Origin of the sequence: Alkalimonas cellulosilytica, assembly GCF_036325985.1 — a bacterium.
Lineage (GTDB): Bacteria > Pseudomonadota > Gammaproteobacteria > Enterobacterales > Alteromonadaceae > Alkalimonas > Alkalimonas cellulosilytica.
The window spans coordinates 1-57671 of the sequence record NZ_JAUHLI010000010.1; the positions used below are offsets into that span (position 1 = coordinate 1).

The window sequence follows — 57671 nt, forward strand, 5'->3', positions numbered from 1 at the left end:
CCGGCATGGCAGGGTTTGGGTAATGGGTTCCCGACCACAATCAACGTCAGGTCGGGAAACAGGCAAGCAGCTGTTTAAGAGTCTGCGCGCGACATGCTAAGAATACGATCACGCAGTTCTTCATCCTGCTGAGCTTGCTGAGCGATGGCGTTGTATTCGGCTGCGGTCAGGCCGGCAGATTCGACTGCTTCGACCATTTCATTTTGGGCTTGCTGCTGTATTTGCTGGGCTTGCTCCGCACTTTCAGCGCTCTGAAATTCCGCTTCGTACTTGGCACCAATCTCACCGATGGCATCCATCGCCATGGTGAACTGCAGCAGCTTGGCTTCGGTGATTTCAACCTGTTGCTGCTGTTGTGGCTGCATTGCAGCCGGATCGGCCTGTGCAACACTCAGGGTGACAGAGGCAGAAAAAGCGGCCAGACAAAGGGCAAGGGCAGTTTTCTTCATAATGGTACTCCTTTGGTTTGAGTTCGCAAAGACTACTGCCAGAGGCGTGCCAACTCGACAGAAAAACAATAAGCAACTGATATTAAACAACAATAAACAACATCTCCGTTTGATGTCATAGCAACCCCAATTAAATTGTGTATACTAGTGACACACAATAGGGGGCAATGTGACATTTTTATCCAATCTACGACGCTGGCCACAAGCCAGTTTGCAGCGACGCTTATTGCTGTTTGTGGTACTGCCGATGCTGTTGCTGGTCGGGCTGGCGATTCGTTTTGGCCTGGCTTTAACCAGTGAGTTAGTCAGCAATAGCATGCGCACTGACTTGGAGCTGATTGGCCGTGCGATCCGGGTACCGATTAGCGATGCACTGCTGCAGCAAGATCTGGTAGCCATCAATGCTCATCTGGAGTCGGTGTTTACCATAGGCCGGGTCTACGGTGCTTCGGTGTACAACACCGATGGTCGTCTGGTTGCTGCGACCGGAGTGACAGAGCGCGACCTGTCCGACAGCGAGCTGGCTTCGGAGGTGGTGCGAACCGGTCTGCAGCAGGATGGTTACCACTCGGTATCCGGCCAGTCACTATTCTCACATTTTTTACCGGTGATTGATCGCAGCGGTCAGATCCATGGCTTGCTGCAGATCAGCCGTAAAGGCAGTGATTTCGAGCAAAGCCTCAGTCGGATGTCAACCCTGGCCTGGATGAGCTGGGTCGCAATGGCACTAGTTAGCCTGTTGATTATGTGGCGCGGTCATCAGCGTGCCATCGGCCAGCCGGTGCATCAGTTGGTGGACAGCATGCGTAAGGTCGCCGCCGGCAATAGCAAGCACCGCGCTTCACTGGAAGGCCCGGCCGAGCTGGCCGAAGTCGCTGCTGGTCTCAATCAAATGCTGGATGATATGGCAGAAGCGCAACAACAACTGCTGAACCAACAAGAACAGCAACAACGAATGCAACAACAGCTGAAGAAGCAGGAAACCATGGCGGCTATTGGCCAGGTGGTCAGTGGCGTTGCACATGAGCTTGGCGCACCGCTCAGTGTGATTGATGGCCGGGCACAGCGGTTGCTGCGCCTGCAGCAAGACGAAGACAGCCAGCGCCAGCTGGATGCCATTCGTGGCCAGGTGCAGCGACTGAGCCGGATGGTGAAGCAGCTGCAAGCTTTTGCCCATACCCCGGTTGCCAGCTGGCAAACGATCTCTTTGCCGGAGTTGCTCCAGCAAGCGCTGACCAGTATCAGCTTTGAACTGCAACCCGGTGATGCCGAGCCCCGGCTGCTGGCTCCCTGCCCGGCACTGGTGCTAACGCTGGATCCGGATCGCTTCGAGCTGGCACTGGTCAATGGCCTGCGCAATGCGGTGCAGGCCGCCCGCTCCGAAGTGCTTATTCAGGTGATTAGCGATCCGCATTCCTTAACTATTTTGATTGAAGACGACGGGCCCGGCCTGCCGACAGGCCAGGCAGCAGCCGATGTGATGCAGCCTTTTGTCTCCACGAAACCGCAAGGCCAGGGCACCGGCCTTGGCCTGGCTATCGTGCAGCAAATTCTGCAGGAACATCAGGGCAGTGTGCAACTGTCTAACAAAACGCAACCAAACCAAGAGGTAACAGGTTGCCGCCTAAGCCTGACCCTGCCATTCGATACCATGAAGGAGCCAAAGTCATGACATTCTCACCCCACCAGCTGGCGATTGTGGAAGATGATCCGGCCCTGCTTGAGTTATTGCAGGAGGAACTGACCGGCCAGGGGTATCAGGTAACTGCCTTTGCCCAGGCGGAAGATTTGCTCGCAGTACTGGCAGAGCACTCTTTTGCACTGGTGATCAGCGATATTCGACTACCCGGTATCAGCGGCCTGGAGCTGCTAAGCCGCATCAAGCAACTCACCAATCCACCGGCACTGTTGCTGATCACTGCCTTTGGGACCGTGCGACAGGCCGTTGCTGCTTTAAAACAGGGTGCCGACGACTTTCTGACCAAACCGCTGGACCTGGATCACCTGACATTGTCCGTACAACGCTTGCTGGCCCACCAGGCACTGCAACGCGAGGTCAAGCAGCTGCGGCAACAGCAACAGGAGAGCCCTGATGGCATCACCGGGATGGTTGGTAAAAGCCGTGCCATGCGCCGGCTGTACCAGCACATTGCCCAGGTGGCACCGGCCCAGGGCGCCGTGCTGATTCTGGGAGAAAGTGGCAGTGGTAAGGAGCTGGTTGCTCAGGCCATTCACCGGCAAAGTGCCCGCAGCGAGCAGCCGTTTATCGCCGTCAACTGCGCCGGCATCCCGGCCGAACTGATGGAGAGCGAGTTTTTCGGCCATGCTGCCGGTGCTTTTACCGGTGCCCGTAACGCCCGCCAGGGCCTGTTTAAAGAAGCCGATGGCGGCACCCTGTTGCTGGATGAAATCGCTGAAATGCCATTGCTGCTGCAAGCCAAATTACTGCGGGTCTTGCAGGAAGGAAAAATACGCCCGGTGGGCAGTGATCAGGAATACAGCATTGATGTACGTATTCTGGCTGCTACCCACCAGGATCTGGAGCAAAAAGTCGAGGCGGGTAGCTTTCGTGCCGACTTATTTTACCGGCTGGAAACCTTTAGCTTGCAGGTACCACCGCTGCGTGAGCGGGCCGATGATCTGGAGCTGCTGGCCGATGTCTTTTTACAAAAGCTAAAGCAACAGCAACCCAAAAATGTGCAGGGCATCAGTCCGGAAACACTCGATTGTCTGTACCGCTATCCTTTCCCCGGCAATGTGCGGGAATTGCAAAACGCCATTGAGCGCGCTTTTACCTTCGCCGATAGCACAGAGATTCAGCCGGCAGATTTGCCCGGCCGTATCTGCAATTATCAACCAGAGACCAATCAGCCTCACCAAAGCCACACCAGTTGGCCCAGCCTGCAGCAATTGCAGCGCAACTATGTACAGCAGGTACTGCAACACACTGCAGGTAACAAACAAAAAGCGGCTCAGTTGCTTGGCATTACCCGCCGAACCCTGTACCGCTGGCTGGAGCCGGCAAGCAGCGATAGCGAAGACCCTGACCATGCAGCGAAGTGATACCAGCCCGGCTTATCAGCAACTGCTGGATCAGCTCTGCAGCCATTTGCTGGCCTTGCCCAAACCAGTCGTAGTGGGCCTTAGTGGTGCTCAGGGCAGTGGCAAGAGCACGCTGGCCCGCCTGCTCACCGAGCAGCTCACGGCTTTAGGCCTAACTACGGCTACCGTATCGCTGGATGATTATTACCTGAGCAAAGCATTGCGCCAGCAACTGGCAGAGCAGGTGCATCCACTATTGGCCCAGCGGGGTGTACCAGGCACCCACGCCATTGACAGAGCCATTGCCGATGCCAACAAGGTACTCGCAGCAAAGCCGGTGCAGCTGCCTTGTTTTGATAAAGCTCTGGATGAGCCAGTCGCTGACCGGCCGCAGCAACAGCTGCAACTGCTGATCGTCGAAGGCTGGTGTCTGGGACTTAGCCCACAGAGTGCGCAAGAGCTTGACCAGCCACAGAACAGCCTGGAGGCCAGCGCTGATCCGACCGGTCAATGGCGACACTTTATCAACCAGCAATTGGCCGGCGCTTATCAGCAGTATTGGCAGTTACTCAAGCCACTGATCTGGCTGCAGGCACCGGATTGGGAGTCGGTCTGTCGCTGGCGGGCCAAACAAGAGCAGCAACTGTGGCAACAACATGGTCAGGGCATGACGAAGCAGCAGCTTGAGTACTTTATGCTGAGTTTTGAACGCTTAACCCGCGCCAGTTGGCAGCAGTTGCCTTGGCTGGCCGACCTTTGCATACCCCTGGATCACCAGCAACAGCCACAACTGTCATCCATTGGTCATTAGGCAAAGTCGTTTCGATTTTGTACAATTCCATTTCGCCATTGCGGAGTGACTATGCGGCTGATCCGACACCTGTTATCCCGACTCACCGAGGACCTGCTGTTATTGGCTTTGCTGCTGGTACTGCCATGGCTGCTATGGCTGGTTCCCAGCAGCCCGGCAGCGCTGCTGCATCTGGTAGACTGGACCACCATCACCGCCTTGGCTGCCTTGATGTTGCTAAGCCGGGGTTTGGAAGACAGTGGCTATTTGACCCGCTTTGCCGCCTGGCTGTTACGGCAAGAACATTCGCAGCGCCAACTGGCGGTGGTGCTGGTGGTGTTTGCAGCGCTGCTATCGGCAGTGATTACCAACGATGTAGCGCTTTTTGTACTGGTGCCTATCTGTCTCAGTCTTGCCAGGCTGAGTGGTTTACCCGTTGGCCGTTTGATTATTTTTCTGGCGCTGGCAGTCAATGCCGGCTCCAGCATCAGCCCCATCGGCAATCCGCAGAACCTGCTGCTGTGGCAGGCATCCGGCCTTGGTTTTTTGCAATTCTTGCTGATGATGCTGCCACTGGCTCTGGCACTCACCCTGCTGTTGATGCTGCTCAGTTATCTGGCCTTCCCATCCAGCCGTTTGTCCTTACCAGCCAGCTCTGTGCAACCACAGCAGCATAAAGAACTGTTTCGCTGGTCACTGCTCGGCTATCTGCCAGTGATTGCAGCCATTGAGCTTGGCTATGCCCCGGCAGCTGCCGGGCTGGTGCTTGTTAGCTATTGGCTGAAAGCCAAAAACGTGGTGCTTGGTATCGACTGGTGGTTGCTGCTGATTTTTGCACTGATGTTCATTGATTTAGGCTTGCTGGCACAGTTGCCACTAATGCAGCAACTGGCGACCTCCTCGCTGGAACTACCGGGTGGGGCTTTTACCGCCGGCGCCTTATTATCGCAGCTTCTGTCGAATGTGCCGGCAGCAATCTTCCTGCAAAACTTTACCGACGACTGGCGGGCACTTAGCTGGGGGGTGAGTGTGGGTGGCTTTGGTCTGGCTATTGGTTCGCTGGCCAACCTGATCGCACTACGGCTGGCAAGACAACCCGGGCTCTGGCGGGAGTTTCATGCCTGGTCCATCCCGCTCTTTTTTATCAGCGCCCTTACAGGTGCTTTGTTATTGGCAATCGCTAACGGCTGTTGCGTTTGGTAGTCTTTGGTTATTAAGTGTTACGGCAACTGGCTGCCAACACAAGCTCTGCAGTATGCTGATACCCTTCATGTATCGCAAATGGGTTTATTGATGAAATTAGTACGTTTTTTGCTGCTAGCCAGCAGTGTTATTTTCACCGGCTCCATCCAGGCAACCATTGTCGAATTCCGAACCTCGTTGGGTAACTTTGAAGTCAATTTGTTTGACGAGATCACCCCCCAAACGGTAGAGAATTTCCTGCACTATGTCGAAGATGAAAGCTATCACAACAGCGTGATCCATCGCCTGATACCGGATTTTGTGGTGCAGGGAGGCGGTTTTGCCTACACTGGTGAGCTGCCACTGAGCGTGATACCTGCCAAAGCGGCGGTGCAAAATGAGCCCAAACTGTCGAACCGAAAAGGCACCATCGCCATGGCTAAGTTGGAAAACCGTCCCAACAGCGCCACGAACCAATGGTTTTTCAACTTAAAAGACAACCATGCAGGCCAGCCTCAACTGGATACCCAGAATGGTGGCTTTACCGTGTTTGGTCAGATTTCTGAACAAGGGATGGAAATATTGGAAGCCATTGCTGCGCTGCCGCGTTTTAATCTGGGCGGCGCAGCCAGCAGTATGCCGCTGCGCAATTACAGCACGGCCGATGCCGCTGCCAATAAACCCATCACAGCAGAAAATCTGGTGTTGATTGAAAGTGTGGTCATTGTCGATGCCAGAATTAACACGGCCAGCGGACTGAACCCGGTAGCCAATACCCTGATTGGCCAGCAACCACCGCCAGATAATTCTCAGGACAGTGGCGGCTCACTTTTCTGGCTGGTGTTAGGCCTGGCGGGGATCCTGCTGCTACGGCGCCAAGTGCCGTAACATTTAGGTGTGATTCACTGTTTATGCCCAGCGGGAAACCAACTCCGGCTGGGCACAATAAAGCAGCTTTCAGGTTGGGGCGCGTCTAAACGATCCCAGCCTTACTCAGTTGCTGTTCCAACGTAGCGATACGCTGTTGTGCCTGTTGGTTGGATAAAGTCAGCCGCTCGATGGTCGAGGTCGAGTTGTTCTTCACAAAGCTCAGTTGCTCCTCCATCTTCGCCAGTCGCTGTTGCAGCTGCTCTTTTTCCTGCAGGTACTGCTGCTGCGCTTCACGCAACTGCTTGTTCTCTTCCCGTTGCAACTTAATGGTTTCACGCTGACGGTTTTGATGGCCAGCCGTAACTTCACTCTGCTCTTTGAGCATCTGATTGGTATTCTGCAAGTGAGCAATTTTACTTTCCATCACCTGCAAGCGAGAGCGTAAACGTTGCAACTCTTGCTCTTGCTCGACGAACTCGTGCTGTGAACGCATTTCCGGCAACTTGGAAGACAGTTGCTCAATTTGCAGCGCTTGCTCTTTCAGTTGCTCAGCCATCTCGTTTTTGGCGGTAATCACATCTTCCAGTTGCTGCCTGGCATCATCCCGCTCCTGCTGCAATTGAGCCAGATTCCCTCCCTGAGTGGCCGCACTTTGCTCGCTTTCCTTGAGCTTTGCCTCCAACTGTTGGTATTGCTGGCTGGCTTCATCCAGCTTTTTCTGCAAAGCAGCGCTGGCTTGCTCTGATTTTTGCAGTTGCTGCTCAAGCACCGGCAGCTCTTGCTTTTGCAATGAGAGCTCTTTCTGGGTTTGCTCCAGCTTTTCTTCCAGCTGGTTGACATGCTCGGCATGCTTAGACCCTGCCTGCGACTGCAGTTCAGCATTGGCCATCTGCAGAGCATCCAACTTCTGCGCCAGCAACTCATACTGCTCGTCACCCTGCCGTTTTGCCTGCATCGCCTCATCGCGCTGTTGTTCTGCTTCAGCCAGTTGGTCTTTCACTTTGTTCAGCTCAGCCTGATGTTGCACCAGACTTTGCTGCAGTTCATTCAGGGCTTTCTGACGTTCAATCGCCAATTGCTGTGCATCGGTAAACTGCTGATGCAGATCTTCACTGTCTTCGGTAAGCTCGCGCGCTCTGTCGCGTAACTGGGCAATTTCTTGCTGCAGATCTTGCTGTTGTTGCTCCAGTTCTTCGATATGCAACTCCAGTTGCGACACCATAGCGTCATCGGCAACAGGCACATTGGTAGGTTCGGATGATGTCGTCACGTCAGTCTCTCTTGCTGCTTTGGATGGGCTAGCTGCCGGTTGGGCCGCCGTCTCTTTTTTATCTTTGTTCACATCTTGTTTTTTGATTGCCTGCTCAGGTGCTTTGTCTTTTTTGGGTTTGCTGCTGACCTCTGCAGCACGAACAATAGCATCATCCATCGACTTTGCTACCGGTTGGTCCGTTGCAGCTTCTGAGGCTGGAGCATCTATTACCGGCACTTCTGGCTCGGCTTTTTGCTTTGGCTCAGTGGGTGAACTCTCGCTCACTCTGGCATCGGACTGATCAGTGCCAAAAGCAGAGCTTGTCTCTTTCATCATTTTTTTGCTGAAATTGATCATCTTACTGAAAGAGCCAGGAACTTTTTCGGTCAGGGCACTCAAGGATGGAAGCCCCATGCCAGAAGATGACGAATCCTGCTTGCCTTGCTGAGGAACGTATTGGGTTTCACTGCACCAATGATCAAAATGCACCACTATGCTGGAGCGACTGCCATCCAGATGTTTTGCCAAAAGATCCAGGGTGATGATTTGACCTTCCCGCTGCAACCGCTCACACACTGCTTTCACTTCGCTGTAATTTGCCATTGCTTACCCGCTCTCACTTGCTACCACTGAGCATTATAGAATACTTCGTTTTTGTAGAAACAGGAAACCTTTCCTGCATGTTTTTTGCTCATTTATTACATCAGGTACACAGACCAGCACGCCATCGAGCATGGCCTAAGTCATTAAAAAGAAAAAAGTCAGCCTGATTCGCTGAATGCTTATTTAGCACCTATACTCCAGTATAGGCCAATTTACAGGCCGTTGTCTGTTCATTGCAACATGAGGAAAGGCTGATGATTCTGTTGGTCGGTGGAGAAAAAGGCGGTAGCGGTAAAAGTTGCCTGGCGCAGAATATCGCAGTGTACTTTACCCGGGAAAAACAAGCCAATGTGATGCTGGTGGATTGTGATCCACAGCGCACCACATCGGACTGGGTTCAGGAAAGGCATTTGAATCCAGACTTACCCTGGATTAACTGCGTGCAGATGTATGGCAAAATCCGTTACGAATTAAAAAGTCTGGAAATGCATTACGATGTGGTGGTGGTAGATTGTGGCGGCCAGGACAGTGTGGCTCTTCGCTCTGCCATGGTGGTTGCCAGCCATGTGCTGCTGCCGCTTCGGCCCAAACGACGCGATTTGAAAACACTGGAGCACCTGGAAGATCTGGTCAGCGCCAGCAATGTGGTCAACCCTGATATGATTGTCGGCTGTGTCATGACACAATGTCCATCGCTGCCGAATCAGGCGAATCGTATTCTGGATGCCAAAGAAGTGTGCAAGTCATTCAATTTACGGGTGCTTGAAGCCATCACCTACAGCCGTAATATTTATGATGACAGTGAAGAAAAAGGCTTATCGGTGATGGACATCGACCCGGATGGCAAAGCTGCTGTAGAAATCCGGGATATGATTACTGAACTGCTGTCGATGAAGGCGATACAAGAAGATGGGGCTGAGGGATCTGAGAAAAAAGTCTACGCCGTCTGAAAAACGGTCTGTAAATGTAGACGACTTTATTGAAGACGCAAACAATTATGCCATGGGCTTGCCCAAGGTAGTGAGTTTGCGTCAGCTGCTGCCAGACGAGGAGAGCGGGCCGCGTCTGCCTATGCGTCATGCCACTTTTACGCTGAGCCCGGAAGCGATTGAAGCCTTAAATCAGTTAAGTGAAATGACTGGTGAGGCAAAATCAAAGATTGTCCGGCATCTGGTGTTGCAAGCCATTCAGCAAGCCAGCGCAAGACCAGATGTTGTGGTTGAACCCGTAACACCACCACCCGGGAAAACAGGCTCGAATTAGTTTTCATCCCGAAGTCCGGAGTAGCGCCTCCGGATGAAAACTAATTATTCTTTTCGGTGCAACCAGGCGTAGGCCGTTTCAAAAGCAGTTTGTTGAAACCCCTTCAGCCCTGTCGCTTTAAAATCAATCAGCAGTGGGTTACGGCTCAACTGCTCTTTAATGTGCTGGCTGGATACCAGAGTCACTTCAACATCGGGCAGCAACTGCAGCGCAGCCTCAATTTTAAAACCAATGGCACCCCCGGCAAATTTTCCTTTTTGCGGCCGCTCTTTAATCACCACCTGGCCGACCTGATAGTCCTGCAAGAATTTCTGTAACGTAAACTGAAACTTGCGCATGGCCTCAGCGTCTTTGTCGTGCTGCAACACAAAACGTTGCTGGCGACAATCCGGCAACTGAAATAATCCCTGCTCCAGTGTCATCAGACAAATAATGGCTTCATTACTTTTTATTTCTATGCCACACACACGCATCAGTGTCTCCTAAAGTAATTTATTTGATGTACCGCAAGCTTATTGCCGCATCAGAATGTCATACTGACTGTCGATAATGCCACAGGCTTTGCGCAGTGGTTCGCCAAACAGCAGCGGATTAAAGTCGCCATCGATGCAATAACGTTGCCTAAATAGCAGCAACTCTTGCTTTGAAGACGCAGCCCGTTGCAACTGAGCGCGCTGGCCTTCACCCAGTTCTTTCCCAAGCTCAGTAAACAGGCGATCGATGTTGCGAAGTGCCTGAGCTTCACCAGAGCGGCTGGATGCACCCCCTATCTGGTAAAACTGGTCAATCAGTTTTTCTTTGTAAGGACTCACTCTGGGATGATCCGAAAATGTTGCCAATAGCAGAATCACCAATAAGATCAGTATAAGCGGTTTCATGAATACACCTTACCCGAAACAGTTGACCTGATCATACCCGATTGCAGAGGGGATTGTCTGCATCGCCACAAAGTAAAAGCGCTGTTCCTGAACAGCCACCAAAGAAGTGATATACTGCAGGCTGGTTGCCTGATGACGAATACCATGGCCGAGGTGAGCGTGACTGACAAAATTGATGTAAAAAATATCCCGGTAGACGTACAGCTGCACAAACCAGGAAAAACAACGCCGGGTCGTTATCCATCCCGTGATCGCATCTATGTGCGTGCTATGAAAGGCATGCATCAGGCCATTCGCCGTTATATGGGCTTCTTCTTTATGGGCCTTTTTATGCTGCTGCCTTGGCTGCGTTACAACGGCGAGCAAGCCATTTTACTCAATATCGCCGAACAAAAATTCAGTATCTATGCCCTGACCCTCTGGCCGCAGGACTTCACCATTTTGGCCTGGATTTTTATCATTGCCGCTTATGGGTTGTTTTTTGTCACCACCTTCTATGGCCGGGTCTGGTGTGGCTATTTGTGTCCGCAATCGGTCTGGACCTTTATCTTCATGTGGTTTGAAGAGAAAATTCAGGGCAGCCGCAACCAACGCATGAAGCTGGATCAGCAGCCGTGGAGTTTCAACAAATTCAGTAAAAAATTTCTTACCCACCTCTGCTGGGTGGCCTTTGCCCTGTTCACCGCCTTAATTTTTGTCGGTTACTTCACGCCGATTGATCACCTGTTTTTGAATTTCTTTACCCTGCAAGCCGGTTTCTGGGCCACGCTGGCGGTGCTGTTTTTTACCTTCTGTACCTATGGCAATGCCGGCTGGATGCGTGAAATCATGTGCACTCATATGTGCCCATACGCCCGTTTTCAATCTGCGATGTTTGATAAAGATACCTTCACGGTGGCCTATGATGAACGCCGCGGCGAAACCCGGGGGCCGCGCAGCCGCAAAGATACCGATTACAAAGCCAGGGGCCTGGGAGATTGCATCGACTGCAACCTGTGTGTGCATGTCTGCCCCACCGGCATCGATATCCGCAATGGCCTGCAGTACGAATGCATCAACTGTGGTGCCTGCATCGATGCCTGTGATGATACCATGGAAAAAATGGGCTATCCGAAAGGCCTTATCAGCTACACCACGGAAAACCGCCTGCAGGGTAAAGGCGCTCATATCCTGCGCCCCAAATTACTGGGGTATTTCGCGGTACTGCTGATTGGCTGTCTGGCTTTTGCCTATACCCTGCACAGCCGGCAACCGCTGGAGTTTGATATTCTGCGTGACCGCGGTGCCTTGTTCCGGGATACCAGCGAAGGCTGGGTCGAAAACACCTATACCTTGCGTGTTATCAATAAGTCGCAACAACCACAAACCTTTGTGTTCTCAGTCTCCGGTCTGGAAGATGCCCGCTGGATAGGCCCAACCGAGCTGACCGTGGCCGGTGGTGAAACCGCCAGTCTGCCCATCAGCCTGGCCGCTGATCCCTGGGAGCTGGCGCAGCCGGTCACCGATATCACCTTCACCGTGCGTGTAGAAGGACAACCGGATATTGAAGTGTCGCAAACCAACCGCTTCTTCTCCAGACGTTAACTCATGCTATAGTCGCTGCATCTTTTGCCTGCAGCGACTATGGGTTCTCAATGTCTGACTTTTGCTTTGCCGACTTAACACCGGATACCGTGCTGGATGCGCTGGAAGAACTTGGCATGGCCATCGACTCCGGTTTAACAGCGCTCAACAGTTTCGAGAACCGGGTCTATCAGTTCCGTGGCGAACTGGCTGGTTACCCACAGATCCAGCGCTGGGTGGTCAAGTTCTACCGGCCTCATCGCTGGAGCCTGCAGCAGCTGCAGGAGGAGCACGACTTTACCCGGGAACTGTTGGCCGCCGATGTGCCGGTAGTGGCCCCCGTCAGCCTCGATGGTCAATCGGTGCTGCCCTACGCCGGTGGCTATTTTGCGCTGTTTCCAAGCCGGGGGGGCCGCTCGCTCGAAACTGACAACGAAGAACAATTGGCACAGTTGGGTCGTTTTCTTGGCCGGTTGCATCAGGTGGGTAAAAGCAAAGCCTTTCAATACCGCCCAGCCTTTAGTGTTGAAACCCATCTGCAACAAAGCCGGCAGGTTCTGCAGCAATGTCCACAGATCCCATCGCATATGCACACGGCATTTTTTACCGTGCTGGATCAGGTCATTGCCGAGGCAGCCAACCAATACCAACCTAAAGCACTCATCCGGGTGCATGGCGATTGCCATGCCGGCAATCTGTTCACTGATCAACAAGGGCCGTTTTTTGTTGACTTGGATGATTGCCGAATGGGCCCGGCCATCCAGGATCTCTGGATGATGCTGTCCGGGGAGCGCTCCGATCAATTGCTGTATCTGGAAACCATGCTGGAAGAGTACCAGCAGTACTGCGATTTTAACCCGGCAGAACTGAAACTGATCGAACCGCTGCGGGCTATGCGTATGACTCACTACATGGCCTGGTTAGCCAGGCGCTGGGATGATCCGGCCTTTGCAATGAACTTTCCATGGTTTGCGACAGACAAATACTGGGAGCAACAGACATTGGTGCTAAAAGAGCAGTTGTTTCAACTGCACCAACCTCCCTTGTCGCTGCAACCTGGTTTTTAATCGGCCAGCCATGGGCAAATTCGTGCTTTTTTGCTAGGCTAGGCCGACACAACTGTCGTATTTTTTGAAGGAAACCCGAGAATGAAAAAGCTGTTCGCTTTCCTGTTTACTGCCGTATTGCTAAGTACTCCGGCATTTGCCCAAACCTTTGTAGAAGGCAAACACTATGAAGTGATTGCTGAACAGGCCACCAGCAAACCCGAGTTTAAAGAATATTTTTCTTTTTTTTGCGGTGGTTGTGCCTCGATTGAACCTTTGGTGCAGCAAATAAGCGAAAGCCTGCCAGAAGGCGCGCAGTTTAAAAAAGTGCATGTAGACTTCGTACGGGGCGCTGCACCGGAAGTGCAAAATACTCTGGCCCGGGCCTATCTGGTGGCTAATGCACTGGAAAAAGGCAATGTGTTTTCTACTGCTGTGTTTAACCATATTCACCGTCAGCGCCAGCAAATCCGTAACGACAATGATGTTCGCTCCATCGCTTTAGGGGTGGGGATCAGTGCTGAAGACTACGACAGCCGCATCAACAGCTTCTCGGTCCGGATGGGTGCGACTGTGATGCGCAATGAACAAAACGAACTGTCGCGTTCACGCGTGCTGACCGGAGTGCCTACCTTTGTGGTGAACGGCAAGTACAAAATCAACAATGCCAGCTTAGATAACCGCAACTTTGCTGCCGAACTGGAGCAACTGGTCGATTACCTGCTGCAAAAGACCGGTTAATACTTCATCACCAGGCCGTGCCAACGGCCTGGCGTGTTGTTTCAGCCGCTCAACGATCCAACGAAACGTTTAAAAAACACGCAAACCCACAGTAAATTACATTATTTTACACTTTTGTGACTTTACACCACAAACTATTGTCCTTAGAATCCGCCGCCGAACCCACAGGACAAGGACAACACTGATGTTTAAATACGCACTTCCTTTAATCGCGGTCGCAGCTTCTGCTTCTGCTGTAGCCAACGATTATCAGCTGATTTCATCTCTGGAATGGGATCACATTCGTCAGAGCGGTAGCTCTACCAATGTTCGTGCTCTGGAAGGGACCTACTTCCTGGACCGTAAAACCGTACTGGGCCCATTGGATCAGTTTGAATACATTAACAAAACTTCTAATATTCAAGCAGGTTATGCCCGCGCATTCAGCACCAACCTGTATGCCCTTGGCGGTGAATACTTTACTGACTCCGGCGTTGTTGTTTCCGCTGGCCATCTGCGCAGCAGCGACTTCCATGCCAACACCCTGGGTTTAGGCTACCTGTTCTCTGATGATTTCATCGTCCGCGCTGAGGCAATTCGTCCGCGCAGTGGCAGCACCGATTACCTGTTTTCTGCCAGCTACAATCTGCAGCTGGAAGGCAATGATTACATCGGCTTTACCGCTAGCACCGATGATGACTTCGACTACCAGGGCATCAGCAGTAAGTACTTCGCTGCGTTAGGTGACGATCGCTTTATCACGGTTGGTGCCGCCTACGAGCGTATCAAGGGTGCGGACAATCAGTGGGAAGCCGAGGTAGGTTACTACTTCAGCCGCATGACTTCAGTCGCCGTCAGCTACGATCGCAGCAAAAGCTACGGCTTCAAAGCCAAGCATTTCTTCAACCAGAACTGGGCACTGGCAGCTGGCTACGGCAGCAACCGCGATGCCTCAGGCCTGAAAGTATGGCACCTGGGCGTTACTGGCCAGTTCTAAGCTAAGCAACGGATCGACGGTTTAAAGGGCACCAAGCGTGCCCTTTTTGCTATCGGATATTTTGCCTACTCACCAGCGTCAATCACTACCGCCGTTGGTACCAGCTGATAACGCACCTCATCACTGCCTGGCCAAGGCTGCAGAGTACCAGTTGCATACGCAGTTTTGCCTTTGGCACTGAGTGGAAACACCATATCACCATCCCGCACTTTGATACGAAATGATGGCTGCTGCTCAGTCGTTTCAAAACGCATCCAGCAGTGCATTTTCTCACAGACTGCAGCAATGGTGCCCTGTACTGTCACTTCCTGATCAAGATAGTGCTCCGGGGCAGCCAGGATACTGCTTAAAGCGACTAACTTTTCCTGTTGTACTTCGCCGCCAAACTGAACCGGTTCAGCCGCCATTACTGACTGAGCACAAGCCAGGGCAAAGCTTGCTGCGGTGATAGGTGTTATAAACCAATTCATTTGCTGTTTCCCTTTTAATTCTCAGGGATGGTCACATCAAGCTCAATGGTGTTGCCACCATTTACACTTAGTTGCAGCAGCGCCCTGTCACCGCTTTGTCCACCTTGAATACTGATTGGCAAGGCGCAGGCTCCATTTGTATTGGTACGTCGATCAGTACGACCGTCACAAAAACCCACTGAGACCTCTAAGCCACCTTGATTCCGGGTATAGCTTACCTGCGCTTTAATCTCAATAAAGGGTAGCTGAATTTCCGCTGCGTCGCGCACATCAAGTGATAGCGTGGCCGTTTCACTCAAGCTACTGACACCGGATAGGTTACGCAACTGGAAATCCAGCAGGGCACTGTAACACCCTTGGTTGTCCACGACAGCCGCATCGGTATCGCTGACCTGGGCTATCAACCATACTTGAGCTGATCCAACAGGCTGATAGCGTGTATCCAGCTGCGGATCCTGACAGCCAAGCCCCAGCGTGTGTCGGTTGGCCGGATACGTCAGATAAAAGGTGCCGGCACCGGTTAGGGTTTGCACCCGACCCGGTTGCAATTCGCCAGCCGCATTTTCGCCTGCTACCTGGATCCCTTTTAAGGCTGCTCCCACCAGGTACTGCACTGCATCCTGATCCTGCATAAAACCTGCTGTGGTAGTCATGGCTTCAGGAGACAGCTGCGCAACAAAGCGGCTTTTATCTCTGGCCGGACTGTTCAGTAACAACACCCGATCATTGGGCTCAATAAAACGCTGGATACCGTTGTGTTCCACATAAGCACTTTGAAACAAACTGTTCTCAACATCCGTTAAACTGGCCTCACCCGCCCGAATGCCGGCATTGGTATACAACACATTTTGACTAAAGCCATAATCCAGCACCGGAGGGATATTTGATGTCAGTACCGTATCGAGCACGCCCAGGCTAACGACAGTGTCATCAGCAACAGCATTGCCATAGCGATCGGTCACCTGCAGTCCTCCCTTACGTCGATAGAAACCGTTACCCAGATCCTGAATAGCATTCTGGATCGGGTAACTGATTGCAATGCTGTGCGCCGGGCCGGAGGCCACATTAATGCGACTGGACTGCACCAGCAAAGGGTTTGACCCACTCAGGGAAGGTAAAAACTCCACCAGTAACTCAATTACGCCCGGTAAGGTTCCTGCTGTTAACAGCGCCTGACCAAGCCCCTGCTCTGTTGTCAGCTCCAGCTGATGACTGCCAGACTGCTCCAGCGGGTTCGGTAATGGCTTCAGCGATTCTCCGCCACCAGGCCGGGTGATCATACTGACACGCAGATTCGCCTGTTGTTCATCTGCCGGAGTCACCCTTTGCCCATCCGCATTCTGCAACTCAATCCGTACAATGCTGGTTTCCTGCCCTGTCGTCCCAGCCACGGTTAAAGACGACACAGACAAGGATAACCCGAGCTGGTGTACCTCGGTCAAAGGATCGCCGCTTTCACCCGCCTCAATCAGAACGGATTGACTGCGTTGTTGGCCATTACTGAAAATACTCACCAGGGCAGTGCCGGCCTCTGCGCCCGGATAAAGCTGTAACCGGGCCTCTCCCCGACCGGAACCATCGGCATTGCCACGTGATGTGGTCATTACCTTACGACGAGTCACAGTATCATTATCAAAACTACCGAGCGTGGTGTGGAACTCGATGCTGGCATTCACCAGGGGATCGCCATCAGCATTACGGGCGGTTGCAATCACATAGCGATACTGCTCAGGATGAGCTGTACTAAGTGGGCCTTCGGTCACCTGCAACTGCAATTGCACCACATGTTTCTCACTGTCACCACCACAGCCGATCAGTACCAGTGCAACCAAACAAGCGGCGACAGCCAAAGCATACCGAACCATCATTTTTACCCCTGGGACATGAAATAAAGTACTGATTTTTATCATACTAACGTTCATCCTTTTGAATAGCAAAGCATTCCATCAACGCCAACCAACCGCTGTGTGTTAACTATCACCACCGCAGGCTGCCACAAAAGCAATTTCGACCAACATGGCCGGATCCAGCAGTTCTACCTTAATGCAGGCGCGCGATGGGGCACAGCCTGCCGGCAGCCAGGCATCCCAGCATTGGTTAAAAGCCTCGACCTGGCTGCTATCGGTGATGTAAATGGTGGCACTAAGCAGCTTGCTGTGATCGCTGCCAATAGCGGCCAGCGTTTGCTCGGCCTGCTGAAAAATCTGCCGGGCCTGGCCGGCCATATCGGCACTGGTATCCTCTGGTACTTCGACAAAATGAGCGATGCCGTTAAAGACCGTGGCATCGGACCAGCGTTGGCTGGGGTTAAGACGTTGAATGGGCATAGCAGCTCCTGCCTGAAAAAAAAGATTAGTACCATAGCCTGAAGAAAACACCAAGCACCTCACCAGCATCCAAGCTGCTTTTGTGCTAAGCTGGCAAGCCCGCAACCTGACTGAAACTACCGTGTCGATCGCCAAAACTGCCTCTGAAATTACCTTACCACCCACCAGCAATGGCTGCAGCACCGTGTTTGATTTTTTGTGTCAGCGCTTTCCCAACATAGGTGAAACCATCTGGCGTGAGCGCATGGCAGCGGGCAAGGTGCATTGGCATCAGGGTGAACTGATCAGCGAGCAGACGCCATTTTTACCCAGCCGGCGGGTCTGTTATTACCGCGAAGTCACGGCCGAGCCGGTGATCCCCTTTGCCCATCGTATCCTGTATCAGGATGAGCATATCCTGATTGCCGACAAGCCGCACTTTTTGCCGGTGACGCCGGGTGGCGATTACGTCAATGAATGCCTGCTGGCCCGGCTAAAGCGTGATACCGGCCTGGACGATCTGGTGCCGGTGCACCGGCTGGATCGCGATACCGCCGGCCTGGTGCTGTTCTCGTTAAACCCAAAAAGCCGCCCCGGCTATTACCAGTTGTTTGTTACCGGCAGCATTCAGAAACAGTATCAGGCGGTGGCCCGGCTGACACCACAGCTGCAGCAAGCGGCTTTGCCACAGCGCTGGCACATTGAAAACCGCATTGAAAAAGCCAACCCAGGCTTTATCAACCGCATCGCCGCAGGCGAGCCCAATGCCCGCTCCACCATCGCGCTGACTGAGCGCAGCGGGGAGTTGGGGCTCTTTCAATTGCAGCCCCATACCGGCAAAACCCATCAACTGCGGCTGCATATGCTCAGCCTGGGTGTGCCAATATTGTACGATCGCTATTACCCCGAGCTTTTTCCCAAGCAGGCCCCCAACTTCAGCCAGCCGTTGCAGCTGTTGGCCAAACAGCTCAGCTTCACCGACCCAACCACTGGCGAGGCCCGGCATTTTGTATCCGGCTTTGAACTGCAGGAGCGACCGTCATGAACCATGGCTGTGGGCTGGGCGATGCCAATGCCATGCTGCGGGTTTATGTGGCAAAACGGCCACCGATGCAGGAGTATGCCCAGTTAAGCGGGGTACAGCCACTGTGCCGCGGCGAAATCGACAGCATCAATCAAGCATGCGGCAATGGCTGGCGCAAGCTGTTTAATGTGTACGCCAAACTGGTTCAGGCATTGCCAGAAGCCCTGCAGCCACTGAAACAAGCCAGCACCAGCTGGCAAAGCTATCGGGATCAGCATCTGCTGCAAGCGGGCAGTGGCACAGCACTGCTGTTTAGCGCGCCGCAGCTGGAACCAACCAACAACACCCTGCATATCATCGCCGGCCGCACCCACGCCAAAGCGCTGCTGGCTGGCGGCCTTGACGCCCAACTCGACTGGCTGGATCACGAGTTCGCTATCGATAAGAAGCAACGGCTGCTGGTTTGTCCGTATTTTGACTACCGGCAACTGAGCAATGAAAAAATCGAGCGGCTATGCGGTTTGATTACAAAGATTATTGCTTAACCAGGTACCTGCTGAGCTCCAGTTTGCTCAAGCAAGCGCCAGTGCCGAAAGGTTTTGTGCAGCAGGGTAATCAAGATAAGTGAAATCAGCATGCTAAGATCCAGCATCCCAGTCGTGGCAAAGCGATACACCGCATCCGCCAACACCAGATAACTTAGCACCAGACAACTGATCAACCCGGCATAGTGGCCTCGCAACAACCCATAAAAACTGATGGCCATCAATGCGAACCCTACCCACAGTACTGCAAGCATCAACAACCGTTGTTCCAGCGCATACTCCAATAAAGTAATGTAAGGAGGAGGATTTCCACCCAGCGAATAAACACTGGCGACAAGAGAAATGACAAAGGATAGGCCAAGCAACAGCATGCCTACAAACTTCAGCCATACAGATACCGCCTGGCGGCGCTGCTGAAATAAATCGTTGTTATCCATCTGTGCGATATTCATTTACTGTCCTTAGTGAGCATTATTTCCGCTCATAACTGTAGCATGAAACAGATTGTAAATGAAGTTTACAATTGAAAGGTGTCGTTATTTCAATGAATGAAGTTAACGCATATTTCTGCGCATACTCCTCAATTGCATCATTCAGCTCAAGCTCTCCAAATTGAGCTAACCACTCCTCCTTCGTGTAGCCAGTATCGTCAAAGTCAATGCAGTACATTGCCTTTAAATGCTCACTAAGCAATTCAAAATAATCGCTATTTGAACTAGATATGGACATAAGAAAACTCACAATGTGACTTATAGTCCGTAGCATTATAAGTCACATCGACTGAGGATGTAAGCTCTTATCTTACAGGAAATGAGCAATGCATCAGGACGCTTTGCAACAATTCGGTTTACGCATCAAGCAACTGCGGCAGGCTCAAGGCATCAGTCAAGAAGAATTAGGTGCTAGGGCCCAGCTGGATCGCACTTACATCAGTGGTATTGAGCGTGGCAAACGCAATGTCAGCTTTAAAAACATTGTGTTGATAGCAGATGCGTTGCAGATCTCTGTGGCAGAGCTTTTTAATGTACCGGAGTTCAGCTGATGAGCCGCGCTTACTACACAGCTTCCATCCCTGAATTCTTAGCTGCTGATCAGGCATCGATTCTTGGGCAGATCACACCATTGCATGGACAAGATCTGCTGCACTCACAAACACAAGCGTGGATTGCACAAATAAGCTTGCTAAAACAGACATTGTCAGCCACCTCACAGCAAGGCCAGCTGTTTTTTGAGTTTATGATCCCACGAATGGGGCGCAGGGCCGATGTGGTACTTGTCCTTAATGGGATTATTTTTGTCCTTGAATTTAAAGTAGGTGCAAACACATACAGCTATGCCGATAGAGCACAAACTGCTGGTTATGCGCTTGATCTCAAGCACTTCCATGAAGGAAGCCATCACCTGCCGATAGTTCCCATCTTAGTTTGTACCAAAGCGACTGAAGAGTTTACTTCGCTCACATACAGCCAAGAACAGGTTGCATCGGTTTTGTGTTGTAACGGCATCAACTTAGCTACCCTTCTCAGTTCAGTGAGCCAGCAATTGGCTGCTTCGCCCTTTGATATCGCACACTGGCTTGCAGCATCGTATAAGCCAACGCCAACTATCGTAGAGGCTGCGCAAGCACTTTATGCCAAACATGATGTGGTCGATATTACTCGGTCAGAAGCAGGCAGTGAGAACATCGGAAAAACTTGCCACAAACTCTTTGAAATCATTCACCGAGCACGATTGCAACAGCAAAAAGTCATTTGTTTTGTCACCGGCGTGCCTGGTGCCGGTAAAACTTTAGTGGGCTTGAACATCGCAAATCAACACGCCAACCCGAATGATGATGAATACTCAGTATTTCTTAGTGGCAATGGGCCTCTGGTTGCCGTGCTACAAGAGGCACTAGCACAGGACTTGTTCCAAGCTGAGCGCACCCGTCAACTAGAACCCATTACTCAACCAATTACTAAGAAAGAAGCGCGCCAGCGCGTTGAAAGTTTCATTCAAAATATTCACCGCTTTCGAGACGAGTACATCAAGGAACAAGCAAAGCCACCTGAGCATGTCGCTATTTTTGATGAAGCACAACGCGCTTGGGATTTAGAACAAACGGCCAAGTTTATGCAACAAAAACGTGGCCTGTTCGACTTCAATATGTCCGAGCCAGAGTTTTTAATTTCAGTCATGGATCGCCATCAAGACTGGGCAGTGATCATTGCCCTTATCGGCGGCGGGCAAGAAATTAATGTCGGTGAGGCGGGTATTATTGGCTGGTTTAAAGCCATTGAGCATGGCTTTTCACATTGGCAAGTTTACTGCTCACCTAACCTGCTAGCAGGTGAATACGTCAATGACGGTATTGAACAAGCAAGGTTGAAGCATTTTCAACAGGAATCAAGCTTGCACTTAGCAACATCCATGCGCTCATTTCGCGCTGAAAACCTATCTTCATTTGTTCATTATCTGATTGCAGGTGATGCCAACAAGGCCAAACAGGTTTATTCAACCATAGCAAGCCAATACCCAATCGTGCTTAGCCGCGATCTGGCTCAAGCAAGGGATTGGTTAAAACAGCAAACACTAGCCAACCGCCGTTCAGGCTTACTGGCGTCATCCAATGCAATTCGCCTAAAAGCAGAAGGAATTTTTGTCAAAAATACCATTGAACCTGAGAAGTGGTTTTTAGCAGCGCCGAACGATATTCGTTCAAGCAACTTTCTAGAGGATACTGCCACAGAGTTTGACGTGCAGGGCTTAGAGCTTGATTGGGCCTTAGTTGCATGGGACGCTGATCTGCGTTTTACCGATAACGGGTTCCAACATTGGCGCTTTGCTGGAACAAAGTGGCAGAAAAGACAACAGCGAGTACAACAACAGTACTTGGAAAACGCCTACCGTGTGTTATTAACACGGGCCCGCGAAGGGATGGTTATATTTGTACCTGAGGGTAATGATACCGACTCAACCCGTCAAACGTCTTTCTACGATGGCACCTACGCATTTTTACAAGCCTGTGGCTTACCAACATTGAAATGCTAACATTTCAAACTGGCTTCGTACTGGTAATAGTTTTGCCGAGTGCCCGACAGCTTAAACCACTCCAACACTTTAAACTCACTTTTATGCTCATATAAAGTGTATAACTGCTGCCGTTGCCAGATGACAAAGACAAAGACAAAGCGGCCCTTTACCGCTTGCACCCAAACATTGCAACCAACAACAAAAGCAAAATCTGTTGCCAGTTATGGAGCCTATTTTTCCCAAGGTTTCTTGATCAGCAAGGAGTGACACATGGTACACGACGGCTACATTGACCTTATCGAACCCGAGGTTTCCGGCGGAAAAATATCGCGCGCTCGTCTTGATCTGCTGCAGGACGTTGAAGGCGACAAGGTTCGCATCAGTGGGTTGCGGCAGGATACCCTCGAATACTTCGTTCACGCCTATGGACAAAGATTCAAAGCCATTGAGTTGTGGAAGTGCCCTCAAGTAGCCGATTTGTCGCCCCTGGAAGACCTCCACCAAGTGCAGTCCATCAGCCTATTTTGGAACCAAAAAGCCGATCGCCTGTGGCGTGTGGCGAAGAACAAAGACTTGGTCAAGTTGTCGCTGCAAGATGTGAACCACGCGAACGACCTGGCTCCGTTAGCCGACTCCCCCATCCTGCAACGACTGAGTTTTGGCAATGAAATCTGGAGCAAACATCATGTACTTTCGCTGGCACCGCTGGAGCATCTGCCCGCGTTAACCCACCTCGACATCAACCCCAAAGCTATTGAAGACAATAGCGCACGTCCGCTTACAAAGATCCCCAGGTTGCAGGCACTCGACTTTAGCAGTCGCCTTTTTACCACCGAGAAAGTTGCGTGGTTAAAAGCTCGATTACCAGACAACATTGAGTCTCCGCACTTAGCCCCGTTTGTGAGGATTGACGCTGGCTTGAAAGAAGACATTATGGTGATCGGTAAGCGCAAGCCCTTTCTAAACGCTGAAAAAGATGCTGTGCGTTTGGCCAAATATGTTGAAAAATTTAATGCGCTGGTGGCCTTCTACCGTGCGCATCCCGAAGCCAATGAGCCAAGCTAAGTTAGCGCTACTTCACAACGTATCACTGGCAGAGCAAAGCGGACCTACACATCACATTTTTATGCGCATAAAAGTGTTGGATTGCTACAATGTTCAAGCTTTGAAGCATGCTGATAGCTGACGATAGATTTTATTTTGTTGGAATAAGGCTCAACGTGCTTTCATCGGTTTAATGGTTAGCTGATAACCACAAGCATGTGCGTACTTGGTCAGCGTCGACCAGCTGGGGTTGGCATTGCCCCTTTCCAGTCGACTTACATTGCTTTTCTGAGTTTGCATTCTTTCAGCAACCTGTGTTTGGGTTAAACCGGCCTCGGTGCGCATCGACAGCAATTGATCGATCAGCGAAAACTCACCTTCGAGCTGGTCATATTCAGCTTTTACCTCAGGGTTCGCTAAGGCTCGCTGCTTTAATGTTTCAAGACTCATGGTTTTGAACCTCTTTTTGCCGTTGCCGGGCAAGTGCTAACTCTTTGATGGGTGTTTTCTGAGACTTTTTCACAAAGGCATGCAGTACATGTATATGCTTACCTTTCAGGTAGCAAAACAGCCCGCGCCCAATTCCTTCTTGTGCTTTCGCCCGGATCTCAAATAATCCATCACCCATGGGCTCAGTGTGAGGAGCACTCAAATTAGCACCATGCTTCTCGATGAGCTCCAGTAATTTAAGCATTCTTGCCTGAAGCTTCGCTGGCATGTTCAGAATCTGATCTTCTACACCAGAATAAAAGCTAATCTTCCAAGCCATAAAGCTCCTTCAGTTATCTTATATGATAACTCTCAATGACCTCACTGTCCAGCTGGATCATTTCATAGGGTGTGCTCTTTGAGCTTATTACCGCCGTGCATAAAGCTACTGACTGTCACAAAGCGGCAGGATTTTCGATGATCCTAATGGCACAAACTATCATGCGCGCGCAAAAGCAGATGATGTTGCTGCCAAATACTAATTGATGATCCAAAGGCTGGCCTTTGGCAGGTAGCCGGCTTGTGTCTGGCCTTGTGCATCGGTGAACTGTACTTTGACCCACCCGGCCGATACCGTGTGCAGTTTTTCAATTTCAGAGGTGCCGGCGGGCACTTCGCTGATCACGCGGGAACCATGATCGGGCGCTGAATGCAGTGGCGTCTGCTGCTGCAGCTGATAAGTTAAGCGCCAGGGTTGGCCCAGGTAGGTATCTGGCTGAAAGTCGGCTAGTGCGCTCAGGTCGACTTGATTGCCAGCGACAGGGTCAGCTGAAATAAGACGGCCATAGACAAAGCGGTGATCCCCTTCCACAAAACTGACGAGACCGTCCAATCGGGCCTGAACAGGCTGCACGATGTACCCCTCCCGGTGTTGGAGGAAGCCAGCAGGCAGCGGCTTAAAGGGTGCCAGTGCTTCGGCAAGGGCTGCACTTTCGTCTGGGGCATAGCCCATTTCCAGCTCGTCCAGAACCGGGGCTGCCAGCCGCTCCCGGTACAGAAAAATCCGTTGCAAATTGCGCACATCGGCACTGCTGGCAAGGCTGGTCAGCACCATGGATGGATTAGGATAAAAGCGCAGCTGCAACCGCTGCCAGGGCTTCGCATCGGCCAGGGTAACCGGCTCAGCTTCCACGTACACCGTTTCCCAATACGCTAACAGCACACCGCTCAGCTGGATGTCGCCGTTCAGGTAACGAAATGCCGGATTGTCCGACTTCTGTACCACAGTCAGTGCGATTTTTTGCTCTGCTATAGCGTTATCATCAGCCCGGGCACTGGTTCCGCTTTGCAACGAGCAGGCCGTTACTACCCATCCCCAACAAAGTACCTGCAGCAGCTTGGTTACACAGTTCATCCGATGGCAATCCTCAGTAATACCTTGGGTATCATACCCATCCCTTACTCATAGGCAGAGGTAATTTCGACAATCACCTTATCAATACCAACACGTTGCAAATAGGTTTTCAGCCGGTTCAGCGCATCAACACTGCTGCCGACCATATCAATATCGCGGCTGCGACCTATTAAAAGGCAGCCATCGGTATTGCGCGGGTAATTGCCGTTGTGAATATAAATATACCGGCTTGACGGAACTTGCCCATTAGACAGCCAGGGCACTGGCAGATGGGGCCTGACACCTGGCAGATTGGTTCGGGTTTGCCACTGCAACTGATAGCGCCCTTCCGGAATCCGCAACCTGAGCCCTGACTGAGTGGTATCCGGGCCGGGACGCTCCAGTATGTAGCCCTGGGCTATCTCGCCAGAACCAGGCCTGGCATCGGCAATGATCAGCCTGCTGATGGTAGAGTTATCTGTCGCCCACTGCCGGATCACTTTAATGGTGTGAGGCATAGGGAAACCCTTTGTTTCTTTAATGTGTATAAAGCATAAAGGATCCGTACCAGCAAAGCAAACCCCGGGCGATGAAAGGACTGTAACCGCCTGCATGAATGGCACATAACTTGGCTTTGGCAAAGGATGCAAGCCGGTTTCACTGCTGAAGCCGTTGTCCGGCACAACATCTTAGCGATGCACGGTTGTGCCGGTTCAGCCATACAGAACTAGCTCAACAGCGGTTTCAGGTAATGGCCGGTAAAGGATTTTTTGCACTTGGCCACCTGCTCCGGTGTGCCGGCCACCAGAATTTCACCACCACCGCTGCCGCCTTCGGGGCCTAAGTCGACAATCCAGTCGGCGGTTTTGATCACATCCAGGTTGTGCTCAATCACCACCACGGTATTGCCGTGATCGCGCAGCCGGTGCAGCACGTTCAGCAGTTGCTGCACATCGTAAAAGTGCAGGCCGGTGGTGGGCTCGTCCAGAATGTACAGGGTTTTGCCGGTATCGCGCTTGCTAAGCTCGCGGGCTAACTTCACCCGCTGGGCTTCACCACCGGATAAGGTGGTGGCCGACTGGCCCAGTTTGATGTACGAAAGACCGACATCCATCAGGGTCTGCAGCTTGCGCTTTATGGCCGGAATCGCCTGGAAGAACTCCAGCGCATCTTCCACCGTCATATCCAGCACTTCGTGGATGCTTTTGCCTTTGTATTTCACTTCCAGCGTTTCACGGTTGTAACGCTTGCCCTTACAGACATCGCAGGGCACGTAGACATCGGGCAAAAAATGCATTTCCACCTTAATCACGCCATCGCCCTGACAGGCCTCGCAGCGCCCGCCTTTGACGTTAAAGCTAAAACGCCCGACCTGATAACCGCGCGAACGCGCTTCCTGGGTACCGGCAAATAGCTCGCGCACCCCGGTGAAAATACCGGTGTAGGTCGCAGCGTTAGAACGCGGGGTGCGGCCAATCGGACTTTGATCGATGTCGATGACTTTATCAAAATGCTCCAGCCCTTCGATCGCCTGGTGTGGCGCTGCATCACTGCCTTCGCCCTTGTTCAGCACCTTGTGCGCCACCCGGTACAGGGTGTCGTTGATTAAGGTAGACTTGCCCGAGCCCGACACACCGGTGACACAGGTCAGCAAGCCAAAGGGAATGGCCAAATCGACGTTTTTCAGGTTATTGCCGCTGGCACCCAGCACTTTCAGCCACTTGTCGTTCAGCGGTGTGCGCACTTTCGGCACTTCAATCCGTCGCTTGTTGCTGAGGTACTGACCGGTCAGCGATTGTTCGCAGGCTTTAATGTCGTCCAGCGTGCCCTGGGCCACCACCTGGCCACCGTGCACCCCGGCGCCCGGGCCAATATCCAGAATATGATCGGCGCTGCGAATCGCATCTTCGTCGTGTTCGACCACAATCACCGTATTACCCAGATCGCGCAGGTGCGTCAGGGTGCCGAGCAAGCGGTCATTATCGCGCTGATGCAGGCCAATCGAAGGTTCATCCAGCACATACATCACACCCACCAAACCCGCGCCAATCTGGCTGGCCAGCCGGATGCGCTGCGCTTCGCCGCCGGACAGGGTTTCGGCGCTGCGCGATAAAGTCAGGTAGTTCAGGCCGACATTGACCAGAAAACTGAGCCGGTCCTGAATTTCTTTTAACACCTTTTCGGCAATTTTGGCTTTTTGGCCGGTTAAGCTGAGCTGCCGGAAAAAATCCAGGCAATCGCCAATGGAGCGCTCGGTCACCATCGGTAGGTTGGTCTGGCCAATAAACACATGGCGTGCTTCTTCGCGCAGCCGGCTGCCGTTACAACTGGGGCAGGGCTGGCTGGCCATGTATTTCACCAGTTCATCGCGCACCGAGTTGGACTCGGTATCGCGGTAGCGCCGCTCCATATTGGGCAGAATGCCCTCAAACGGATGGCGCCGGCGCACCGCATCGCCGCGATCATTGACGTAACGAAAATCGATGGCAGTGCTGCCACTGCCATAAAGTACCGCCTGTTGCTGCTTTTTGCTCAAATCGGCAAAAGGGGTGTCGACCGAAAAGCCGTAGTGCTCGGCCACCGACAGCAACATCTGATGGTAGTAAAAACTGCGTTTATCCCAGCCCCGAATCGCCCCGCCAGCCAGACTGAGCGCCGGGTTGCTGACTACTTTGGCCGGATCGAAGAATTGCTTTACCCCCAGGCCATCGCAACTGGGGCAGGCCCCGGCCGGGTTGTTAAAGGAAAACATCCGCGGCTCCAGCTCGGTCATCGAGTAACCGCAGGTGGGGCAGGCAAAGTTGGCCGAGAACACCAGCTCTTCTTTGCCCGGGTCGTCCATATCGGCCACCCGCACCACGCCACCGGACAGCTGCAACGCCGTTTCCAGCGATTCGGCCAGCCGCTGCTGGATATCGGCCCGCACCTTAATGCGGTCGATCACCACCTCAATGCTGTGCTTTTTGTGCAGCTCCAGCGTCGGCGGATCGCTTAAATCGCAGATTTCGCCATCGATGCGGGCCCGAATGTACCCCTGTGCCGCCAGGCTTTCCAACAGCTTGACATGCTCGCCCTTGCGGTCCTGTACCACAGGCGCCAGCACCATCATTTTGCTGCCCTCCGGCAGCGCCAGCACTTTATCGACCATTTCGCTGATGGTCTGGGCCGCCAGTGGCAAATCATGCTCCGGACAGCGTGGCTCACCCACCCGGGCAAACAACAGCCGCAGGTAATCGTAAATCTCGGTAATGGTGCCGACCGTCGAGCGCGGGTTGTGCGAGGTGGACTTTTGCTCAATCGAAATGGCCGGTGACAGGCCTTCAATCAGATCGACATCCGGCTTTTCCATCATACTCAGAAACTGACGGGCATAGGCCGACAGCGATTCGACGTAACGGCGCTGCCCTTCGGCATAGAGGGTATCGAACGCCAGCGACGACTTGCCGGAGCCGGACAAACCGGTGATCACAATCAGCTTATCGCGCGGAAGATCCAGCGAAAAGTTCTTCAGGTTGTGGGTACGGGCTCCACGAATTGAAATTTTATCCATGCGTTCTGTTACCTGCAGCGGGCAGCCGGGTTGGCTAATGATAAAAACTGTACAAATATACACTAACTTTGCACTGCGGCAAAGTTGCCATCCAGACAGAACGTGCCAAAGGCCGCTTTGGTTTGCCCGGCCAGGCCAATAAAAAAGCGCCCCGAAGGGCGCCAGGTACGGGGAGAAGCACCTTAGAAGCGGTAACTGATACTGAACTCAGCGCTGCGCGGCATGATGTAACGGCCGTTCGGCGCCGTTGGGTTGCGCGGGTCGCCTTCGGTCAGACCAGCTTTGTCGGTCAGGTTGGCGATGGACAATTGCGCCGTCAACTGGTCGCTGATTTCCAGTTGCATGCCCAGATCAATTTTGCTGTAGCCTTTTAAAGTCACGGTATTGCCATTATCGGCGTATCTGTCGGACACCGCCGCCAGAGTGCCGTAGACAGTAGCAAACATGTCGCCGATGTCAAAGCCATAGCTTGGTGTCAGACGAGCCTGCCAACGTGGTTGACGCATGGCGCGGTTGCCCAGCACCAGCTCGTCCGGGTGATTGGTGATCTCGGTGTTTTGCAGGGTTGAGTTCAGGTTCAGCGCCAGACCGTTACGGGCCATGTAGTTGAAATCAATTTCGATGCCGTAGGCTTCGGTGGTCAGCACTTCGGCCGGTGCCCCGGGCCGGGCCACAAAGAGCTCACCTTTGGCTTCATTCATAAAGCCGGTCAGGTACAGGCTGTACTGTTGCTCGGCCCACTTGTAGCCCAGCTCGTACTGGGTAATTTCGTTGATTAGCTTGTCACCGCTAGTAAAAGCGTCGAAATTATCACGAAAATCATCAAAGTAAGGCATCTTCTGGCCACGATTCACCCGGGCGAACACCCCCATATTGCGTTGCCACATCCAGTTCACACCGGCGGTCCAGGCCACCTTGCTTTCATCATAATCCACCGCTTTGCTGATATTGCCATCCAGCCCTTCATCCACCAGATAGGTGATTTGATGATTTTCATGACGAATGCCGGCATCGACCCGCCACTGGTCAGTCAACTGATACTCGGCAGCGGCATAAAAAGCCCGGGTCTGGCCATCGCCGGTGGCGTCGATGTCGTAATTCCAGCTGCAGCTTTCAAGGCTGTCGTTGCAGTCTATACCCTGCAGCAACTCACCACCTTTGGCCAGCACGTGCCAGGCCTGGTTGCCAATCGACCACCAGTCCTTCACCGAATAGCGACTGTCGAAGTAGCCCAGAGTGTAAACCCCGTTGTCGGTGGTATGGCTCAGCGCCAGATCATTGGTAAAGGCATCGATGTCTTTCAGTACCACCCAACGGCCCAATTGCTGCACCCGGGTATCCTCGCCATACACTGTACCTGTCGCTGCGCCAATCACCGGGCCATTGATACCGGCCACATCAGCAAGCCGCGCCGGGCCCCCTTCCGGTACCAGCCCAAGGGTATTGGCCTGGCCGCTGATATGGCTGAAACGGTACAGCAGCCGCCAGTCATGGCTTAAATCCAGATCAACGCTCCCCCCGGTAATGCCACCTTTCCAGCCACGGCCATCGCCAAAGTCAAAGCTTTGCGTATCCCCATCCGGGCCATAACCAATGCGTGCCAGCCGGTTGTTCGGGCCAATCTGGGTAAAGGAGTTATCAATGCCATCGACATTCAGCGGCACCGGCAGATGCCAGACGCCATGATCGTCGGTCTGACGGGTGTACAGATTGATGGTGCCATTATCCAGCTCTTTGGTCAGATTCAGGGTAAATTGATGGCCCCGCTCTGAGGTAAAACCGGTTTTGCGTGGCCCTTCGGAGCGCTGAATGTAGCCACCGGCCATGAAATACAGCCGGTCGGCCAGCTGACCACTCAGCACGCCATCCAGCCGCTGAGTGCCGTAGCTGGAGGTGGTGTACTTGACCAGACCTTCGGTGACATCGCTGCCTTCTTTCAGTAAGAAGTTGGTGGTCAGGCCCGGCTGGCCATGGCTGATCACCGGATTGGAGCCGCCACGCAGCGCTTCCATAAAGTGAATGGTTTCATCAAGGCGGAAAATCGACGAGTTCTCTAAAAACGACAGGGTGGACGGTGGGTAAATCACAGCGCCATTCAATTGAATGCTGAGAAAAGGCGCATCGCCGGTGCTGGGAAAGCCGCGTACAAACACATTGGCACCCGCCACACCGCCGGAGCTTTCCGCCCAGACACCGGGCACAGCCGTCAGCAGCTCGGCGGTACTTTTGGGTGCCAGCCGGCTGATGTTTTCATCCGATACGTTGGTGATGGCGTAGCTGGCATCGACCCGTAAGCCGGACATACCACTGGCGGTACCGGTCACTACAATTTGTTCTATCTGGCTGGGCGCTTCGGTGTTGTCGCTGTCATTGGCCAGGGCCAATGCGGATGGCATGGCGACGAGCAACGCCAGTGCCGACAAACGGGTGTTGAGTTGGGGTTTCATGCGGTTCTCCTATCCTGTTGACTGGGTCTTGTGCCCATTACCTGGCGAAATAGTAGTCATTCTGGCCGGGCATTTTTACCTTAGGCGATACTGCAATCGATTGCAATAGCTAAAAAGCACTTTTTGCAATCGATTGTAATTATTTTTATGCTACCCTCAACTCTGCGCACCATTCTGCCGGACTGGCAGCCGCTGGTCGCTTATGGCAAAGTAGTGTTTTACTCCCAGAACAACGCAATGGACCCGCAGCCCGGATGAACGACAAGAAAATGATGACACTGGCCGACATCGCCAAACTGGCTGGTGTTTCCGAGTCCACCGCCTCACGCGCGCTGCGCAACAACCCGGTAATCAACCAGACGACCCGGGAAAAGGTCCAGCAGATAGCCGCCGAGTACCAGTTCAAAGTCAATGCCACGGCCCGCAACCTGCGTACCCAAAAAAGCTACACCATTGCGGTCATCATTGCTTTTGACGCCAAAACCCAGCAGTCGGTATCGGATCCCTTTTTGCTGGAGTTGCTGGGGGTGATTGCCGATGAGCTGAGCCAGCATGGCTATGACATGCTGCTTTCCACCAGCAAACGTGATGACAAAGACTGGGGCAGTTATTTTCTGGACTCAAAACGGGCCGATGGCCTGATCATCATCGGTCAGGGCGAGCACGATCCCCGGGTGGAAGCACTGGCCCAGACCCAGGTTCCTTTTGTGGTCTGGGGTGGGCGCAGCGGGGATGAGCCTTATCCGATTATTGGCAGCGACAACCGTCAGGGTGGGCGCCTTGCCGCCGAACACTTGCTGGCACAGGGCTGCCGGCAGCTGGTGTTTCTGGGCGATATCCGTCACAACGAAATCGAGCAACGGCATCTGGGCATGCTGGATGCCTGCCAGGCCGCCGGCATTGCCAGCGACGCCGTGCAGCAGCTGAGCTGTGATTTCACCGCGCAGGACGGCTATCTGAAAACTCAGCAGCATCTATTCGCCCGCCTGCCAGAGCTGGACGGCATTTTTGCCGCCAGCGATGCCATTGCCATGGGGGCGATGAAGGCCCTGCTGGAGCACGATATTGCCATTCCACAGCAGGTTGCCTTAATTGGTTTTGACGACATTGCCATGTCGGCCTATTGCACACCATCACTCAGTACGGTGAAACAAAACACCCAGAGCGGCGGCAAAGCCCTGGTGAACCAGTTGCTGACGCGGATGCAAGGGCAGCAACCTTTGTCAGAGCAACTGGCGGTCAAGCTGTTGTGCCGTCAGTCCAGTTTACGGCGGCTGTAACAGCCGCCAACCGGGGCTTGATTCAAGCCAGCGCCTGCAACTGGGCTATCGATAGCGCCGCTATCTGCGGCACCACCAGGCTGGCCTGAGCCAGCAGCGCGGGTTCACCAATACCAACCGGCCGCATACCAGCGGCGCAAATGGCCTCTATCCCTGCCACCGCATCTTCCACCCCAATGCAGTGCGCCGGCACCACGCCAAGGCCGGCGGCGGCCAGTAAAAACACTTCCGGATCGGGCTTGCTGTTTTTTACCTGATTGGCATCGGCGACGTAATCAAAATCGGCGGCAATCCCCAGCCGATCCAGCACAAAAGCGGCATTCTTACTGGCTGAAGCCAGGCCTATCTTCCAGCCTTTGGCTTTGATGGCGGCAAAGAGTGGCTTTACCCCCCGATACAGATCAGCTGGACTCATATGCTGGATCAACTCCAGGTAATGGGCATTTTTTTGCGCCATCAGCCGCTCTTCTTCCGCCGCACTTAGCACCAAACCGCCCTTGTTGGCAATCCAGCGCAACGAATTCAGCCGATCGACGCCTTTTAGCTGCTCGTTATCCTGCTCAGTAAAGGACACGGCCAGTTCATCGGCCAGCGCTTTCCAGGCACGGTAGTGGTACCAGGCGGTGTCGGTCAGCACGCCATCGAGATCAAAAATAATCGCCCGGATGGTCATTGGCTGGTTCATAGCACCTCCCCAGCCAATAACGGCCGTTGCTGTGGTTGCTGCGGTATCAGCTGCAAGGCCTCACCGTCGTGGTAAATCGTCAGCGGCTCACCTTGCTGCAGCTGGTACTGCGCTTTGCCTTGCTGCACACTGAATTCAAGGATCCGGCCGCGATAATTGAGCCGGAAACTCAAGCCGGGTAGTTGCGCCGGCAAGCGGGGCGCAAAATGCAGCCCATCAGGCCGGCTGCGTAGACCGGCAAAACCAAACACCAGCGCTTGCCAGGTGCCGGCCATGCAGGCGATATGGACTCCGTGCTCGGTGTTGCCGTGCTGGTTGTCGAGATCCATCCGCGCCGAATCACCAAAGAAGGTCAGGGCTTGTTCCAGCTGGCCAAGCTCAGCGCAGGCAATGCTGTGAATGCAGGCCGACAAACTGGAGTCATGGGTGGTCAAAGGCTCGTAATACGCCAGATTGCGGGCCTTTTGTGCCGGGCTAATGGCATCATCCAGCAGCACCATCGCCAGCACCACATCGGCTTGCTTGAGCACCTGATGGCGATAAATCACCAACGGGTGGTAATGCAGCAGCAGCGGGTACTTGTCTTTCGGAGTGGCAGCAAAGTCCCAGCGTTGTTTCTGCAGAAAGCTGTCATCCTGCGGATGCACTCCAAGCCGCTCATCCAGTGGCAAATACATCTGCTCGGCGGCCTGCTGCCACAGTGCCAGCTCGGCGGCGCTAAGCTGCCAGTCCTTCAGTCGCTCCGGTGCTTCTGCTTCGAGCTTAGCCACCATCTCGATGGCAAAGCGCAAATGCAGCTGTGCCATGGCATTGGTGTAAAAGTTGTTGTTGACGATGGCGGTGTATTCATCCGGCCCGGTTACAGCGTGGATCTCGAAAGCCCCATCGCGGCGCGGATTGAAAAAACCAAGCTCAAGCCAGAGCCGGGCCGTTTCTACCAGCATCTCAATGCCCTGCTCGCGCATAAAGTCCCAGTCTGCCGTCGCCAGATAGTAGCAACGAATGGCATAGGCAATGGCCGCATTGATGTGGTACTGCGCCGTACCGGCCGGAAAGTAAGCCGAGCACTCTTCACCGCCGATGGTACGCCACGGGTACAGTGCCCCTTTGCTATGGGCCATCTCACGGGCCCTAAGCCTTGCGGCATCCAGCTGCCGGTAACGAAACCCAAGCAGCTGCCGCGCTACCACCGGCTGGGTAAAGCTCAGACAGGGGATGACATAAATTTCAGTATCCCAGAAATAGTGGCCATCGTAGCCCGGACCGGTCAGGCCTTTGGCGCCAATGTTGCTATGGCCATCCTTACCGGCCGACTGCCACAAGCTGAACAAATTAAAGCGAATGCCCTGCTGCATCGCCGCATCCCCCTCGATCTGCACATCGGCCTGTTGCCAGAACTGCTGACAGGCCTGAGCCTGCGCTGCCGCCAAATCGGCAAAGCTGTGCTTACTCAGCGTGGCCAGTTGCTGGTGGCACCAGGCAGTAAGATCGCTGCTATGCTGGCTGGTCTGATGGCGATACAGTACCCATTTGGTCAGGCTGGCCGCTTCGCCCTGCTGCAAAGACCAGCTCGCCTGCTCACAGAGTACGCCCGGCTGTTGCTGCAGTTGACGGATCCCGCCCGCGACAGCCGGCCATTCATGCTGCATCATGGCGCAGACGGCAAAGTCACTGCCGTGAACCCGGTGCAGCATCCAGCCCTGCTGGCCGGCAAAGCCTTGTTGCTGCAAATTCAGCGTATCGGCAATTGAAAACACCCCAACCCTGGGGTCGTCTTTTTTGCTAAAGGGGGCATAACAGGCATCCAGCTCGGAGAACACCTGCACCTCCCCGGTGAAATTCAGTGCTGTCAGCTGATAGGTGATGCACATCAGCTCAGGGTGTTGCATCGACACCAGGCGCTGGCTGCTGATCAGCAGCCGTTTACCGTTTTTGCTCTGCCATTGCCATTGCCGCTGCAACAGACCCTGGCGCATATCCAGGCTACGCTGATGTTCGAGCGCACCGCCAAGCTCAATGCGTTCGCCATCCAGCTCGCAGTAGATGCGCTTGCCATTGGCAACCTGCAGCATGGTGTGGTTGTTGCGGGCAAAGCCACAGGCCGACTCACCGTACTGGATTGGCTCGGAGCTGTAGACGCCATTTAAGTAAGTGCCCTCGCAGCTTGACTGGCCAGCCAGGCCCTCTTCCAGCGTACCGCGGGTACCGATGTAACCATTGGCCAGGCTCAGCAGAGTTTCACACAGCAGCGGCTGTGCCGGTATCAGTGCCTGCTCGGTCAGACGCCAGGGATCGACCTGCAACGGGCCGGGGAAAGGGGTACGTGATGCCATAATGCTTACCTTTTGTGCAATGCTGTCGCCACTATACAATGAATTAAATTGCAATTGCAATCGATTGCAAAGGCAAATGTTTTGGGTGTATAGTGACAAAACAGGGTAAAAAAGCAGCAGGCAGCAGCACTGCCGCAGCATAAAAAGAGACGACCACCATGAACCATCTACGCATTAAACTGGCATTACTGCTGACCTATTTTGTCTTTGCCATCTTGCTGAACAGCGTTGGCACTGTGATTTTGCAGGTGATCCACAGCTTTCAGGTCAGTAAGGAAAGCGCCAGTTTGCTGGAGGGGTTTAAAGACATTCCGATTGCGGTGGTGTCATTCTTACTGGCATCCTGGCTGCCGCGGCTGGGCTACCAGCGCGCCATGATGATTGGTGTGGTCATGGTAATGCTGGCTTGTATCGCCATGCCGCTGTTGCCGGCATTCTGGACCACCAAGCTGCTGTTTTTTACCGTCGGCTCCGCTTTTGCTCTGGTTAAGGTCTCGGTCTACGCCAGCATTGGCCTGATTACCGACAGCCGCGAGCAGCATGCCTCCTTGCTGAATTTTATCGAAGGTTTCTTTATGCTGGGGGTATTATCCGGTTACTGGGTGTTCGCGGCCTTTATGGATCCGGCCGAGCCGGAGTCGCTCAGCTGGCTGCAGGTGTACTGGCTTTTAGCCGCGCTCTGTTTGCTGAATTTGCTGTTGCTGGCCAGCACCCCCATCCCGAAAGTACCCCTCGAGCCAGCACGCAGCGCCCGCCAGGACTTCGTCGGTATGCTGCAGCTGCTGGCGCTGCCACTGGTGCTGGTGTTTATTGTTTCGGCCTTCTTATACGTGGTGCTGGAGCAGGGCATCGGCACCTGGCTGCCGACCTTTAATAACCAGGTGTTGCAACTGCCGAATCAGCTGAGTGTGCAGCTTACCAGCATTTTTGCTGCCAGCCTGGCGCTGGGCCGGTTGTTGGCGGGTGTCGTACTGCGTCATCTGTCCTGGTATGCCCTGGTCAATCTTTGCCTGGTTGGGATGGCGGCCCTGATGCTGCTGATCCTGCCGATGACCCGGAATGTGGTGGTGCCTGAAACAGTGCATTTGTGGAATGCGCCGCTGGCTGCTTATTTATTTCCGCTGATTGGTCTTTTTATGGCGCCGGTCTACCCCATTATCAGCTCGGTGATGTTAAGCGCACTGCCCAAAGCCCGCCATGCCGCCATGACCGGTCTGATTGTGGTGTTCTCCGCCCTTGGCGGCACCACCGGCTCAATGATCACCGGCCTGACCTTCGCCCGCTTTGATGGCCAGACCGCCTTTTACCTGTCGTTAGTCCCTCTTAGCCTGCTACTGCTGAGTCTGGCGCTGCTGTATCGCTGGCACCGCCAGGGTTCAGTACCAGCAACGGCCTAGCAAAGATCAGGACCGATGCACCTTGTGAGTTGGCTGTGGTATACTCCGCCGCTGCTGTCACTACCACTCAAAGGCTTATGCAACCGACATCGCATCAGTTAACTTCTGCCGAGAAAAAAGCGGCCACAGCGCTGGCGCTGGTTTTTTCCAGCCGGATGCTTGGCCTGTTTATGCTGCTGCCTGTTTTTGCCATTTATGGCAGCGAGCTGGTCGGTTTCTCGCCACTGTGGATTGGTTTGGCCATTGGTGCTTATGGCTTTACCCAGGCGCTGTTGCAAATTCCGATGGGCTGGTTGTCCGATAAAATCGGTCGCCACCAGGTGATGTTGCTTGGCCTGGGTTTGTTTGCGCTCGGCTCAGTGGTGGCAGCGCTGGCCGACTCGGTCTACATGGTGACTTTGGGTCGGGTACTGCAAGGGGCAGGTGCCATTGCCGGTGCCGTGCTGGCCCTGGCCGCAGATCTCACCCGTGAAGAGCAGCGTCCCAAAGTGATGGCCATTATCGGCATGAGCATCGGTTTGTCCTTTGCTGTCGCCATGGTGCTGGGACCGATGATCGCCGCCCGTGCCGGTTTAAGTGGGGTATTCTGGTTTACCGCCGCCATGGCCATTCTGGCGATGGGACTGGTGCTGCGCACTCCTAAAGCCATTACTCAGGCGCCACAGCGCGAAACGTTGGCAGTACCTGCTTTGCTTGGCAAGCTGCTGCGCTCCCCCCAGCTGATGCGATTGAATCTGGGTGTGATGCTGCTGCACTTTTTACTGACCGCGCTTTTTATTGCTTTGCCGCAGCAGCTGCTGGCACTGGATTTCGGCAGTGAGGCGCATTGGCAATTGTACCTGCCAGTGCTGTTTGGCTCCTTTGTGCTGATGGTGCCAATGATTATCCTCAGTGTCCGTAAACAACAAGAGATTGGCTTTTTCCGGCTAGCCTTATTGCTGCTGATCGCAGCCGCCTTGCTTTTTTGGCTGGGCCCTTCGCAGCTGCCCGCATTAGCGCTTGCGCTGCTGCTGTTTTTTACCGGCTTTAATTATCTGGAAGCCAGTTTACCGGCACTGCTATCCCGCCAGGCACCGGCCGGACAAAAAGGCACCGCCATGGGGCTTTATTCCAGTGCGCAGTTTTTTGGTGCCTTTTTAGGTGGCTTGGCCGGCGGCCTGGTTGCCAGCTGGTTTGGCTTGACCGCAGTTTATGTACTGAGCGCTTTGCTGGTACTGGGCTGGTTGCTGCTGTCGATTGGCATGACGGTGCCGGCCAAAGCCGAACGTCTCAGTCTGGACCTGCAATCCAAAAGCAGCGGTGAAGTCAACGCATTGCTGCAACAAGTCAGCACCCTACCAGGTGTGCTGGAAGCGACTCTGGTGCCCCAAGAACAGCGTTGCTACCTGAAAGTAGAAGCTGGCCGCTTTGATTACCAGCAATTGCAGAAACTGCACCCTTAGCGATGTCGGCTTTGTTTACATGTCGACTGTTCACTTAAGACACCTACTTTATAACTAACTGAATTAGCATAGTTAAAAAAACTGGCATTTTCTATGCAGTATTCATCGTTGCCGGGCTTAAGCCCAGAAACAAAAAGGAAGACAACGATGAGACTACAACGTAAGACAACCATAGGACTGTTGGCAGGCGCTGCCTGTTTGTTGTCAGCCCAGGCGTTTGCAGCGCCTATTACCTCATTCGACTTTACCGTGGGTGGTGGCTTTGTCGATGGCACGGCTACCTGTGATAATGGCGGAGCCTGCAACCTTTCATACAGCAATATCGACCCACTATCAGGTGATTACCTCAACATCAACTGGGGTACGCCAGCAAATACCAACGCCAGTGGCTTGCAGATTACCCATGACCCGGATGGTCTTGGCGCCATTCAGGTGGGAGCAGGTCCACAACGGGTAGGTGCTTTTAGTCATTCAAACTTTGTGTTGCAGGCTGCAGGCAGCTGGATGAACTTTGTGCAGCTATCTGGTATTTTCAATTTGTTTGATCCAGATAGTAATTTAATTGCCCCTACACCTATTGTGCAGTTAAACAATCTGGCGTTTCATGAAACGCTGAACGCCAACCCATGCCAGGATCCTTTCCCCGGTGGTAACGTGACGGTGTGCGATGATGTGTTTACCACAGAAGTACTGGCCGCGGCCTTCAACTTTACCATTGATGGATATATTTATACCTTTACCTTTGGTTTTGAGGCTGGTGATGGCATTACCGGTTTTATCTTCGATACCTGGGATTTTGGTGATGGCGATGTGCCGGTTGTGCGGATCTGGACTCAGGAAAATGGCACCAGTACCATTTATACCACAGCAACAATCGATGTACGGCCAGTTCCTGAACCAGGCACTTTAGCTATGTTCGGTTTATCGTTACTTGGCATGGGCGCTTATGCGCGTCGCAAAAAGCAACGCTAATTTATAATAGCTACATCTGAAAGAGGCTGGCAATGACAGCCTCTTTTTTATTGGACTTTTCCAGCTTGAATGGCCTGACACCATGGTATACTCTGGATATAAACGCGATAAGGTCTGACAAAAAAGCAATTCAGGCCGCCGACCTGCGAGGAGAGTAAGTTCATGGCACGTGGTGTAAATAAAGTGATTTTGGTAGGAAATCTGGGCAATGACCCGGAAGTACGTTATATGCCGCAGGGCGGTGCTGTTGCTAATCTGAGTGTAGCAACCTCTGAGAGCTGGAAAGATAAAAATACCGGTGAAATGAAAGAGCAAACTGAGTGGCACCGGGTGGTAATTTATCAGCGTTTAGCCGAAATTGCTGGCGAGTACCTGCGTAAAGGCTCCAAAGTCTATCTGGAAGGTAAGCTAAAGACCCGCAAATGGACGGATAAAGACAACATTGAGCGCTACACCACCGAAATTGTTGCCAGCGAAATGCAAATGCTCGATGGTCGCAATGAAGGGCAAGGTATGGGCGGTGGCTATCAGGGCCAACAGCAGGCACCAGCTCAATCGCGCGCTCCGCAACAAACGGCTGCTCCACAACAAAGCAACTTCCAGCAGCAAGCCCCTGCAGGTGGCTATCAGCAGAACCCGCAAAACAATTATCAACAAAGTCAACCGGCCCAGCGTCCACAGAACCAGCAACAACGCCCGCCAATGGAGCCGCCAATCGACTTTGATGATGATATCCCGTTCTGATGGTTTTATTGCTTCGGGCTCACACCGCCTGTTAAGGGCCCTTAGTTGCAAACTGGGCGTCATTCTTGGCGCCCTCTGCTGTTTTTTCAGTATTCCCGCTCTCGCTCAGTCGCAAAACGACTCACTGCAACATTTTTTCCTGGAACAATGGACCACTCGCGACGGTCTGCCACACAACACCATCAACAGCATTGTACAGACCGATGATGGCTACTTATGGTTTGCTACCTGGGAAGGCATCGCCCGCTATAATGGCCGAAGCTTTACGCTGTTTGATCGCAGTGCCAATACCGGCTTGCCTGACTCTGGGATTTTTGCGTTGCATGCCAGCAGCGACAATACCCTGATTGCCGGTGGTTCCCGCGGTGGGCTGGTGCGTTATCAGCATAATCAATGGACTCCTCTGCCGGTAGCAGGAGCCCTGGTAAGGGCTGTCCTGCAAGACCAGCAGCAGCGCTTGTGGATCGCCACCGAAAGCGCAGGCCTCTGGCGGCAAGAGCCTGATGGGCGGCGCTATCGCATTAGTGGTAGCAGCGGCCTGGCCTACGAAGCCATGTACAGCCTGGCAGAAAGTCAGGATGGCAAAGTATGGGTTGGCACCGCTGAAGGGCTATTTCTGGTGCACAATAATCATGTCCGGCACTTTCAGACAGTAGACGGCTTACCGGCAGGGCCTGTGTTTAGTATTGCTATCAATCTCACCGAGCAAACCATCGTTGCCACGGAGCAAGGTGTCTTTATCGGTGATGAACAGCACGGTTTCCGTCCATTGCATCCTGAACTGAACATGGCCTCATCGGCCTTATACGTTGACGATAGCACACTTTGGGTTGGCACTCTGAGCGATGGCTTATTTCGATACACATCAACAGGCCTGGAAGCCCTTGGTACCGACAGCAACAAGCCAGCCAATCGCATTCTGACACTTCGCAAAGATAATGAAGGCAGTTTATGGGTGGGAACCAATGGTGGTTTATTCCGGCTTCGAAACGCCCCCTTCACTTCAATTACCACCCAACATGGCCTGGCTGATAATTTTGTCCGTACAGTACTGCCACTGAGCGATGGCTCCGTGCTGGCGGGGACCAGCCGTGGTGTTGCTCATATTCGCAACCAACTGGCTGAGCCTTTTGACCGCCCGGAGCCCTTTTTACGCGAGTCTATCCTTAGCATGGCGCAAGATCAGTATGGCCAGCTTTGGCTTGGCAGCTATGCCCATGGCCTGTTAACCATTAAACCAGATGGCTCCAGCCGTTTGTTTGACCGAAATGACGGACTTTGGACTAACGAGGTGCGCTCCATTTTACCCGCAGCAGACGGGAGTATCTGGATTGGTACTTCGCGTGGATTAAACCGCTGGCACCAGGGCCAGATGGAGCGGTTGGACATGGAAGCAGGTTTGCCTGGCAATTACATTATGGCGCTCTACCAAACGAGCGATGAGCGTATCTGGATTGGTACCGGTACTGGCGTGGCTTACTGGCAGGATGGGGAAATTCGTACGTTGGATCTATTCAGTCAGGATGGTGCGGAGTTCGCTTTTGGTTTTCTTGAGTTGCCTCAGCAGCAATTCCTGTGGATGGCAACAGATCGTGGGCTGGTCCGCTATGATCTGAATACAGGAGGCCTTGCTATCATTGGCCGGTCTGCCGGACTGCCATTTGATAAGTATTTTCAAGTCATCGCAGATCAGCAAAACAACCTGTGGCTCACCAGTAACCGCGGTATTTTGCAGTTCTCATTGCAAGATGCCAAGGCCGTCCTTAACCATCAAAAATCCCGCCTGCCATTCGACCACTTCTCCGAGGGGGATGGCATGCTCAGTGCTCAGGCCAATGGCGGCTCAAATCCAGCTGCAGCCCTGCACCCGGATGGTTCGGTTTGGGTAGCAACCGCCGGGGGAGTAGTTTTTTCTCAGCCGGAACGGCTCCGTAGCTTTTCAGCCTTTATCCCACCGGTCGTGATTGAGCAAGTGCGGGTAGACGGGGTATTACGGCAGCCAACTGGCCCGTTACAACTTGCGGCAGGCACCCAGCGTATTGAACTGCACTATGCTGGTCTTGGCTTCGTGATGCCGCAACATATTCAGTACCGCACCCGCTTAGTTGGTTTCGATAGTGATTGGGTTGAGCGTGGACAACAACCTTACGCTGAATTAACCAATCTGGCTCCTGGTCACTATACCTTTGAAGTGATTGCCGCTTATCCCGGTGGCTCCTGGAGTGAGCAAACCGCTTCGCTGACATTCACGATTGCTCCGCACCTATGGCAGCGCCAGGGGTTCTGGTTGTTTATACTGGTATGGTTATCACTGGCAGTGCTACTTCTGTTTAAAATGCGCCTGCGCCGATTGGAGCTGGCGGCTTTTGAACTAAAGCGGCAGGTGGCAGAAAAAACGGCCCAACTGCAATTAAAGGCCGATCACCTGGAACAAACGAACGCAGAAAAATCTGACTTACTGGAGCAACTCCGGCTGCAATCAGAGGCTTTCGCAAAACAAGCCAGGCAAGATCCGCTGACTGGCCTGGCCAATCGCCGGGTCTTCGATGAAGTGCTGTTACAGGAGTTTAACCGGGCAAAACGACACCAACACCCGCTATGCCTGGCTCTGATTGACATCGACTTCTTTAAACAGGTCAATGATCGTTGGTCACACTCGGTAGGTGACGAAGTCTTGATTCGGGTTGGCCAGAGTTTACAACAACAGTGCCGGACCACAGACACCGTATCACGTTGGGGTGGAGAGGAGTTTGCCTTACTTCTACCTGAAACAGGTTTACCGGAGGTTCTGCAATTGTGTGAACGTTTGCGCCACCAAATCAGTCAGCTCGACTTTTCTGATATTGCCAGTGAGCTGAGCATTACGGTCAGTATCGGTGTCGCAGAATGCAGTGACAGCAACGAGGCCGACCGTTTACTGGGCCTTGCAGATCACGCTTTGTACCAGGCCAAAGAAAAAGGCCGTAATCAGGTGTGTGTCAGTCCCTAGTTAGCCTTTAATCATTTACCCCGTTTGTTTGCTGTCGATTAAGCAACACTAAGCTGGCAAACTCGTCTGCTGGTAAAGGCTTAGCAAACCAGTATCCCTGGAAAACATCGCAGCCAATGTGGTTGAGAAAGTCATGCTGCCGCTGATGCTCCACCCCCTCCGCAATAACCTCAAAACCGAGGGTATGTGCCAAACGAACAATAGCTTTACAAATTTCAGCATCTTGTTGGTGCTGAGGTAAGTTATCAATAAAGCTTTTATCCACTTTCAAAACGTCCAGTGGTAAGGCTTTCAGGTAGGCCAATGACGAATAGCCGGTACCAAAGTCATCAATAGCCAGTCGGATACCTAGTTGTTTTAATTGCTGGAGCAGGCTGACAGCATCAGCATGCTGGGTCAGCAGTGCACTTTCCGTCATTTCCAGCTCCAGTAAGGATGCATTAAAACCTGTACTGAGCAAAGTATCCGCAATATGCTGCGTAAGCCCCTCGCGCTGGAACTGGTGAGCAGACACATTCACAGTAATACGTAAATCACCCAGACCAAGCTGTTGCCACAACACCCCTTGCCGGCAGCTTTGCTGAATCACCCAAAGGCCAATCTCATGAATCAGCCCGGTACTTTCTGCAATGGGGATAAAGCGATCCGGCCCAATCAGTCCTTCATCCGGATCTTGCCAACGAATCAGCGCCTCTGCGCCAACTACTTGCCCGGTGGCAAGCTGCACCTGCGGCTGATAAAACAGAACCAATTGCTGCTCCAGAATGGCTGTTCTTAACCGGGACTCCAGCATCAATCGCTCTCTGGCACTTTGCGTCAGCCCATCCGTGTAGTAGGCACTGATGTTACGCCCTTCGCTTTTCGCTTTATACAGTGCTGCGTCTGCCCCTTGCAGCAAAGCTTCGGCACTGAGTTCATGCAATGGAAACAAACTAATGCCCGCACTGGCGCTTAACTTCACTTCCATACCATTGCTGAGTGTCCAGACCCGGTGAATGCATTGCAGCATTTTATCTGCAATGCGGGCAGCATCTTCAGGCTCCTCAATCCCTTCTGCCTGCACGGCAAACTCATCACCACCCAATCGTGACAGCAGATCGGTCGGCCTTAGCACTGCCGACAGCTTTGCGCTGACTTGTTGCAGCAACTCATCACCAACGCTGTGCCCATAACTGTCGTTAATATTTTTAAAGTGATCGACATCCAGTATGATCACGGCGATCAGTTGCCGGTGGCGTTCTGCCCGTTCAATCGCCTGCCGCAGCTGACATAAAAAGCTGGTGCGGTTGGGCAAATCGGTCAAGGCGTCAAACTGCCCTAAATAGGCAACCTGCTGCTCATGCTTTTTTTGCTCTGTCAGATCAATATCTATGCAATACATCTGCGGTGGCTTGTCTGGCAATTGCACCAGCGCGTGCGAGGAGAACACCGTCACCAGGCTGCCATCTTTTCGTTGCAGCACCAGCTCGGCAGAGGGAATTGGCCGGCCGGTTGTCACCATCTGCTGAATTGCGGTTTTGACATCATCAGCCATGCTGGCAGGAATAATCAGCTCCAGCAGGTTTTTACCGATCGCTTCCGCGGAAGAGAACCCGTAAATGCGTTCGCTGGCTTTATTCCAATAAATAGTGGTACCGTCCGCCTCATACCCCTGAATCGAGATAGCAGCCTCACTATCCAATAATGCCTGAAACTTCAGGTTTGTGGCTCGCAGCTCACTTTCAATGAGCTTTAGGCCATCGATGTCTTCAATAATAGAGATATAAAAAGGCTCACCAAAAGCCGGGTTTTCCACCTTGCGCACCCCAAGGCGGCACCAAAGGTAATGGCCTTCTTTATGCCGATAGCGCTTTTCCATGCTGTACTCACGCCGGACTCCCGTTTTTAATTGCTCCAACTGGGTCAGGTCACGGTTCAAATCCTCCGGGTGAGTGATCTGTTGAAAGGTCATCCGTTGCAGCTCCAACTGGCTGTAACCCAGGATCTGCTGCATACGCTCGTTGGTTCTGAGCCACTGACCACTCAAGCTGACATGCGCAATACCAACATTTGCCAGCGCAAAGGTTTGCTCATAAAGTTGGCGTACCCTGGCAGATTGCTGCGCGGCGGACTGACGCTGGGATAGCAACAGCCATGCCAGCACCGCTGTAAAACCAACATAGAGCCAGCCTTTGTAAGTTTGGTACTGACTGTACAACTCAGGATCGGATACGATGACCCCCAGCAGATAATCACTGCCACCAATCCAAAGCACCCCAAAAGTAAGATAGAGTAAAGCGCCAAACCAGGGCCTATGACTATACGCTGTGTTGTCGGTCAACTTACTGCCATTGGGGAGCCATTGCATGCTTCACGCGTCCTTTTTCCATGCAGCCAGACAGCTGGCTTTTGATACAAATCAGCCAGTTAAGCATAGACCATATTTGGCAAAGAGGTAGATAAGGCGGGAAGTTAGCCAGCCCATGCGGGCTGGCAATGATTTAGAAGGAGTAAACTAACGTCAGTGAGGTTTGGGTGTCAGTACGCTTTTTATCTACCGGCACATCGGTATCATTTTGCACGGTAAAAGCAGCTTTCATCTGCATGCGGCCATTGATTCGTGCAGTCAGTGACGTTTCTGCAATGGTCCGGGTGTTGTCATCACCGTATTCAACCGTCAGATCCTGGCGAAACTTGGCATTTTCACTGATTTGCCAGCGATAAATAGCACCGGCGCGCGCCAATAAGCCATTCTCCGTTTCGCCCACAGCTGTTTTGCCACGGAAATAACCCGGACCGATTTCCACATTCAAGCTGTGATCAGGGAGATCGAGCAAGCGGGTACCATAACCGACAGCAAGTGTAGAGTACTTGCGATAAGCACCGAATTTATCGTCAGTATGTCGGGCCAGCACGAACAAGGTGTCGTGCTCAGTTTCCAGCTTAAAAGCACTCTTTACCGAAGCGCTGAAACGTTCTGCTGTTCGCTCACGCTCAGAGCTGCCATCTTCCAGCCGTCTCTTGTCTTCTTTGAAAAAAGCACTCAACAGGTATTCATTATCAAAACGCTCCAGCCGCTGTAGCGAATTCAGGCGGCCAGTGATAGAGGTACCTTCGGTATTACCAGTTGTGGTAATGGCGCCCAGCTCGGCGGACGACGTCCAACCCAGCTCGTCTGCTTGACTGTTAAAACCTGCAACCGCCACTAGCATGGCAGCTGCAGTCATCGAATACTTCATTAATTCTCCTGCTTGTTGGAATGAAGGTGTACATCCATTTGCGGAAAGGGAATACCAATACCCTGCTCATCAAACGTCAGTTTGACTTTTTCCAGCGTCCCCCAGTAAACCCCCCAGTAATCAGCCGCATTCACCCAGGGCCGAACCAGAATATTCACTGAGGAGTCTGCCAGCTCACCGATGGCAATCACCGGAGCAGGCTCTGGCAAAATCCGCTCATCAGCGGCCAGAATATCTGCCAGGATTTGCTTGGCTTTGCGTAAATCCGAATCGTAACTGATGCCAATCACCAAATCGACCCGGCGGGTTGGCTCGGCCGAGAAATTGGTAATGGCCCCCCCGGTAATTTGCGCATTAGGGATCATGACTTTTTTATTATCAGGGGTTTTTAAGATGGTCTGGAAGATTTCTATCTTATCTACCGTACCCATCACGCCACCGGCATCGATAAAATGCCCGGCTTTGAAAGGACGGAAGATGATGATCAATACACCAGAGGCAAAGTTGGCCAGAGAGCCCTGCAACGCTAAACCTACCGCCAGACCTGCTGCACCCAAAATGGCGATAAAGGAGGTGGTTTGCACACCGATATGCGACAAAGCCATCAGCAAGACGGCAATCATAATCAAGGTGTAAACGATGCTTCCCAGAAAGCTGACTACAGCCTTATCAATAGCCCGGGCAACCAATGCACGCTCCAGCACACCTGTAATGCCTTTGGCAATCCAACGACCAATGACAAAGATCACCAGAGCAATCACAATACTGATCAGATGGTGATAGACCACCTCCTGATTTTCTGTGACAAAATTTGTTACTTCATCCATAAATGTCTCCAGTATATTTTTAATGAACTACCGCAGAATAATAGCACAAGCTTTCCAAGCTTAAGTCGCAATGTACCTGATCCAAGGATATTTTTCCTGCACAGGAAAAAAAATTTGGTACCGGGCGTTATTTTCGCTAAAATACCGCCCACACAAAGTGGTGACTGTAGCTCAGTTGGTAGAGCCCCGGATTGTGATTCCGGTTGTCGTGGGTTCGAGCCCCATCAGTCACCCCATTTCCTTTTTTATTTCCCACTCAATTTACGCTAAGCTTGCCTTTGACAGTGCAAGGCGGTTTCTTTGATGCTTAGTTTGCAAGCTTTACAACAACAACTGGAACAGCAATCAGCTCCACTGGAAAGCTGGGATCCGCCCTTTTGTGGAGATATGCCGCTGCGAATTGCTCAGGATGGCCAATGGTTGTATCAGGGTAGTCCTATCGGTCGCTTGCCTTTGGTGAAATTATTCGCCTCCGTCCTGGTCAAAGAAAAGCAGCAGTACTTCCTGAAAACGCCGTTAGAAAAAGTGCGGATCCAGGTCGATGATGTGCCTTTTCTGATCCACGATTGGCATTGGCAACCAACCTCCTCAGGCAATGCTTTAGTCGCCGTAACCAACCTCGGCGATCAGCTGGTAATCAGCCAGCAGCACCCGGTACGATTGCAAACCTATCAGGAACAACTACTCCCTTATATTGGAGTATGGCGAGGCCTGGATGCCAGGCTTAGCCGCAATGTTTATTACCAATGGATTGAGCAGGCTCTGCAATCGCCGCAGCAGGATGCCAACCAGTTGTGGCTGCATAGTGTCAATTATCGATTTTTACTCGGTAAACTTTAAAAGCTTGCCTGAGAATACCGCGATATCTACGTGATACTGTAACAAAAAACCGAACTTAAACAATGAAATACCGCTGTTGGTCGCATCCATCTTGCTGTGCGTAAAATTACTGCCAGATTAAGAGCTGTCTACATCAGTTTTCTGGAGTCATCATGCTTCGCCCAACGCTATTAGCGGCCAGTGTATACCTGGCCTGCAGCACAGTTCAGGCTGCAACCTTTATTCATGCCGGTAACTTGATTACAGCAGAAGATAACCGGATCCTCAGTAACCACACCATTGTCATTGAAGATGGCATCATTCAACGTATCGAAGCAGGGTTTAGCCAGCCAGCAGCAACCGATACCTTGATAGATCTACGCAACCATACGGTGATGCCTGGCTTGATGGATATGCATACCCATTTTTCTACCCAGATCAGCGCCTCATCCTATGCCGAGGGTTTTCGGATGAATGAGGCCGATTATGCCCTGCGTGGTGCGACCTTTGCTAACAAAACGCTGTTATCAGGTTTTACCACCGTGCGGGAGCTTGGAGACAGTCACCATGTCAGCGTGGCCCTGAAAAACGCCATTGCCAACGGTTATGTGCAGGGGCCCCGTATTTTTGCAGCGGGTAAATCGCTGGCCACCACCGGTGGCCATGCCGATCCAACCAATGGCATTACCTTTCGTCGCATGGGTGATCCAGGCCCGGTTGAGGGTGTAATCAATAGTGCCGAAGAAGCGCGCAAAGCCGTGCGCCAACGCTATAAAGAAGGCTCAGACTTGATCAAAATTACTGCTACAGGCGGTGTATTAAGCGTGGCCGCCAGCGGCATGAATGCCCAATTTACCGAGGAAGAAATTCAGTCGGTGGTCGCCACAGCACGTGATTATGGTTTTAAAGTGGCTGCACATGCTCATGGCAAAGAAGGCATGGAGCGGGCGATACGAGCCGGAGTGGACTCGATTGAGCACGGCACCTACATGGACGATGCCACCATGGCCCTGATGAAACAGCATGGAACTTATTATGTACCAACCATCAGTGCCGGTAAATTTGTTGCTGAAATGGCGGTGATGCCAGGTTTCTTCCCTGAGTTAGTTCGTCCTAAAGCACAAGAGATAGGCCCACTCATTCAGGATACCTTTGCCAGAGCCTGGCAGGCTGGAGTAAAAATCGCCTTTGGCACCGATGCCGGTGTTGGCCCACATGGCGATAACTGGAAAGAATTTGTCTACATGACCGAAGCTGGCATGCCTGCCATTGAAGCCATCCGCTCTGCCACTTACCATGGTGCTCAACTGCTGGGTGTCAGCGATCAGCTTGGTACGGTGACTGCCGGCAAAAAAGCCGACTTGGTTGCTGTACCCGGAAATCCACTGGAAAACATCGCCTTGATGGGACAAGTCAGCTTTGTGATGAAAGAGGGCATAATCTACAGGCACGACTAAAGCAAGCGCCACATCCTACTCACTAAGCCGGGCAGCCGTTTTACGGCTGCCTTGCTTTAAGAGCTGACCAGCTCCCGGTACTGACTAAGCAGTTTCTCGACATCAGCCAGGATAAAATCTTTTAAATCCACTTCGGCTTTCTCACGGATTTTATCCAACTGCCTTATATGTGCCTTATCGTGTTGTTTACGGGCTTTATGAGTTGGCATATCTTTTACCACCTCGTACATCTGGCAAATTCCGGGATATTCGGTCACCGGATCCGCTTTGTTGGCCAGCTCCAGATGATCCAGCAACACCCAAACCCGTAAAGCACCTTCCGATAATTCACATTGCTCCGATTGCATGGCCCGGCTAATCAGCACGATGCTATCAATCAGGTATTGGTTCTTCTTTTGTCTGGCAAGTTCTTGCTGCTGCTGTTGCACCCTCACCAGCAACAACAAGCGTCCGGCATAAAAAGCCAGCCCCGCAATAATGGCGGCTCCGGCGAGCAACAGCATCCACCACAACCCACTCATTCATTGTCCTCATCATCAGATAACAACTGTGCCCGCCAATCGGTACGCTCAAATTCAGTCAGAGGGTCAAGTGGTTCGTCATCCTCTGTCAGCCCCAGCTGCTGCAGCAATTGCTCGTAACGCTCAGTCATACGATTGAAGTACTTGGCATCTTTGCCAGTGAGAACCTCTTCACGCTCGACCCGTTCCAGCAGCTGTTGCAAATACGGGTCTTGCTCCAGCTGCGCCAGCTCTTGCTCGGGTGTTAAACTGGCAACCACAACGGCTTTAGCCACAGAGGCTTTCGGCTGGATCGGCTTTAACAACTGCAGCTCAGCATCAGCAGCTTCCGGCAGCAAGGGTACCGGTTTTTTACTGCCCACCCGGGGATCTTTATGGCCCTGATTGCCTGAAAGCCCGGTTGTTTTTCGCAGTAACTGTGAATTACGCTGGCCAGGTTTGCCGCCGGCACCGGACTTTTTGCTCTCTTCTTTACGTTCTCGCTGTTTACGAACTTCGGTGGCGGGCAAAAAACGTGGGCCATTATCACCACTATTGCGAGTCTTCTTTTGACGTGTCATGTTTTGCTACCTGGTAGACGTTTTGGCAAACGCCATTAAAACCGCTGATTGATGAGCTGTATTTTAACACATCCTGACTGCTTGCAAGGAGGGCTGCATAAAATTAGGCATAAAGAAAAGGCGATAAGTTGCCTTATCGCCTCTGCCAGGTGTCTAAAGTGGACACTTCTTTCATCTGCTGCAGTCATAATGACCTGATTGGACAGCGCGTCCGAATGGTCCCTGGTATTGTTGTGTAATATCCCTATGCAGCTTTATTTTTGTTGGTGATCATCCTGATACTTTCTAAATCTTCCTTGGATAGCGCACGAACATCGCAGCGATGTTGTATTCGTCGTCGCACTTACTGAGCTTTCCATGCCATCAGTTCCATTTTCTCGACGCGTTACTTAATGTAACGAAGTGTTAATTTACGCCAATTTCAGCAGATAACAACCCCCTGATGGAAAAAAATCCATAAAATTTAGCAGGTCATTCATTAATTATCGCTTTATCAGCTACTTAGTTGAATAATCATGCAGCCTGAGCATCTGAAAACCATAAGGCTACCCGTGAATATCTCACACCTCTTGTGAGATATATCTCACAATCATTGCGCCAGAAAAATAAAAAAACCAGCCGGTTGGCTGGTTTTCGCGGGCAATAGCAGTGTGGCTTAGTGCAAACCACCAAGATACAGCGATACCATTTCAATGTCTTCGTCGGTCATCTTGCGGGCGATATCCCGCATCATGCCATTCATATCATTGGCACGGGCACCACTGCGGAACTCTTTCAAGGTTTCGATCAGGTAGGGTGCGTGCTGGAAAGAAATGCGTGGAAAGCCAGATAAGCTGGTACCCGCGCCACGCGGGCCATGACAGGCAATGCAGGCTGGAATGCCACGCTCAGCATCACCACCCCGGTAAAGTTGCTGACCCCGCTCCAGCGCATGTTCTGGTGTAGTGCCAGCCGACATGCTCTGAGAAGCAAAGTAAGCAGATAAATCACGCATATCCTGATCGGACAAGCCTGCTACCATACCAAACATAATGGCATTGCTGCGCCCCCGCTCACCACCGGTTTGCATAGCCAGCTTATAATCCTGCAACTGCTTGTAAAGATATTCAGCATGTTGGCCGGCTATTTTAGGATAGATATCCATAGGGCTGTTGCCATCGGTGCCATGACAGGCAACACAAGTGGTTGCTTTTTCCTTACCGGCCGCAGCATCACCGTCAAATGCATGGGCCGCACCTATCATGCTGAATAACAGCGTAAGTGGCAGTACAAGTCTTTTCATGTTGTTTCCGTCTCTGTCCGCATTTTAGTCGCCAGCTGGGTGGCACCATCGTGATTGCTAAATTGTTTCAGCTGCTTATTTTACACGATTCTGTCTAATATAAAATCCCATCTATACAGCATTTGCTTCTTCCGATCCATCCGATCCGTTACAATGAAGTATTCGAACCATAAAAAACAGCCTGAGCAACCTTTTGTGCTGCCCCACAACGATGGGGTGAACGCTTAGCACAGGCCTGATTGAAACTGACTGGAGTTTGCTGTGAGCACCCCAACCATCAATTACCAACAAGCCACCTTCCTGACCAGCGCACCGGATATTCGTGCCTTACCATTGGATGAAGGTATTGAAGTCGCTTTTGCCGGCCGCTCCAATGCAGGAAAATCCAGCGCACTGAATACCCTGACCCGGCAAAAAAGCCTGGCCCGAACCAGTAAAACGCCGGGCCGCACTCAACTCATTAATGTCTTCCAGCTCAATGAGCATCAGCGACTGATTGACTTACCCGGCTATGGTTTTGCCAAAGTGCCGCTGGCAGTGAAAGAAAAATGGCAACGCTCACTGAGTGAATATCTGCAAAAGCGCACTAGCCTGAAAGGGTTGGTGGTATTGATGGATATTCGTCACCCGCTGAAAGATTTGGATCAGGATCTGATTCATTGGGCCGTGGCCAGTGAGCTGCCGGTGCGTTTGCTGCTCACCAAAGCAGACAAATTGAGCCCGGGACCACGTAAGAAAGCTTTGCTGGAAGTTACAGAAGCTGCACTGGCTTTTATGGGAGATGTGCAGGTACAGGTTTTTAGTTCATTAAGCAAACAAGGTTTGCCCGAGCTGGAACAAGCGCTGACCCATTGGTTTTATCCGGCACACACTCAGAATTGAGGCAAAAAAAACGGCCTCACGCTGGAGGCCGGTATAGCAAACGGGGAGAAGCTATTAGTTCAAATCAACAGGGTGTCTCAATCATTGAGACCATGTAATGATACTACAAAAAAATACCAGTTTGAAGTATTTACTCTAAAATAATAAAGAAATTTTCTGCGCACAAAATAAACGGAAATAAAAAAAACGCCCCACTGCAAGCAGCGGGGCGGCTAAATGTAAGCCTACTTTCGGGTGTAGAACCAGGTTCTGACACTGAAAGATAGAACATCTTACCTCTGTACCCTACATTTTCTATACTAGCGCGTACTGCTAAAAAATCAAGCAGATTTGGTAAAAAAACTACAAAAAATTATTTTTGCCCCTTGCGCCGGGATAATTGGTAATAAAATTACCACTTACCCAATCGGCGAAAAACCGAACCATTAATGCGCTTGCTGCCAATTATCACCATAGCCAGCTTCCGCCAGCAAAGGCACATCCAAGCGGGCGGCGCTTTCCATCACAGCCGCCAACTCACGGGCCGCGGTATCCATCTGCTCGCTGGCAACTTCAAACACCAATTCATCGTGCACTTGCATGATCATCACAGCCTGCAACTCGTTGTGCTGCTTTAGATAGTCAGCGACATCAATCATGGCGCGTTTAATGATATCGGCAGCAGTACCCTGCATCGGAGCATTGATAGCAGCCCGCTCAGCCGCTTTTTTCCGGGCCATATTTCGTGCATTGATTTCAGGCAGATACAAACGACGGCCAAAAATGGTTTCAACAAATCCTTGTTCATGCGCCTGTTTTCGGGTCCGCTCCATATAAGCCAGTACGCCAGGGAAGCGTTCAAAGTAGCGATCCACGTAGTGCTGCGCTTCCTGCCGGCCGATACCTAATTGGCGTGCCAGGCCAAAAGCCGACATGCCGTAAATCAAGCCGAAATTCACCGCCTTAGCCCGGCGACGCTGCTCAGAGGTCACCTCCGCTAAAGGTACGGCAAAGACCTCGGCCGCTGTTGCTTTATGAATGTCCAACCCAGCGGCAAAAGCATCCAACAGGGCTTTATCACCAGACAGGTGCGCCATAATGCGCAGTTCAATTTGCGAGTAATCGATGGCTAATATCTTTTTACCCTTAGGTGCAATAAAAGCATGACGGATGCGACGGCCTTCTTCGCTTCGAATAGGAATATTCTGTAAGTTTGGCTCGGTTGAGCTAAGCCGGCCGGTCGCTGCGACCGCCTGGTGGTACGACGTATGCACCCGCCCGGAAGCCTTGATCATTTTGGGAAGCTTATCGGTATAGGTGGATTTCAGCTTACTCAGCATACGGTGTTCCATCAGCAAACGCGGCAGTTCATAATCGTGTGCCAGTTCCTGCAGTACCTCTTCGGCGGTCGATGGTGTCCCTTTCGGTGTTTTCTTCAGCACCGGCAGGCCTTGCTGCTCAAACAAAATCTGCTGCAGCTGCTTGGGTGATGCCAGGTTAAAAGCTTGCCCCGCCAGTTGATGCGCCTGTTGCTCCAGTTCGGCCAAACGGCTGCCCAGTTGCTGACTCTGTTGTTTCAACAAGCTGGCATCGATCAAAACCCCATGCCGCTCCATCGCTGATAAAATAGGCACCAGCGGCATTTCAATGTCCTGCAATACCCGCACCAGGCTGGGAGTTTGTTGCAGTTGTGGCCATAAAGCCTGATGCAGCCGCAGCGTCACGTCGGCATCTTCTGCCGCATAATGACTGGCCTGTTCCAGCTCGATCTGATTAAAGGTCAGTTGTTTGACGCCTTTGCCGGCAATGTCCGTGAAACTAATGGTATTGTGACCCAGGTACTTCAGTGCCAGGTTGTCCATATCATGGCGGGAACCCACACTATTCAGTACATAGGACTCCAGCATGGTATCAAACGCAATGCCCTGCAAAGCAATGTCATAACGTGCCAGTACACTTTGATCGTACTTGAGATTCTGTCCCACTTTGGCCTTGCCGGCATTTTCCAGCCAGGGTTTTAACCGGGCCAGCACCCAGTTTTTATCCAGCTGAGCCGGCGCATCCAGATAATCGTGAGCCAGTGGCAAATACCAGGCTTTACCTGGCTCAGTAGCAAAGGACAAGCCAACCAGCTTCGCTTCCATGTAATCCAGACTGGTGGTTTCCGTATCCAGAGCTGTCAGCTCACTGCGTTCCAGCTCACTGAGCAACTGCTCAAAGGCCTGCTCACTGAGCACGGTTTGATAGCCCGAGGGATCCAGGCTGGTTGTCACCGCTTGCTCTTGTTCATCTGCTTGCTCCAAGGCAGCGGCATCTGCTTTGGTTTCAGCTAACTCAGTCTCTGCGCTGAGCAGCTCTTTTAACCAGCGATTAAACTCACAGGCTTTGTATAACTCGGCCAGAGCAGTTGCATCCACCGGTTGAATCGCTAAATCATCAAGCTGATAAGGCAGTTCAACATCGGTTTTGATGGTCGCCAATTGATACGATAACTCCACCTGCGCCTGGTGCGCCAATAGCTTCTCGGCCATAGTTTTGGCGCCTCGAAAGCTAAGCTCAGCCAATTTTTCCGGCTGAGCCAGCAAAACAGAAACACCCCCGATCCCCTGCAACATAGCAGTAGCTGTTTTATCACCTACACCCGGCAAACCCGGTATGTTATCGGACTTATCACCCACCAACGCCAGATAATCAATGATAAGGGTCGGTGGCACCCCAAACTTAGCTTCTACTCCGGCAGGGTCTAACAGGGTATCGGTCATGGTATTGATCAGTGTCACGTGCTGATCGACCAATTGCGCCATATCCTTATCACCTGTTGAGATTACGGTTTCCCGACCAGCAGCACTGGCCGCGCGGGCTAAAGTACCAATCACATCGTCCGCTTCCACACCGGATACGCACAACAACGGTAAGCCCATAGCACGGATGATCTGATGCAGCGGTTCTATCTGGCTGCGTAAATCATCCGGCATCGGCGGCCGGTGCGCTTTGTAGTCCGCATAGAGCTCATTTCGAAACGTTGGCCCCTTGGCATCAAACACCACCGCCATCTGCTCTGGCTGATAGCGCTTGAGCAAACTTTTGAGCATATTTACCACACCATAGATCGCACCGGTCGCTTCACCCCTGGAGTTGGTCAGATGAGGCGGTGCATGGTAAGCACGAAACAAATACGATGAGCCATCAACTAAAACAAGAGGGGTATCGGGGTGTGAAGCCATAATGCGTCCTGTATATTGTCTAAATGGGTGGTCATGCTAAGAAAGGAATCATACTACAGGCAGTCCGAACGACCTAGCCAGGATCAGCAGCAACTGACAAGTCAATCACTCACCCAGGCAAAACTGTGGATAACTTTGTGCAAAAAAAAATTACAGGCATGGGAATCAGCCAACAAAGAATATTTCTATGTAGGCTAAGTTACTGAAAGTATTCGTTTAATACAAAAGGGGAAACTGCTGAAGCCCTTGTTATTATTTTTATTCCATCGTGTGGAAAATTTTTTCTGCTGTGCTGTTTGTAGTACAGATTGCAGTTCAGAAAAAACGGCAGACGTTATGTCAGCGGTTGTGTAGACTATCACAGAAAGAGCTTCAGGCCAGTCATTTTTTTAAATAATTTTTGCTTAAAAAAATCGGTTTAAGAATGCTTTGCTATAAGCCAACAAATATCATGGTTCAGAGGAGGCTAAGATGAAAAAAGTGGCAGTTATTTTGAGTGGCTGCGGTGTCTATGACGGTGCAGAAATCCACGAGTCAGTACTCACCTTGCTCCACCTTGAGCGGCATCATGCCAGTTACCAGTGTTTTGCTCCAGATATCAACCAGCACCATGTCATCGATCATCTCACTGGTGATGAGATGGCAGAGCAACGTAACGTGCTGGTCGAGGCAGCACGAATCGCCCGGGGAGCGATCAAACCTTTATCAGAATTAAGCCCGGCAGGTTTTGATGCCGTGGTGTTACCAGGAGGTTTTGGTGCGGCCAAAAACTTATCCGACTTTGCTTTTAAAGGCGCCGATGCCCAGGTATTACCTGAGCTGAAACAATGTCTGCAGGCATTTGTCAGTGCAGGCAAACCTGTTGGTTTTATCTGCATCGCTCCGGCCATGATTCCACTAATCTATCCAGCGCCAGTCAGCCTGACCATAGGCACTGATGCCGATACCGCCGAAGCCATTGAGCAGATGGGTGCCTTGCATGTGCAGTGTCAGGTTCAGGATATTGTGATCGATCACCAGGCCAAAGTCGTTTCTACACCTGCCTATATGCTGGCCCAGTCGGTCACCGAAGCCAGTGAAGGCATCGATAAGTTAATTGCTGCACTGCTTGAACTGGCTTAGGCTCTTTAACACTGAAGGTTGACGGGGCTTCCCCAATGTCAACTCGCTCGTTATAATGGCGTAAGATTTGTACAAAATTGAAACAGGACCCATAACGATGAGAAAAATCCACCTTGTAGCAACGGCTGCATGTGCTTTGCTGTTCACTGGCCTGGCCACAAGTTCTGCTGCTGACGAAGAGTTGCGTAAACGCATTGCTCCGGTTGGGCAGGTCTATCTGGATGGCGAGGCTCCGGTACGGGCAGCAGCCGATACTGGTCCTCGAAGTGGTGAGCAGGTGTATCAAACCGCTTGTTTTGCTTGTCATGGTACCGGCGCTCTGGATGCTCCTAAGCCTGGTGATGCCGCTGCCTGGCAAGCGCGGATGGACCAGGGGTTTGATGTCATGCTACGTCACTCCATCGATGGTTTTGGCAATATGCCAGCCATGGGTACCTGTATGAATTGTTCAGAAGATGAGATTGCTGAAGCGATTCGCTTTATGATCAAAGATCTGTAAATGGTTTGACCCGGCCCGGCCTACACCTTGTGTGGGCTGGTAGCTCCCGCCTTATTCATAACAGCATTCAGTATTTTCTTAATTATTTATATTAAAATAGTATAAATAAGCGCCGCTTTTCCTCAGTCGAAGATTCCACTCTGCGCAAACTTTGTGCATAATAAATTTGTTTCATGCACCAAGCCCAAAATTATTATAAGAGACTGAGTTGAAGGATTTAACGAACCCAAGGCGTGCGCTGCAACGTGCAGAAACCAAGAAGCAACGGCTGCAGCACATGGCGGACCGTTACCGGCAAGCATTCACGATTCAAGGTGCATTGTTGCGCTTATCTGAGCTTGCCAGTACCGTTGCAGACATGAAGGAATTCTACCCCTCCATCCATAAGATGGTGGCTGAGCTGCTGCACGCTAAAAATTTTTATGTCGTCTTACACGAGCAAAGTTCAGATCAATTCATCCTGGAATATTTTTCTGATGAAAAAGATCAACAAGTTATTCTGCAGGTTCCCTCCGATGCTTTTGCCAGTGGCCTGACCGGTTATGTATTTCGTACAGGTCAACC

Annotated in this window: 51 protein-coding genes and 1 tRNA gene (1 of these 52 running past the window's edge); 29 read left to right on the forward strand and 23 right to left on the reverse strand. The window is 52.2% G+C overall.

The window, feature by feature from the left end; all coding sequences use genetic code 11:
• Positions 1-74 precede the first annotated feature (74 nt).
• Positions 75-449, reverse strand: a complete 375-nt coding sequence (locus QWY20_RS10940; RefSeq protein WP_330129056.1) for a DUF4168 domain-containing protein — start codon at positions 447-449, stop codon at positions 75-77.
• Between the two features lie 169 nt (positions 450-618).
• Between QWY20_RS10940 and QWY20_RS10945 the strand changes: the two genes are divergently transcribed.
• The 5 genes from QWY20_RS10945 (at position 619) to QWY20_RS10965 (ending at position 6351) form a co-directional block, all read left to right on the forward strand.
• The gene (locus tag QWY20_RS10945; RefSeq protein WP_330129057.1) at positions 619-2121 is read left to right on the forward strand and encodes an ATP-binding protein; all 1503 of its coding nucleotides are present in this window, start codon (positions 619-621) and stop codon (positions 2119-2121) included.
• Entirely contained in the window at positions 2118-3512 is a 1395-nt protein-coding gene (locus QWY20_RS10950; RefSeq protein WP_330129058.1) for a sigma-54-dependent transcriptional regulator, read from the forward strand. Before QWY20_RS10945 ends, QWY20_RS10950 begins: the two co-directional genes overlap by 4 nt.
• Positions 3499-4302, forward strand: coding sequence for a kinase (locus tag QWY20_RS10955; RefSeq protein ID WP_330129059.1), 804 nt, complete (start codon positions 3499-3501; stop codon positions 4300-4302). The genes QWY20_RS10950 and QWY20_RS10955 overlap by 14 nt, the downstream gene beginning before the upstream one ends.
• 51 nt (positions 4303-4353) lie before the next feature.
• Entirely contained in the window at positions 4354-5484 is a 1131-nt protein-coding gene (locus QWY20_RS10960; protein WP_330129060.1) for an SLC13 family permease, read from the forward strand.
• A 90-nt stretch (positions 5485-5574) separates the two neighbouring features.
• Complete coding sequence (locus QWY20_RS10965; protein WP_330129061.1) at positions 5575-6351, forward strand: peptidylprolyl isomerase; 777 nt, start codon at positions 5575-5577, stop codon at positions 6349-6351.
• 85 nt (positions 6352-6436) lie between these two features.
• On the opposite strand, the gene QWY20_RS10970 is transcribed toward QWY20_RS10965, so the two are convergent.
• Positions 6437-8188: a hypothetical protein gene (locus QWY20_RS10970; RefSeq protein WP_330129062.1), complete on the reverse strand. Its 1752-nt coding sequence runs from the start codon at positions 8186-8188 to the stop codon at positions 6437-6439.
• A gap of 254 nt (positions 8189-8442) precedes the next feature.
• Between QWY20_RS10970 and QWY20_RS10975 the strand changes: the two genes are divergently transcribed.
• Positions 8443-9138, forward strand: coding sequence for a nucleotide-binding protein (locus QWY20_RS10975; protein ID WP_228613706.1), 696 nt, complete (start codon positions 8443-8445; stop codon positions 9136-9138).
• A 76-nt stretch (positions 9139-9214) separates the two neighbouring features.
• Positions 9215-9451: a replication protein RepA gene (locus QWY20_RS10980; RefSeq protein ID WP_330129063.1), complete on the forward strand. Its 237-nt coding sequence runs from the start codon at positions 9215-9217 to the stop codon at positions 9449-9451.
• Between the two features lie 44 nt (positions 9452-9495).
• Here QWY20_RS10980 and QWY20_RS10985 read toward each other — a convergent pair whose 3' ends face one another.
• Positions 9496-9924, reverse strand: coding sequence for a DUF3010 family protein (locus QWY20_RS10985; protein WP_330129064.1), 429 nt, complete (start codon positions 9922-9924; stop codon positions 9496-9498).
• A gap of 39 nt (positions 9925-9963) precedes the next feature.
• On the reverse strand, positions 9964-10329 hold the full coding sequence (locus QWY20_RS10990; RefSeq protein ID WP_330129065.1) for a hypothetical protein: 366 nt from the start codon (positions 10327-10329) through the stop codon (positions 9964-9966).
• A 132-nt stretch (positions 10330-10461) separates the two neighbouring features.
• On the opposite strand from QWY20_RS10990, the gene ccoG reads away from it, so the two are divergent.
• From ccoG to QWY20_RS11010, 4 genes are all read left to right on the forward strand, one after another.
• Positions 10462-11913: a cytochrome c oxidase accessory protein CcoG gene (ccoG, locus tag QWY20_RS10995; protein ID WP_330129066.1), complete on the forward strand. Its 1452-nt coding sequence runs from the start codon at positions 10462-10464 to the stop codon at positions 11911-11913.
• Between the two features lie 50 nt (positions 11914-11963).
• Entirely contained in the window at positions 11964-12959 is a 996-nt protein-coding gene (locus QWY20_RS11000) for a serine/threonine protein kinase (RefSeq protein ID WP_330129067.1), read from the forward strand.
• 81 nt (positions 12960-13040) lie between these two features.
• A complete protein-coding gene (locus QWY20_RS11005) occupies positions 13041-13679 on the forward strand; it encodes a thiol:disulfide interchange protein DsbA/DsbL (protein WP_330129068.1) in 639 nt (212 codons plus the stop codon).
• A 184-nt stretch (positions 13680-13863) separates the two neighbouring features.
• The gene (locus tag QWY20_RS11010; RefSeq protein ID WP_330129069.1) at positions 13864-14655 is read left to right on the forward strand and encodes a putative porin; all 792 of its coding nucleotides are present in this window, start codon (positions 13864-13866) and stop codon (positions 14653-14655) included.
• Between the two features lie 65 nt (positions 14656-14720).
• Here QWY20_RS11010 and QWY20_RS11015 read toward each other — a convergent pair whose 3' ends face one another.
• The 3 genes from QWY20_RS11015 to QWY20_RS11025 form a co-directional block, all read right to left on the reverse strand.
• A complete protein-coding gene (locus QWY20_RS11015; RefSeq protein WP_330129070.1) occupies positions 14721-15125 on the reverse strand; it encodes a DUF4920 domain-containing protein in 405 nt (134 codons plus the stop codon).
• Between the two features lie 14 nt (positions 15126-15139).
• Positions 15140-16993 (reverse strand): hypothetical protein, encoded by a 1854-nt coding sequence (locus QWY20_RS11020; RefSeq protein WP_330129071.1) that lies wholly within the window; start codon positions 16991-16993, stop codon positions 15140-15142.
• Between the two features lie 102 nt (positions 16994-17095).
• Positions 17096-17452 carry a RidA family protein gene (locus QWY20_RS11025; RefSeq protein WP_330129072.1) on the reverse strand — a complete coding sequence of 119 codons (357 nt, stop codon included), beginning with the start codon at positions 17450-17452 and terminating at the stop codon, positions 17096-17098.
• Between the two features lie 82 nt (positions 17453-17534).
• Here QWY20_RS11025 and QWY20_RS11030 point away from each other — a divergent pair, with 82 nt between their 5' ends.
• Together QWY20_RS11030 and QWY20_RS11035 are read left to right on the forward strand one after the other, a co-directional pair.
• Complete coding sequence (locus QWY20_RS11030; RefSeq protein WP_330129073.1) at positions 17535-18476, forward strand: pseudouridine synthase; 942 nt, start codon at positions 17535-17537, stop codon at positions 18474-18476.
• Positions 18473-19000, forward strand: a complete 528-nt coding sequence (locus tag QWY20_RS11035) for a DUF6942 family protein (RefSeq protein WP_330129074.1) — start codon at positions 18473-18475, stop codon at positions 18998-19000. Before QWY20_RS11030 ends, QWY20_RS11035 begins: the two co-directional genes overlap by 4 nt.
• On the opposite strand, the gene QWY20_RS11040 is transcribed toward QWY20_RS11035, so the two are convergent.
• A complete protein-coding gene (locus tag QWY20_RS11040; RefSeq protein WP_330129075.1) occupies positions 18997-19452 on the reverse strand; it encodes a hypothetical protein in 456 nt (151 codons plus the stop codon). The two genes, QWY20_RS11035 and QWY20_RS11040, sit on opposite strands and share 4 nt — an antisense overlap.
• Positions 19453-19817: 365 nt before the next feature.
• On the opposite strand from QWY20_RS11040, the gene QWY20_RS11045 reads away from it, so the two are divergent.
• The 3 genes from QWY20_RS11045 to QWY20_RS11055 all read left to right on the forward strand — a co-directional run bounded on the left by QWY20_RS11045 (position 19818) and on the right by QWY20_RS11055 (position 23077).
• Complete coding sequence (locus QWY20_RS11045; RefSeq protein WP_091343031.1) at positions 19818-20042, forward strand: helix-turn-helix domain-containing protein; 225 nt, start codon at positions 19818-19820, stop codon at positions 20040-20042.
• On the forward strand, positions 20039-22030 hold the full coding sequence (locus QWY20_RS11050) for a DUF2075 domain-containing protein (protein WP_330129193.1): 1992 nt from the start codon (positions 20039-20041) through the stop codon (positions 22028-22030). The genes QWY20_RS11045 and QWY20_RS11050 overlap by 4 nt, the downstream gene beginning before the upstream one ends.
• A gap of 252 nt (positions 22031-22282) precedes the next feature.
• The gene (locus QWY20_RS11055) at positions 22283-23077 is read left to right on the forward strand and encodes an internalin (protein ID WP_330129076.1); all 795 of its coding nucleotides are present in this window, start codon (positions 22283-22285) and stop codon (positions 23075-23077) included.
• A gap of 150 nt (positions 23078-23227) precedes the next feature.
• Here QWY20_RS11055 and QWY20_RS11060 read toward each other — a convergent pair whose 3' ends face one another.
• The 6 genes from QWY20_RS11060 to QWY20_RS11085 all read right to left on the reverse strand — a co-directional run bounded on the left by QWY20_RS11060 (position 23228) and on the right by QWY20_RS11085 (position 30875).
• A complete protein-coding gene (locus tag QWY20_RS11060) occupies positions 23228-23506 on the reverse strand; it encodes a helix-turn-helix domain-containing protein (RefSeq protein ID WP_330129077.1) in 279 nt (92 codons plus the stop codon).
• A complete protein-coding gene (locus tag QWY20_RS11065) occupies positions 23496-23825 on the reverse strand; it encodes a type II toxin-antitoxin system RelE/ParE family toxin (RefSeq protein WP_330129078.1) in 330 nt (109 codons plus the stop codon). Before QWY20_RS11065 ends, QWY20_RS11060 begins: the two co-directional genes overlap by 11 nt.
• A 198-nt stretch (positions 23826-24023) precedes the next feature.
• Positions 24024-24899, reverse strand: coding sequence for an SH3 domain-containing protein (locus tag QWY20_RS11070; RefSeq protein WP_330129079.1), 876 nt, complete (start codon positions 24897-24899; stop codon positions 24024-24026).
• A 44-nt stretch (positions 24900-24943) separates the two neighbouring features.
• Positions 24944-25396 carry a DUF5675 family protein gene (locus QWY20_RS11075; protein WP_330129080.1) on the reverse strand — a complete coding sequence of 151 codons (453 nt, stop codon included), beginning with the start codon at positions 25394-25396 and terminating at the stop codon, positions 24944-24946.
• A 209-nt stretch (positions 25397-25605) separates the two neighbouring features.
• Positions 25606-28428: an excinuclease ABC subunit UvrA gene (gene uvrA, locus QWY20_RS11080; protein WP_330129081.1), complete on the reverse strand. Its 2823-nt coding sequence runs from the start codon at positions 28426-28428 to the stop codon at positions 25606-25608.
• 182 nt (positions 28429-28610) lie between these two features.
• Complete coding sequence (locus QWY20_RS11085) at positions 28611-30875, reverse strand: TonB-dependent receptor (RefSeq protein ID WP_330129082.1); 2265 nt, start codon at positions 30873-30875, stop codon at positions 28611-28613.
• Between the two features lie 254 nt (positions 30876-31129).
• Here QWY20_RS11085 and QWY20_RS11090 point away from each other — a divergent pair, with 254 nt between their 5' ends.
• On the forward strand, positions 31130-32155 hold the full coding sequence (locus QWY20_RS11090) for a LacI family DNA-binding transcriptional regulator (RefSeq protein ID WP_330129083.1): 1026 nt from the start codon (positions 31130-31132) through the stop codon (positions 32153-32155).
• 22 nt (positions 32156-32177) lie between these two features.
• On the opposite strand, the gene pgmB is transcribed toward QWY20_RS11090, so the two are convergent.
• Together pgmB and QWY20_RS11100 are read right to left on the reverse strand one after the other, a co-directional pair.
• Positions 32178-32840, reverse strand: a complete 663-nt coding sequence (gene pgmB / locus QWY20_RS11095; protein ID WP_330129084.1) for a beta-phosphoglucomutase — start codon at positions 32838-32840, stop codon at positions 32178-32180.
• On the reverse strand, positions 32837-35173 hold the full coding sequence (locus tag QWY20_RS11100; RefSeq protein WP_330129085.1) for a glycoside hydrolase family 65 protein: 2337 nt from the start codon (positions 35171-35173) through the stop codon (positions 32837-32839). The genes pgmB and QWY20_RS11100 overlap by 4 nt, the downstream gene beginning before the upstream one ends.
• A gap of 158 nt (positions 35174-35331) precedes the next feature.
• On the opposite strand from QWY20_RS11100, the gene QWY20_RS11105 reads away from it, so the two are divergent.
• From QWY20_RS11105 to QWY20_RS11125, 5 genes are all read left to right on the forward strand, one after another.
• Positions 35332-36570 carry an MFS transporter gene (locus QWY20_RS11105; RefSeq protein WP_330129086.1) on the forward strand — a complete coding sequence of 413 codons (1239 nt, stop codon included), beginning with the start codon at positions 35332-35334 and terminating at the stop codon, positions 36568-36570.
• A 77-nt stretch (positions 36571-36647) separates the two neighbouring features.
• Entirely contained in the window at positions 36648-38012 is a 1365-nt protein-coding gene (locus QWY20_RS11110; protein ID WP_330129087.1) for an MFS transporter, read from the forward strand.
• Positions 38013-38159: 147 nt separating this feature from the next.
• On the forward strand, positions 38160-38984 hold the full coding sequence (locus tag QWY20_RS11115) for a THxN family PEP-CTERM protein (protein WP_330129088.1): 825 nt from the start codon (positions 38160-38162) through the stop codon (positions 38982-38984).
• A 162-nt stretch (positions 38985-39146) separates the two neighbouring features.
• Entirely contained in the window at positions 39147-39728 is a 582-nt protein-coding gene (ssb, locus tag QWY20_RS11120) for a single-stranded DNA-binding protein (protein WP_330129089.1), read from the forward strand.
• The gene (locus QWY20_RS11125) at positions 39709-42717 is read left to right on the forward strand and encodes a diguanylate cyclase (RefSeq protein WP_330129090.1); all 3009 of its coding nucleotides are present in this window, start codon (positions 39709-39711) and stop codon (positions 42715-42717) included. Before ssb ends, QWY20_RS11125 begins: the two co-directional genes overlap by 20 nt.
• A 7-nt stretch (positions 42718-42724) precedes the next feature.
• Here the strand turns inward: QWY20_RS11125 and QWY20_RS11130 are convergent, their stop codons facing one another.
• The 3 genes from QWY20_RS11130 to QWY20_RS11140 form a co-directional block, all read right to left on the reverse strand.
• Positions 42725-45064: a sensor domain-containing protein gene (locus QWY20_RS11130; RefSeq protein WP_330129091.1), complete on the reverse strand. Its 2340-nt coding sequence runs from the start codon at positions 45062-45064 to the stop codon at positions 42725-42727.
• A gap of 133 nt (positions 45065-45197) precedes the next feature.
• On the reverse strand, positions 45198-45935 hold the full coding sequence (locus QWY20_RS11135; RefSeq protein ID WP_330129092.1) for a DUF481 domain-containing protein: 738 nt from the start codon (positions 45933-45935) through the stop codon (positions 45198-45200).
• Positions 45935-46762: a mechanosensitive ion channel domain-containing protein gene (locus tag QWY20_RS11140; protein WP_330129093.1), complete on the reverse strand. Its 828-nt coding sequence runs from the start codon at positions 46760-46762 to the stop codon at positions 45935-45937. The genes QWY20_RS11135 and QWY20_RS11140 overlap by 1 nt, the downstream gene beginning before the upstream one ends.
• 160 nt (positions 46763-46922) lie before the next feature.
• On the opposite strand from QWY20_RS11140, the gene QWY20_RS11145 reads away from it, so the two are divergent.
• From QWY20_RS11145 to QWY20_RS11155, 3 genes are all read left to right on the forward strand, one after another.
• A tRNA-His gene (locus QWY20_RS11145) sits at positions 46923-46998 on the forward strand.
• Between the two features lie 67 nt (positions 46999-47065).
• Positions 47066-47602 (forward strand): DUF1285 domain-containing protein, encoded by a 537-nt coding sequence (locus QWY20_RS11150; protein WP_330129094.1) that lies wholly within the window; start codon positions 47066-47068, stop codon positions 47600-47602.
• Positions 47603-47754: 152 nt separating this feature from the next.
• The gene (locus QWY20_RS11155; RefSeq protein ID WP_330129095.1) at positions 47755-49038 is read left to right on the forward strand and encodes a metal-dependent hydrolase family protein; all 1284 of its coding nucleotides are present in this window, start codon (positions 47755-47757) and stop codon (positions 49036-49038) included.
• Positions 49039-49094: 56 nt separating this feature from the next.
• Here QWY20_RS11155 and QWY20_RS11160 read toward each other — a convergent pair whose 3' ends face one another.
• From QWY20_RS11160 to QWY20_RS11170, 3 genes are all read right to left on the reverse strand, one after another.
• The gene (locus QWY20_RS11160; RefSeq protein ID WP_330129096.1) at positions 49095-49559 is read right to left on the reverse strand and encodes a DUF2489 domain-containing protein; all 465 of its coding nucleotides are present in this window, start codon (positions 49557-49559) and stop codon (positions 49095-49097) included.
• On the reverse strand, positions 49556-50119 hold the full coding sequence (gene yihI, locus QWY20_RS11165) for a Der GTPase-activating protein YihI (protein WP_330129097.1): 564 nt from the start codon (positions 50117-50119) through the stop codon (positions 49556-49558). Before yihI ends, QWY20_RS11160 begins: the two co-directional genes overlap by 4 nt.
• A 655-nt stretch (positions 50120-50774) precedes the next feature.
• Complete coding sequence (locus QWY20_RS11170) at positions 50775-51401, reverse strand: c-type cytochrome (protein ID WP_091342994.1); 627 nt, start codon at positions 51399-51401, stop codon at positions 50775-50777.
• Positions 51402-51662: 261 nt separating this feature from the next.
• On the opposite strand from QWY20_RS11170, the gene yihA reads away from it, so the two are divergent.
• Positions 51663-52283, forward strand: a complete 621-nt coding sequence (yihA, locus tag QWY20_RS11175) for a ribosome biogenesis GTP-binding protein YihA/YsxC (RefSeq protein ID WP_330129098.1) — start codon at positions 51663-51665, stop codon at positions 52281-52283.
• A gap of 425 nt (positions 52284-52708) precedes the next feature.
• On the opposite strand, the gene polA is transcribed toward yihA, so the two are convergent.
• Positions 52709-55486, reverse strand: coding sequence for a DNA polymerase I (gene polA, locus QWY20_RS11180; protein WP_330129099.1), 2778 nt, complete (start codon positions 55484-55486; stop codon positions 52709-52711).
• A gap of 471 nt (positions 55487-55957) precedes the next feature.
• Between polA and elbB the strand changes: the two genes are divergently transcribed.
• The 3 genes from elbB to QWY20_RS11195 all read left to right on the forward strand — a co-directional run.
• Positions 55958-56608, forward strand: coding sequence for an isoprenoid biosynthesis glyoxalase ElbB (gene elbB, locus QWY20_RS11185; protein WP_330129100.1), 651 nt, complete (start codon positions 55958-55960; stop codon positions 56606-56608).
• A gap of 97 nt (positions 56609-56705) precedes the next feature.
• On the forward strand, positions 56706-57107 hold the full coding sequence (locus QWY20_RS11190; RefSeq protein ID WP_330129101.1) for a c-type cytochrome: 402 nt from the start codon (positions 56706-56708) through the stop codon (positions 57105-57107).
• Positions 57108-57315: 208 nt separating this feature from the next.
• Positions 57316-57671, forward strand: the 5' end (the start) of a protein-coding gene (locus tag QWY20_RS11195; RefSeq protein ID WP_330129102.1) for a sensor domain-containing diguanylate cyclase. It continues 1549 nt past the right edge of the window; the window shows 356 of its 1905 coding nt (coding positions 1-356); its start codon is at positions 57316-57318; the stop codon falls past the right edge of the window.

Coding starts and splice junctions, on each gene's coding strand:
- pgmB (WP_330129084.1), bottom strand. CDS start 32,840: ATGAACCAGCCAATGACCATCCGGGCGATTATTTTTGATCTCGATGGC.
- QWY20_RS11045 (WP_091343031.1), top strand. CDS start 19,818: ATGCATCAGGACGCTTTGCAACAATTCGGTTTACGCATCAAGCAACTG.
- yihI (WP_330129097.1), bottom strand. CDS start 50,119: ATGACACGTCAAAAGAAGACTCGCAATAGTGGTGATAATGGCCCACGT.
- QWY20_RS10950 (WP_330129058.1), top strand. CDS start 2,118: ATGACATTCTCACCCCACCAGCTGGCGATTGTGGAAGATGATCCGGCC.
- QWY20_RS10975 (WP_228613706.1), top strand. CDS start 8,443: ATGATTCTGTTGGTCGGTGGAGAAAAAGGCGGTAGCGGTAAAAGTTGC.
- QWY20_RS10960 (WP_330129060.1), top strand. CDS start 4,354: ATGCGGCTGATCCGACACCTGTTATCCCGACTCACCGAGGACCTGCTG.
- QWY20_RS11070 (WP_330129079.1), bottom strand. CDS start 24,899: ATGAACTGTGTAACCAAGCTGCTGCAGGTACTTTGTTGGGGATGGGTA.
- QWY20_RS10970 (WP_330129062.1), bottom strand. CDS start 8,188: ATGGCAAATTACAGCGAAGTGAAAGCAGTGTGTGAGCGGTTGCAGCGG.
- QWY20_RS11020 (WP_330129071.1), bottom strand. CDS start 16,993: ATGATGGTTCGGTATGCTTTGGCTGTCGCCGCTTGTTTGGTTGCACTG.
- QWY20_RS11100 (WP_330129085.1), bottom strand. CDS start 35,173: ATGGCATCACGTACCCCTTTCCCCGGCCCGTTGCAGGTCGATCCCTGG.
- QWY20_RS11025 (WP_330129072.1), bottom strand. CDS start 17,452: ATGCCCATTCAACGTCTTAACCCCAGCCAACGCTGGTCCGATGCCACG.
- QWY20_RS11125 (WP_330129090.1), top strand. CDS start 39,709: ATGATGATATCCCGTTCTGATGGTTTTATTGCTTCGGGCTCACACCGC.
- QWY20_RS11040 (WP_330129075.1), bottom strand. CDS start 19,452: ATGAATATCGCACAGATGGATAACAACGATTTATTTCAGCAGCGCCGC.
- QWY20_RS10965 (WP_330129061.1), top strand. CDS start 5,575: ATGAAATTAGTACGTTTTTTGCTGCTAGCCAGCAGTGTTATTTTCACC.
- QWY20_RS11105 (WP_330129086.1), top strand. CDS start 35,332: ATGAACCATCTACGCATTAAACTGGCATTACTGCTGACCTATTTTGTC.
- QWY20_RS11150 (WP_330129094.1), top strand. CDS start 47,066: ATGCTTAGTTTGCAAGCTTTACAACAACAACTGGAACAGCAATCAGCT.
- QWY20_RS11010 (WP_330129069.1), top strand. CDS start 13,864: ATGTTTAAATACGCACTTCCTTTAATCGCGGTCGCAGCTTCTGCTTCT.
- QWY20_RS10955 (WP_330129059.1), top strand. CDS start 3,499: ATGCAGCGAAGTGATACCAGCCCGGCTTATCAGCAACTGCTGGATCAG.
- QWY20_RS11055 (WP_330129076.1), top strand. CDS start 22,283: ATGGTACACGACGGCTACATTGACCTTATCGAACCCGAGGTTTCCGGC.
- ssb (WP_330129089.1), top strand. CDS start 39,147: ATGGCACGTGGTGTAAATAAAGTGATTTTGGTAGGAAATCTGGGCAAT.
- QWY20_RS11085 (WP_330129082.1), bottom strand. CDS start 30,875: ATGAAACCCCAACTCAACACCCGTTTGTCGGCACTGGCGTTGCTCGTC.
- ccoG (WP_330129066.1), top strand. CDS start 10,462: ATGACGAATACCATGGCCGAGGTGAGCGTGACTGACAAAATTGATGTA.
- QWY20_RS11015 (WP_330129070.1), bottom strand. CDS start 15,125: ATGAATTGGTTTATAACACCTATCACCGCAGCAAGCTTTGCCCTGGCT.
- QWY20_RS11035 (WP_330129074.1), top strand. CDS start 18,473: ATGAACCATGGCTGTGGGCTGGGCGATGCCAATGCCATGCTGCGGGTT.
- polA (WP_330129099.1), bottom strand. CDS start 55,486: ATGGCTTCACACCCCGATACCCCTCTTGTTTTAGTTGATGGCTCATCG.
- QWY20_RS11135 (WP_330129092.1), bottom strand. CDS start 45,935: ATGAAGTATTCGATGACTGCAGCTGCCATGCTAGTGGCGGTTGCAGGT.
- QWY20_RS10990 (WP_330129065.1), bottom strand. CDS start 10,329: ATGAAACCGCTTATACTGATCTTATTGGTGATTCTGCTATTGGCAACA.
- QWY20_RS11170 (WP_091342994.1), bottom strand. CDS start 51,401: ATGAAAAGACTTGTACTGCCACTTACGCTGTTATTCAGCATGATAGGT.
- QWY20_RS11090 (WP_330129083.1), top strand. CDS start 31,130: ATGAACGACAAGAAAATGATGACACTGGCCGACATCGCCAAACTGGCT.
- QWY20_RS11000 (WP_330129067.1), top strand. CDS start 11,964: ATGTCTGACTTTTGCTTTGCCGACTTAACACCGGATACCGTGCTGGAT.
- QWY20_RS11130 (WP_330129091.1), bottom strand. CDS start 45,064: ATGCAATGGCTCCCCAATGGCAGTAAGTTGACCGACAACACAGCGTAT.
- QWY20_RS11065 (WP_330129078.1), bottom strand. CDS start 23,825: ATGGCTTGGAAGATTAGCTTTTATTCTGGTGTAGAAGATCAGATTCTG.
- QWY20_RS11115 (WP_330129088.1), top strand. CDS start 38,160: ATGAGACTACAACGTAAGACAACCATAGGACTGTTGGCAGGCGCTGCC.
- uvrA (WP_330129081.1), bottom strand. CDS start 28,428: ATGGATAAAATTTCAATTCGTGGAGCCCGTACCCACAACCTGAAGAAC.
- QWY20_RS11140 (WP_330129093.1), bottom strand. CDS start 46,762: ATGGATGAAGTAACAAATTTTGTCACAGAAAATCAGGAGGTGGTCTAT.
- QWY20_RS11160 (WP_330129096.1), bottom strand. CDS start 49,559: ATGAGTGGGTTGTGGTGGATGCTGTTGCTCGCCGGAGCCGCCATTATT.
- QWY20_RS10985 (WP_330129064.1), bottom strand. CDS start 9,924: ATGCGTGTGTGTGGCATAGAAATAAAAAGTAATGAAGCCATTATTTGT.
- QWY20_RS11155 (WP_330129095.1), top strand. CDS start 47,755: ATGCTTCGCCCAACGCTATTAGCGGCCAGTGTATACCTGGCCTGCAGC.
- QWY20_RS11005 (WP_330129068.1), top strand. CDS start 13,041: ATGAAAAAGCTGTTCGCTTTCCTGTTTACTGCCGTATTGCTAAGTACT.
- elbB (WP_330129100.1), top strand. CDS start 55,958: ATGAAAAAAGTGGCAGTTATTTTGAGTGGCTGCGGTGTCTATGACGGT.
- QWY20_RS11110 (WP_330129087.1), top strand. CDS start 36,648: ATGCAACCGACATCGCATCAGTTAACTTCTGCCGAGAAAAAAGCGGCC.
- QWY20_RS11190 (WP_330129101.1), top strand. CDS start 56,706: ATGAGAAAAATCCACCTTGTAGCAACGGCTGCATGTGCTTTGCTGTTC.
- QWY20_RS10940 (WP_330129056.1), bottom strand. CDS start 449: ATGAAGAAAACTGCCCTTGCCCTTTGTCTGGCCGCTTTTTCTGCCTCT.
- QWY20_RS11075 (WP_330129080.1), bottom strand. CDS start 25,396: ATGCCTCACACCATTAAAGTGATCCGGCAGTGGGCGACAGATAACTCT.
- QWY20_RS11060 (WP_330129077.1), bottom strand. CDS start 23,506: ATGAGTCTTGAAACATTAAAGCAGCGAGCCTTAGCGAACCCTGAGGTA.